The following is a 57,671-nucleotide window of genomic DNA, read 5'->3' on the forward strand; positions in this document are numbered from 1 at the left end:
GCGATCTGATCCAGCAGAATGGGCCGGGCCACCGACGGCAGGCGCACATCCTTCTGATAGATCAGGTTCTGGCCCACCTGCATCATGATGGGGATGTCCAGTTCGCAGCATTTGGCGTAGATGGGGTACCACTGGGCCGCGTCCGGCGGCAGGCGGAACCAGTGGGGGTAGCTGTGCGCGCCGACGAAGCCAAGCTCCCGCACGGCGTATTCCAGATCGCGCAGCTGTTCCATCCCCATGAAGGGGTCCACCCCGGCAAGGCCGGAAAACCGGTCGGGATAGGCATGACACCACTGCGCCACCTGGTCATAGGGGATCTGGAAAGACCCTTTCATCCGGCGGTCGCCGGCGCGAACGGCGATCAGCAGGGACCGTTCAATCCCGGCCGCGTCCATCTTTTTGAGATAATCGGTCATGGTGACACCGCCGCGCATGTCTTCCGGCATGCGCACCTGTGTCATGAAGTCGGCGTCGAAACCGGTCTGGCCGCGCGCGACCTCGACCGGGGAAAATTGATTGACGACAATATCAATGGCCTGAGTCATGAAGGACTGTCCCTATGTTTCCAAAAAATTGTTCTGGGCGGATCCGGCGCGTGAGCCGGCCGTTGTTTCAGAAGCTGTTCCCGCGCCCGCATCGGCGTTTTCCCGCGTCCGGGCCGCGGCACTGCGGCGGAAGGGCGCGCAGCCGAGATGGAGACACAGCACCCCCACGGGCGCGCTGATCGCCGCCGTCACCGCCATGGACCACGGCAGCGCCGCCGGATCGGCGAAGACATAATCGGTCAGCACACCGACCAGTGTCGCCCCGACACCGATGCCGACCAGATTGAGGCAGAACAGATAGACGGCGGACATCTGCGCCCGCAGGGCCGGCGGCGCGGCGATCTGAATGGCCGCGGCCGCCGCCGCATAGGGAAACGCAGCCCAGAAAAAGAACAGCCCCACCAGCGCCGCCTTGGCCGCCGTATGTTCGACGAGGGGCAGCAGAATACCCGCGAAAAGCAGCCACACGCCCGCCAGACGCCCGGTCAGCAGCGGCGCCTCGGCCCTCCCGCGCCGTTCCAGCCAGTCGGAATAGGCGCCGCCGGCAACGATGCCGAGACTGCCGAACACCAAAATACCAAGGCCCAGCAGCGCCCCGGCCTCGGCCGTTGTGAACGCCATCTGGCGGATCAGCAGCGACGGCGACCAGGCGATGAAGGCATTGAACAAAAGTCCGAGCGCCGAGAAGCCGGCAAAATGCATCAGGAAGGTGCCCGGCTCCGCCGCGATAAAGCGGAAGACGGCGGTGAGCGAACGGTGCGTCCGGGCGGGCGCGGCCTGCTTGCGGGGCGGTTCCGCCACCGTCAGCATCAGAAGGGCCACCAGCAGGCCGGGCGCGCCGACAATAAAGAAAATGGCCTGCCATGCCTTCAACTCGCCCACCAGCGGCAGGGACAGGGTACCGGCGGCCAGCGCCCGTCCGACAATCGCCCCACCGACCAGAAAGGCGAGGCCGGCCCCCACATAGACCCCCATGCTGTAAAGGCCGAGCGCACGACCCAGCAGGCGGCGCGGAAACATGTCGGCGATCATGGAATAGGCGGCGGGCGACAGGCCGGCCTCGCCGGCGCCGACGCCGACACGGGCCAGAAACAAATGGGCGAACCGTCCCGCCAGGCCGCACAGGCATGTGGCCACGGACCAGACCGCGACGCTCCAGACGATGATGGTACGCCGGGGCATGCGGTCGGCAAGGCGGGCGATGGGAATGCCGAGCGTGGTGTAAAAAATGGCAAAGGCAAACCCGTGCAGCAGACTGACCTGCGTGTCGCTGAGCGCGAGATCCTGTTTCAGGGGCTCGACCAGCAAGGCCAGAATGGTGCGGTCGATAAAGGAAAATGTATAGGCGACGAACAGTACAAAAAGAGCATACCAGGCCGCCGGGCCGGTGCGCCGCGCAGGGGCGGATGATACGCCTTCCGGTCTGTCACCGGCCGGTCGGGAAGCGGATGTCGGGGTCATGGGGGTGTGGCAAGCCTGTCCTGTTTCAAACACTGTTCCGCAGCCCCCGCAAGGGCTGGCCGGACCGGTATCCTATCACGGAACCGACCCGGCCTGTCCGGCCGGGGAGCCGGCTTAGAAGCGCAGGCTGACGGCAATCTCGTAAAAACGGGGATTGCCGGGGTACACGGTTACAAAGCCCGCGCCGGGGAAGCTGAGAATGCTGTCGAAATATTCCTCGTCCAGACAGTTGCGGCAGTTGGCGGAAATGGTGTAGCGCCCGTCGTCGAAACGATAGCCGACCGAGGCGTTGACCAGCGCAAAGTCACCGGTCTGCGAAAAGGGGCCATTCTGCGGGTTGGTGAAAAATTCGGATGTGTAGAACACATCGCCGTTCACCAGAAAGCTGTCGCCGTTCGCCATGGGATAGTCGACGGAAAATCCGGCTTTCCCCTGAAAGGACGGGGAGCGCTGCAATTCATCGCCCAGCTGGGCGTCCACGGCGGGCTCCAGTTCCTTATAGCTGGTCTCAAGCACGCCGAAATTGGCGAACAGGTCGAGCCATTCATTGGCCCGGAAGGTCAGTTCGCTTTCAAAACCGTAAATTTCAGCGTCCGCCGTGGCCACGAGAAAGGTGTTGTCGGCGCCGGGGACCGAATTGAACAGATCGGTATATTCGGCGAAGAACGCCGCCGCATTCCACAGAACCCGCCCGTCGAACAGGCTGGCCTTGCTGCCGATCTCGTAACTGTCGACGATTTCCGCCGGAAAATTCAGAAACTGTGCCGCGTTGTTGACGCGTGCCTGCCAGCCGCCGCTGCGGAAGCCCCGGGTGTAGGAGGCATAGGTCAGCCAGTCGTCGGTGACCTGAAAATCCAGCCCGAGTTTGGGCGTGAATTCACCGAAATTGGGCTCCAGATCGACACCGAGAGCGCGCAGCGCGTCATCATTGAAGCCCTGATTGCCATTGATGATCTGATTGGTTTCGATGGCTTTTTCGTCACGCGTATAGCGTCCGCCGAGGATCAGGGTCAGCCGGTCGGTGATGTCATAGTCAATCTGGGCAAAGGCGGCGTAGCTGTCCGTCTGCACGTTATAGAAACGGTCGGATACGAGAATGGGCGTGCGCGGTTCCGTCAGGCCGCCGGGGGCGAAGTCATCCTGAAGGAAAACGTCGCTTTCCTCGGTGAAATAGAACAGACCGGCCACCAGATCGAGCCTGTCGCCGATGGTGCCTTGCACTTTCAGTTCCTGGGTGAACTGCTCGGACTCGGCATCGGAGCTGAGCCGGAAAATCGGCACCGGCTGATCGGAGATATCCAGATTGTAAAGCTGTGTCGTCGTCCGGTAGCCCGAGATGCTTTCCAGATTCCAGTTATCGTTTATATCCCATGAGACATGCAGGCTGCCGCCATAGGTTTCGGCAACGTTCTCGATATCCTCGCCACTGTTGGAGACGAACAGATCGCCCGAGGACGGGCGGGTGATATTGCCGATGTCGACACCGTACATGCCGTTCTGTTCATCGCGGCTCCAATCGGCGGCAATCGTGGCTTCAACCCTGTCGGACAGGATGAATTTCAACGCGCCGCGCGCCCCGAAATAGTTCAGGTCGTTGACATCCCGATCGAGGACGACGTTTTCGGTGAAGCCGTCGCCCTGTTCGGTCAGAAACGCGCCCCGGAAAAACACCTTGTCCTCCACCAGCGGGGCGTTGCCCGATACACGGAGACGGTAGCGGTCGTAATTGCCGTAAGCGGCATCGACATTCAGCTCCGGTTCGGCAGACGGTTCCTTCGTCACCACCTTGACCGCGCCACCGGTGGCGTTCCGCCCATAGAGGGTGCCCTGCGGTCCGCGCAGAACCTCGATCCGTTCCACATCGAACAGGTTGAAATTATTGACACCCTGACGCGCCACATAGACATCGTCGATATAGACGGCGACGGTGGTGTCGACGGTGGCAAGCGATTCGGTCGTCCCCACCCCGCGAATGAAAAAGGTCGTCGCGGTCTGCTGGCCCACATTGCTGTTACCCGTCAGATTGGGCACGTTGAAGATCACCGACTTGGTGTCCAGCATCTGCCGCCGCTGCATGGTGTTTTCGTCAAAAGCGGACACCGCCACCGGAACCGTCTGAATGGATTCGGCGCGGCGCTCCGCCGTGATGACGATTTCATCCAGCGACAAAGTGTCCGTCTCGGTGTCGTCCTGCTGCTGCGCACTGAGCGACGGTGACGCCAACAATGCCATCAGAACGGTAGAGCCCACGCTTCCTGCCAAGCGGGCCGGGCGATAATTGAACATTGGTTTCCCCTCCTGTTCCCTGTCTGCTTTGCCGCAATGCTTTAAGCACTGACATTGACCGTCAACGAAAATCGCTATATTTGATTTTATCAGACAGATATATGGATTTGATGACATGAAAGAACCCAATCTGGCAACAAAACGCCTGTTTCAGATGCTGGAACTGTTCCGCGAGAGTCAGCATCCCCTGTCGGCCAGCGACATTGCCGAGCATCTGGACTGCCCGAAATCCAGCCTGAACGTCCTGCTGCGCGATATGACGGCCCTTGGATACATGACCATCGACCGCAAGAAGCGGACCTATTTTCCCAGCCCGAAACTGCAGCATATGTCGGACTGGATTCTGGATGCGATCATCCGGGACCCCAGACTTTTGGCGATGATCCGGGACCTGCGGGAAAAAACCGACGAAACCGTGGTTCTGAGCATGCGCAACGATCTGGAGATGGAAGCGGTCAAGGTGGAAACAAGTTCGCAGGCGATTTCGCTGACCGTACAGGCGGGCTTCCGCTTCCCCATGTGGACCAGCGCCGTCGGCCACGCCATGCTGGCCGTTCTGCCGTCGCAGGAACTGGCACGCCTGCACGACCGCGCCACCCGCCAGTTGGACATACCGGCGCTGGACACCATCCGCGTCCAACTGGAAGAAGTCCGCCGGCGCGGCTGTGCCATCAGTTACGGCACGGTGTTGAGCGATGTGGGCGCCATCGCCGCCCCCCTGACCGACGCGTTCGGCGCACAGGATCTGGTGATCAGCCTGGGCGGCCCCAAGCAACGGGTTCACGCCCGGGAACAGGCGCTCGTCAATATTCTGTGCCGGTCCAACGCGGTGAGGAAATTCACCTGACCGGCACGATCATGCCGCCGCCACGTCTGTTTCCGGGCGGACGGAAGTGTCAGGACGGACACTGGAGTCTGGGCGGACACTGGGCTCTGGGTGGGCACCGGAGTCTGGTTGGGTACCGGCGTCTGGGCGCGCACAGGGGCGCATGCGGGCCTCGGCCACCAGAACGATGGCGCCGATCCGCCGGCACAAGGTTTCGGCACGGTCCGGATCAAGCCCGGTAAAGGACAGGTCAATCCGCAGCATACCGGCATCGCGGCGCGCCTGCACACTGAACGGCGCCAGCCCGAGAACGGCAAAAGGTTCAAGCACACGCGGCAGGGTCGCCGGATCGTCCGCACCGCTGAGCGTAAATGTATAGGCACTGCAATCCGGCAGAACCATGAGCGTCTTCCCCGTTTGAAAGCCATGACAGATCATAGGCAGGTAATATATCCCAGAGAGCCGGCATAAAATTTTCCAATATTGTGGAAAGCCATATTTTTCTGCATAATTTATGCACTAAAATAGTCCAGAGAGATTAAATCATGCCACAGTCTCTTGATGCCTATGACAGGAAAATCCTGCGCTTTCTGCAAGCCAATGGCGGCGCCTCCACGGCGGAAGTCGGCGAAGCCGTCGGCCTGTCCCAGTCGCCCTGCTGGCGGCGCATCCGCAGGCTTGAGGACGACGGCGTCATCAGGGACCGTGTCGCCCTTCTGGACCGGGACAAGCTGGGCCTCAGTGTGCTGGTGTTCGCGCATGTGAAACTGGAAACGCACCAAAGCGATGCGCTGGATGATTTCAAGCGCGCCATCGCCGTCCTGCCGGAGGTGCAGGAGTGTTATGTCCTGATGGGGGAGGTCGATTTCCTGCTGCGCGTCGTCGCGAAGGATATCAAGGACTATGAACGTCTGTTCTTCGACAGGCTGTCACAGCTGCCGGCGGTGCGGGAGATCAATTCGATGATCGCCGTATCGACGACCAAGGAAACATCCGCCTTGCCCATCGCCGACATGCCTGTCTAAGCCGTCAGCGGTGTGCAGAGGCGGTCCGGCGCATCCTTCATAAATACGTGCCCGCAAACCATAGTGACGATGATTGATGGGCGACGACTGCTGAATGATGATTGCCGAAGCGCCCGGACTGTGCGGCCGGCACCAACCGCAAAGGGTTAGAATGTGCCCGATATATGCGTCAGGCTCGCAGCCGTCAGTGTGCCGGTCCCGGTGTCGATCAGCATCCGTTCGGCGGCGCGGCCCCGATCCGTGAACAGGCCGTCGCCGTGACGGGCGGTACCGCCATACAGGCACCAGACATCCGTGCCGTCCCCGCTGACGATTTCGGCCCGCATGCCACGGTAGCCGAGACCGGGCGGGCGCACGGCCGGATCGCCGCCGGGCGGCAATGCACGCAATGCACCGGCGACACGTTCAGCCGTGTCGCCGGTCACATCCCATGACGGGTTCGGCCGTCCGGAATACAGGTCTGCGGTCACGGTCACACACACGTTTCAGACTTCACCCTCAGGCAATGGTGACACCGGAATTGGTGACCATATAGGTGCAGAATGTCGTGTACGGCCCCCGGTCCGCCGTCATGGGGTCGGTAATGCGGTTGCCGGCATGGTCGACATTGATGACATCGGTCATGCCCGGCTTGTGCGACCAGCATCCGTTCGAATCCTGCCGGTACCAATGATAATCCTCATCGGGCCAGATCACCAGTGCCACATACCAGCCGGGCGTCATCTCGGAAAAATCGGGCACGTCGACCAGGCCGTCCCGGACAGACGCCGCCGTAACACCGTCATCGCCGAGACAGGTGAGCGACGTGAACATCTGCCCGCTGCCGCGCCCGGGCTGGGGAAAGGTGTTGGTGGCCTGGTTGTTGGCATAGGCATAGCAATTGTTCGTTGCTTTTCTGTCCGCATTGTCATTCCACCAGTCGGGCTCATAGGCCGGGGCGTCCTCGCCGCGGCAAGGCGGACAGGACAGGGCTTCCATGCCCTGTTCGGCCGGCGGCACGGCGGCTTCGATCGCCTGGCGGGCATGGGTGGACAAACGGTCGCTCAGGGCTTTTTTACCCGTCCACAGCAGATATTCCTCAATCGCCGGGGCGCCGGACACGAATGTCCCGGTAAAGGCATTGGAGCCCGGCGTGTCCACGATCATGGGGCGGCCGGACTGCCCGGCATCCGTCCGCAGGACACTGAATCCCCTGTACCCCATGCGGTGCCCGGCGGGCTTGCCCGCGCCCTGCATGCCTTCGAGGTTGGGCAGGATTTTTTTCGTATGTTGTTCGGGCACGATCCAGACGGGGTCGGGCCTGCCGGAATAGACGTGCATTCTTACAAGCAAAGTCATTGATCGGCATCCTTTTCTGTTGATGGCGGCGGCGGGCCGTCCTTGCGGCAGGCGGAACATCGCGCCGGCTGAAATGGTAATGGCGTCCGGGGGCATCCGGGCCGCCCCTGACGGGCGGCCCGGCAACGGTCAGGCGCCGGTCCGTGGGGCCTTGCGGGGTTTTTCCGGCTCGCCCTTGGAGGCGCCGACGACCACGCTTTCACCAACCTCGGCGCCAAGCAGGATGTCGAACGGCCGCGCCCAGGCAATGCGTCCCAGTTCGTCCAGATAACCGATAATGGCGAGACCGTTGCCGGCGGCGGCAAATCCGGACCAGGGTGTCGAGAAGGTCTGGATCGGACCCGTCGCCAACCAGCCCTGATAGGCCTGTTTGATGGCTGTCAGGACATCTTCGGCCCCCATCCAGTCAGGGAAGAAGATCGACTGTCTGATGGATGTTTCGAAACGGGTATTTTTGTTCTTGTCGGTTTTGTAGTGTTCATGGGCGCTGTAGTCGACAAAGTCATAGGTCGCCCGGTAAACGCCGCTGATATAGTCGCGGTCATCCTCGTACGAGATCAGATTGCGGACGGTGGGCGGGTTCAGTCCGGCAGGCCGCGAAAAGGGACCAAGGTCATTGTCATACCCCGCCTCGCCGTAAAAAATACGGCGGATGTTGATCGGCACGCTGTCCTTGCTCCAGATACCGACGGGCAAGCGTCCGGCATTGTTATGCGGCAAACTGCTGAATGCCATTTTGGGTGATCTGAGACCGTATGCAGTCATCTCTGTCCTCCTGTTTCCCATGCGGCGTACGTCATGGCCGCCGCGATCATGCTCTCAGTCCTTATCCACGCTCATCTGTTCGATCTGGCGCCGCAGTTTGGCGGTCTCCAGTGCGGCCTCGGTGAAGAGGTGCCGCAAACGTCTGTTTTCCTCTTCCAGTTCCTTCAGGGATTTGCCGCGCATCGCGGCGGCCGGACCGTACCGGATGCGCCAGCGGTAATATGTTGCCTCCGCAATGCCGTAGCGCTTCGCCACATCCCCGATCGCCGCCCCGTTTTCCACATCGCGCAAGACCTGCCGTACCATCTCATCGCTGTATCGTTTGCGTGCCATGCTGTTCTCCCGATCAGGCCGGGCATTTCGCTCGGGGTCCTGCCCTGATCCGCTTTTGTGATCGACCCTTTCTTTTTGTCCCTCCAAAAAAACGGGCCGGCCACCGGATGATCCACTGAAACCTCCGGCAACCGGCACCAAGGTTAGGGACTGTCAAATTCCTTTTGGCCGGTCCGCCCGCCTAGCCGGCCCAGTCCTGGCCGGGACCACCTTCGCCGGGGCCGTCCGGGGCCTGATCCTGCTGGTCCTGCTCCGGCCCGCCATGGGTCGGTTTTCCCTTGCCGGGGTCATTACCGGCCGGGGGCGTCTGGGGTGTTATGGTGCCGGTGTTCGCCAGTTCGATGATCTTGGCGATCTGATCGACCGACGACGTGTTCTGCAACAGCGTGCCGATACTGTTCACGGCATCCTGCGGGGCATTCTCGGCCATGTTGGACAGGGCCTTGCTGGCCATGGCGTTCAGAATGGTGAACATGGACTGCTGCAGGGCCGCCGTGTTCTGCATCATCAGGGCGAATGTCTGGGCCGCCGCGCTGCTGATGATGGCTTTTTCCTCATGTCCGGCTCCCCGGATCACCCAGTTTTCATGATCTGCGGTCTTCGTGTTTTCAACGCCTTTGATGGACATTTTGGTTTCCCTATGTTGCTTGTTGTCTGGTTAAAAGCGAGTGCCGTCAGCCGCGCCCCGTGGGCCTGGCGGCCGCCAGCAGGTCAGCCGTGTTACTGGCGACCGGATTCCCTGAAAAAACGGTATCCAGGCCGCGAACGGTCGTGGCTGAATCAATGCTCATGATCAGGTTGACCGCCTGGGTGGTGACGCTGGTCCCCACAGCATAAAACTGGTGCTGATTGGCGACGGCATTCTGGATCGCCATGCCGGCGGAATTCCCGAATGTCTGATACTGGCTGGCCAACGCCTGCGCCGGGGCCTCACCCAGAACCTTGAGGTTTACCTGGGTGACAGCGTCTGTCATCTGGCCATTCACGAGGGTTGGGTCTGCCATTTTGTGTCTCCATCAGAAAAAGGGCGGAGACCACGGCGCACTGGACGCCGTGGTCAGGATTGATCAGCCCGGGAAGCTGGCCAGCGTGGCCTTGAGCTGGGCAATCGTCTCGGCAACCGCATTGCCGGAGAAGATTTCATTCGTACCCCGGGCCCCTGCCGCGATCGGCATGGTGTAGAGCAGGTTGATCGACTGGGCGGTGACGCCGGTATCGATCGTGTTCATGTTCTGCTGGTTGGCTGTCGCCGTCTGAATGCCGAGACCGGTCGAGTGCCCGGCCACCTGATACAGATTGCCGAGAGCCTGGGCCGGCGCGTCGGCCAAAACCTTCACATTGGCCTGGGTCACCGCATCGGTGATCTGACCATTGACGAGTGTTGTATCCGCCACGGGACGTCTCCTATCGTTTGGCCCTCGCGGTTTTTCGCGTCACCGCGAGAGCGGATGAAAATGACTGTCAGGATTTAGGAAAAGGATGAGACAGTCGTTTTGAGAGAGGCGATCAATTCAGCCAGCGAGTTGCCTGAGAAGACTTCGTTGGTGCCGCGCGCATCGGCTGCCACCGGCATGGTGTAAATCAGATTGACGCCCTGGGTGGTCACACCGGTGTCGATGGTGTTCATGTTCTGCTGGTTGGCCGTGGCATTCTGGATGCTGAGACCCGTGGCATGGCTGGCGACCTGATAGAGATTGCCGAGAGCCTGGGCCGGCGCGTCGGCCAGGACTTTCACATTGGCCTGGGTCACCGCATCGGTGATCTGGCCGTTTACGAGTGTTGGATCTGCCATTTTTTCTCTCCTTTGAAGGTATGGATGAGAGCGGTCGGCATGGGGGCTCTCACATGTGGGGGCCGGACGGTGTCAGGTCTTTCACGTCGTTGAGAAAGACATGCTTTCGCTGGAGTCCGAGACTACGGTTTGACCGGGTATCCGCTGTTCGCGGCGTCTGGTTCCCTGTGTCATCAGACGGTTGCTGTTGACCATTTCCCGCAAGCTGACCAGCTGGGCGAGATACTGGACCAACGGATTTCCGGTAAGGGCGTCATTGAAACTGCGGCCGGATATGGCGGCACTCAGACCCAGAATCTGATTCACGGACTGCGCCGTGGTCGACAGACTGAGGGTCGAGAGATGCTGCTGATTGGCGAGCGCATTCTGAACGCCCAGGGACGACGTATGCCCGGTGGACTGCATCTGGCTCGCGAGAGCCGAACTGGGGGCGAGCCCCTGAACACCAAGGGTGGCCTGTGTGACAGAATCGGTAATCTGTCCATTGGTCAGTGTCGGATCAGCCATGTCATACTCCCTGAATCAAAGCTGTTTGGTGTTCACAGTCTGTTTGGAAAGGCATACGTCGTCTCGGCTCAGCCCGCGCCGGGGATGGTCGGCTGCTGCTTGAAGGCCTGCAGGGTTGCCTTGAGCTGGGCGATCATTTCGGCCAGCGCATTACCCGAGAAGATCTCGTTGGTGCCGCGCGCGTCGGCTGCCACCGGCATGGTGTAAATCAGGTTGATGCCCTGAGTGGTCACACCGGTGTCGATGGTGTTCATGTTCTGCTGGTTGGCCGTGGCGTTCTGAATGCCAAGACCGGTCGAATGTCCGGCCACCTGATACAGATTGCCGAGAGCCTGGGCCGGTGCATCGGCCAGGACCTTCACATTGGCCTGGGTCACCGCATCGGTGATCTGGCCGTTCACGAGTGTTGGATCTGCCATTTTCCTGTCTCCTGTTTCACCTGGCCTTTTCGATGAAGGGGTGGGCCAAGCGGTTCACCCTTTTCCGGCGCCTTCGCGCCGAAGACTGTCGCGATGCCTGTCCGGCGATCATTATCCGCAGCGCGGCACGCGCCCCGGGGGCTATGCCTTCTTGGCGGCGGCCAGGGCCGCGATAATCGCCGCCACCTGATTGTCGGTCAGCACCGTGTTGACGGCTTTGGCATCGGCGGCGACCGGCACGGTGTACAGATTGTTCACCCCTTGCGCGGTGACCGCATTGCTGATCGAGTTCATGTTCTGCTGATTGGCGACGGCGTTCTGCATGGACAGGCCGACCGAATGCGCCATGACCTGATACAGATTCGCGGTCGCCTGGGCGGTGGCATTGCCGAGAACCGTTACATTCGTCTGGGTGACAGCATCTGTGATCTGCCCGTTGACAAGAGTGGGATCCACGATTCGTCCTCCGACTGGCAAGCCGACCTGTCAGCGCCCCGGCGGGCTGTGATCCCCCGCATCAGGCATGTCAGCGTGTTGAATTCAAAGTCGTGGGTTAGACGGTCGAGCGCGGCAGTTGTGACAACGCAGATGGGCCGGCACTCTGAACGAGACCAGCCAAGCCATTGAAAAGAATAAATTTATTTTTTATGTGCGCCGGCGGAAAATTCCGCCGGCGCAACCGGCAATAGTTCAGAGAGCGGTCAGCCGGACAGTGTTTTCAGGAACTGAATGACCACTTCGGCAATGGTGACGACGATGCCGACGGCGGCGTCGGCGCCGATGCCGACTTCCTCGACCGCGGCAATGAAGGATGCGATCATGCCAAGCAGGGCCATGGCATCCCCTTCAACGCCGGCAAGCGTGTTCTTGTTGGCGAGAATAGTGCTGTTCAGGCCGGACTGACCGAGGCTGATGGCATCATTCAGGGCGGACTGGCCAAGACCGATGGTGTTTGTCAGCATGGCTTTGTTGGTGCCCATCTCGGCGATCAGATTGTTCATCTGCGAGGCCATGACCTGCATCTGGTTCACAAGAATACCGGCTGACGTGGTGGCAATGGTGTTGGTGATGTTGTTGGATATCACCGCATTTTCCATTGCCTGCCCGGAGGACTGGGCGGTGAATTGCTGTAACAGACTGGTTGTCCAGGCCGGCACATCGCCGATCACCTTGAGATTTGTGTCGGACACCGACTGGACGATATCAGGAGACGGCATGATGCACTCCTTGCGTTATGAGATCCTGTCCGCGTGCACTGCCCCATCCAATGCGGATATTTGTCCGTGACAGGCCTGTTATGGCCATGAAGGGCAACATGAAGGGAATGGAAAGAGAAGCGCTCGCAGCGTTATGGGAGAAAAGGCCCGGACACTGTTCGGTCCGGAGATCCTGTTCTATTCCCCCTCGTCACGGGCAAGACGCTTGACCAGTTTCAGAATCTCATGAATTTCAACGGCTTCGCGACGCTCACGCCGTTCGACCGGAGGCATGTAATCCGCCAGAAGGCGCTCATGGTCCAGCGACAGGATTTTCGCGGCCGCCGCGCCGGTGACCGCCAGCTGTTCGGTCGCGATCAATTGCTGTTCGCGGATGGCGCCCAACTGCATCAAAAAGTTCGTAATCGGGTTGGAATAAGAGGAGGAGCTTGATGCGAGTGTCCGCAGAAAAACATCTTCCGTCGTCGACGTGGCCAGGTCCGCGTCACGGATTTCGACATTTTCGATTTTGTCGATGTAAATGGTGGCACCGTTCTCGATGGACTCATTAATCGTGGTGTTGATGTCCGTGTCTTCCTCGGTTTCCTGGACGGAGTCCACATTTAGTTGTTTCGTTGATTTGCTGGTCATTTGAAGTTCCCTAACCTTGGTTTTGTGTTGTCAGGGAAATTTATTTGAATATATGAATATAAAAAACGATTTTAAATGATAGAATTATTTCTTAGCAATTGATTTTTATTATTTTCAAAAATTTCTTTTTATGAAATTTTCTTTCATATTTTTTATGAATAAATTCATTTCTAAGATCATGTAAAACAACAATATTTTTATTTTTCTCTATATAAATTTTTATTCAAGAATGAAATCCGCTTCATTTGATGCTGAAATAAAATTGCATTATTTTTATTAAATGATTTTGAAAGAAATATATTGATAGAGAGTTTTTATTCATGCCGCTTGTAACGATCTAAAATATATAGATTTTTTAATTTCGCTCACTCATTCCTGTCAAAAAAAATAAATCCCTCTCAATTTTACATCAAAAATTTCACAAATTCCTCGCAGAGCCGTCTTGCAATAGTGACACATCTCAAAAGTTCGACTTTCGGTTGAATGCTATACCTGACTTTGTGAGGTTCATTGGGGGGTAATCATGGATCACAGGGACTACTACGGAGCGGACAGAAACTTTTCCGAAGCCTGGGGAGACACATATACGATTGTATCAAAACGTCTAATGCCATCAAAACCACCCAAAAGGACCAGCACACTCGACAAACATCAATCCCGCCTCAACACGCTCCGGCAAAATCACACCGCGCTCCGGCAAAACCACACCACACTGAAACGGCAATTCTGGCTTTCCTGGCACAAACACAAAGATTATCTGCACAGTCTGAGCATGCGCTGGACAAGTGGCGACCAGCCCACCGCCGAGGACGCGCTGAGTGCGACCGCCTGCAAGGCCAGTATCAGTTTTTCAGCGGCCAATGGAAACATCGGCAATGAAAGGGCGTGGTTTGCCCGCATTCTCTATAACCAGTGCATGGACGGGCACCGGCGCCGCAAGGCCGAAAATGCGCTGAGCGTGGAATTGCTGGCCCCAAGCGCTGAGCCCTCGGCCGAAGACGATATGCTGAACAGCGAATTGCGGCAGGTTCTGGACCGGCTTCTGAAAGACCTGCCGCCGTCCCTGCGCGGTCCGGTCGTCTCAAGGCTGGTCGACGAAAGCCCCTATGCCGCCATCGCCAAAACATACAAGGTCACGGAAGGGAACGCCCGCAAGCGCGTTCAGCATGGCAGGGCTATTCTGCGGCGGCGCCTGCGCAAATATCTGACCGCCGGCGAAATCGTCGAATAAACACTGCCCCTGACAACGGGCAGGAAGGGCAACGGGTAAGAAGAGCAACAGGCAACAAGCCCCTACACACCCCTGTAGCGACGATACCAGGCAACGAAACGCTCCAGCCCGTCGGCCAATGAGGTTGACGGCGCAAATCCCAAATCTTTCCGGGCACAGGCGATATCGGCGTAGGTTTCAAGCACATCACCCGGCTGCATGGGATGGAACTCCTTGACCGCTTCGCGGCCTGCCGCCTTTTCGATCTGGGCAATCATGTCCATCAACCGGACCGGCGCGTTGTTGCCCAGATTATAAATCCTGTGGGCGGACACGGAGGCATCCGGCAGACGGTCCGGTCTGGGCGGTGGATTGTCCAGAGCCGCCAGCACGCCGGCGACAATGTCGTCAATATAGGTAAAATCGCGTGCCATCCGCCCTTCGTTATAAATTTTGATGGGACGGCCCTCGAAAATGGCTTCGACAAAAAGCCAGGCGGCCATATCCGGACGCCCCCAAGGGCCATAGACGGTGAAAAACCGCAGTCCCGTTTGCGGCAGACCGAAGAGATGGACATATGTATGACTCATCAATTCATCGGCGCGTTTTGTCGCGGCATAGAGCGAGACGGGATTGTCCACCCTGTCCGTCTCGGCAAAGGGCTGCTTCTCATTGCCGCCGTAAACACTGCTGGAACTGGCGTAGACAAGATGGTCAAGACCGTCGGCATGGCGGGCAAATTCCAGCACATTGGCGTGACCGACGAGATTGGACCGGACGTAGGTTGCCGGGTTTTCGAGGCTGTAGCGCACACCGGCCTGTGCCGCCAGATGAATAATGGCCCGCACCGATCCCCGGTCAGACCCTTGGCCAAACCCTGACCCGGCGGCCCGGCTCAGTACATCCGGATCGGCGATATCGCCTTCGATAAAGTGAAAGGCCTTGCTGAAGGTCTTACTCAATTCGCCAAGACGCGCCCGCTTCAGCGCCGGATCGTAATAGGCATTCAGATTGTCCACCCCGACGACTTCGTCGCCACGGCCAAGCAGGGCCATCGCCGTGTGAAACCCGATAAAACCGGCAACCCCGGTCACAAGAATGGTCACGCATCGTCCCCCTGTCACAGTCCGGCCGCACTGTCCCTGCATACAGTCCGGGTCCGAACCGGTCAAAACGGCATGATCACCGGATCACGGACACCATTGGGCAAAAGCGGGTAAGCGGTCTTAAATCCGATGCCCTTGAACATGATGTCCGCCTGTGGTCTGGTTCGGGAATTAAAGGGCCATCCGGACCGCCAAATCAAGGAAACACCATCATGATCCGATCCAGCTACGGGGAAAAAGCGCTTCCGGCCGTCATGGACGATCACGGTCTGTCGGACGCCTTCACACACAATCGCCAGCGCGCGGCGGACGGCCTGACCGCGATGGAACACAGCCTGCCTGGTTTTGCACGGCAGTGCGGCCGGATGGATGACCTGCCGGACATGGAAACGGTCCGCGACCGCCTTGCCGGCACATTTGACGACATTCTCGTTTTCGGTACGGGCGGTTCCAGCCTTGGCGGTCAGGCCGCCACCGCGCTGGCGCGCTACGGCGATGCGGGCGGTCCCCGACTGCATTTCCCCGACAGTCTCGACCCGTATGAAATGGACCGGCTGTTTTCATCCCTGACACCGCAAAAAACCCATATTCTGGCCATTTCCAAGTCGGGCGGGACGGCTGAAACCCTGGCGCAATTGCTGACGGCGCGCGCCTGGATCGACACAGGGGTACCCCTTGAGAAGATCGGCCGCCATTTCACATTCATCACCGAACCGGGCGACCGTCCACTCAGACGATACGGCGAGGGCCTGGGCTGCATGATTATCGACCATCCGAGCGATGTGGGGGGCCGTTTCAGCGTCCTGACCGCCGTCGGCATGGTGCCGGCCATGCTGAGCGGTCTGTCCGTCACGGGGTTCCGCGACGGCGCCAGGGCGGTTCTGGACGACGCGCTTGCCAATCCCGGCAGTGCGGCACCGGTTGAAGGCGCGGCGCTTGCCTACACACTGGCGGCGGAACGAAACATCGGCACGGTGGTTCTGATGCCGTATGCGGACGTGTTGCGGGCCTTCACCCGCTGGCACGGACAGCTTTGGGCGGAAAGTCTGGGCAAGGACGGTCTGGGCAGCACGCCGGTCCGCGCCATCGGCCCGGTGGACCAGCACAGTCAGCTGCAATTGTATGTGGACGGACCCGACGACAAATTCTACACGCTGATCGGCGTGCCCGGCCACGGCAGGGGACCGGCGGTACCGCACGCCCCGGCCCTGGACAACGGCCTTGACTATATGGCGGGCAAGACGATCGGCGATATCGTCGCGTGCCAGACGCGCGCGACCGCCGAGACCCTGCGCAAACGCGGACGTATCGTGCGGATGATGACGATGGAGGCGATGGATGAACGCTGGCTCGGCGGTCTTTTCATGCATTTCATGCTGGAAACCGTCTTGACGGCGCATCTGATGGGCATCAATGCCTATGACCAGCCCGGTGTCGAAGACAGCAAGGTGCTGACCCGGCGCTATCTCTGCGAACTGGAGTAACGCATGACCAAACCCGTCCGAAAAATTGTCCTGCCGGTTGCCGGGCTCGGCACCCGGTTTCTGCCGGCGACCAAGGCGATCCCGAAGGAAATGCTGCCGGTTCTGGACCGCCCCCTGATCCAGTATGCGGTCGAGGAAGCGATCGAGGCCGGCATCCGGGACATTATTCTGGTGACCGGGCGCAACAAACAGGTGATGGAAGACCATTTCGACCATGCCTATGAGCTGGAGACGATCCTGCAGGAACGCGATAAAGCGGACGCCCTGGATATTGCCCGGTCGATGCTTCAGGAAGAAGGCCGCATCGCCTATGTCCGGCAAATGCGCCCGCGCGGGCTGGGCCATGCCGTCTGGTGCGCGCGGGAACTGGTCAATGACGAGCCCTTTGCCGTCGCCCTGCCCGACGATCTGATCAAGGGCAAGCCCGGCACCCTGAAACAGATGATCGACGCCTATAACGTCCACGGCGGCAACATTGTCGCCACGATGGATGTGGCCAAGGAAGACACCAGCAAATACGGGGTGATCACCCCCGGCAAGGCAAACGGGTCCTGTATCGAGGTCAGGGGACTTGTGGAAAAACCGCATCCCGAGGACGCCCCGTCCACACAGGCCGTGGTGGGCCGCTATATCCTGCAACCCGAAGTGATGCAGGCCCTGTCCGCCAAGGAAATCGGGGCGGGCGGCGAAATCCAGCTGACGGATGCCATGGCGAAAATGATCGGTACGCAGCCTTTCCACGCGCTGGAGTTCGAAGGCGTGCGCTTTGACTGCGGATCGAAACTGGGATGGCTGATGGCCAATGTGGCCATGGGCATGGAAGACCCGGCCCTGCGCGATCGTCTCAGGACGGCCATGCACGCCATCTGACCCCCATACCTGACCGGCGCGGTCTGAACATGACGATGGTGACCGCGGCCGGTCCCGCGACTGTTGGAGAAGAGGCGGTTATGCCCCCCCGGCAAGGGCGGCGGCAAGGGACCGCAACCCCTGCTCCAGGGGTGTGTCCGCCCTGAAGCCAAGGCGGGCCGCCGCCCTGGCGGGCGCGCCGAGGGACCGGGGGATATCGCCGGTGCGGGCGGGCCCATATTCGATATCCGCCGGGCTTTCGGTCGCGGCGATGACGGCGGCGGCCAGGGTGCTGATGCTGGTCTCCGTGCCGCCGCAGACATTGAACACCTCGAACCGTCCGCCTGTCCCCGCCTGCATCAGAAAGCGCATGGCGAGGACAAGGGCGGCGGTCACATCCGTCACATAGATGAAATCCCGCGTCTGATCGCCGGCACCGTCAATGACCAGCGGCCCGCCTTGCAATGCACGATCGGCAAAAATGGAGATGACGCCGGAATAGGGAGACTTCGGATCCTGACGGGGGCCATAGACATTGAAAAACCGCATGGCACAGGCTTTCAGCCCGTGGCCGGCCATCAGCTGCGCGTGGCGCTCGCCGGCAAGCTTGTCCAGGCCATAGGGGCTGAGCGGGTCGACTTGCGCGTCTTCCTCTTGCGGAACGGCGGTCGGAATGCCATACACGGCGGCGGACGACGCCGCGACGACCGGGATGCCGGCGCGCAGCGCCTGCTCCAGAACCGTGACAGTGCCCAGCGCATTGACCCTGTGGGTCTCGGCCCAGTCCTCGAAAGAGCGGACGACCGAGGCCACGGCCGCCAGATGAAAGCAGCCGTCACAGTCGGCCATGTGGGAGGCCACCAATCCTGTGTCGCAGATATCGCCCTCGATGATGCGAAGGCCGTCATGCCGGGGCAGATTGTCCGGTGTCCCGGTTGAAAAATCGTCCAGAACGCGGACGCTGTCCCCCGCCGCCAGCAGGCGCTCGACCAGCCAGCTGCCAATAAATCCCGCACCCCCCGTCACAAGCCATGTCCGCATGGATATTCCTCACTTCATCCGCAAGGCCTATTGATAGACGTTTCACAGTATGAAACAAGCGCCTGACAAAGCCTTTGTTGACATCCCGGCAAGGGACGGCAAAGTCTTGGCCCGGATCGCCACACGCCCTGTTTCAAAGCCATGCCCCCGGAGTCCCCCATGAACGACTGGAGCGACGGTTACACGACCGATGAGACCTATATCGCGAGCTATTTCACGGATCTCGCGCCCAATCATGCCCGCTTCACCCTGGATTTTCACGGAATCGACCATGCGATCGGGTCCTCGGTGACATATCTGGAACTGGCGTTCGGTCGCGGTATTTCCGCCAACATCCACGCCGCCACCAATCCCGGCACATTCCGGGGCAATGATTTCAATCCCGCCCACGCCCTTGAAGCGGACCTTCTGGCCCGCGAAGCGGATACAGGCCTGCATGTCAGCGATGACAGTTTTCAGGACCTTCTGGCGCGCGGGGACCTGCCGCAATTCGACATGATCAAGCTGTACGGGGTGTGGTCCTGGATTTCCGACGACAACCGGCGGATCATCCGGGATATTGCCAGGCATCACCTGAAACCCGGCGGCGTTCTCTATCTGAATTACAATACCCTGCCCGGATGGCATTCGCTGCAACCCTATCGCCACCTTGCCAAACTGCATTATGACCGCAAGAAACCGGCGGGCCGGCAGTCCGGCGCGCACTGGGGCGATATCAACGGTTTTGTCGATGACATGATGGCGGCCGGCGGGGCTTTCTTTGCCCAGAACCCCCTTTTCAAGAAAAAGGTGGAGATCATCCGCAAGAAAGACCGCAGCTATCTGAGCCACGAATATCTGAACGCGGACCTTGCCCCGTTTTATTTCGCCGATGTGGCGGCATACTTGTCGGCCGCAAAACTGGATTTCGCCATTTCCGCCAATCTGACAACGAACAGCGCCTCGTTCCTGCTGAACGATGCACAGCGCGCGATGATGGAAAAGGAACCGGACCGCATCCTCAGGGAAACAATGATGGATTATTTCCTGAACATGCAGTTCCGGCGCGACTATTTCGTGCGCGGCCTGCGCAGTGTGGGCCCGACCGAGCGCATGCACCGCCTGCGCGGTCACTATCTGGTACCAATCAGACCGCTTGGCGCGAAACAGCCCGGCATCAAGACCATGAAGGGTCGCATCTCCGTCAAGGAGGATCAATATGCGCATATCCGCGCCCTGTTCGATGCATCCGAAACGCCGCAGGTGTCCATCGGCCACATGATCGACACGTTGCAGGCGCGGCGCATACCGCCCAATCTGGTTCTGACGAACATCCTGATGCTTGTGCAGCAGGGCCTGATCACACCGGCCAACACACCCGAACAGCAGAAACAGGTGGAACACTCCGCCCGGGCCTTCAACAGGACGGTTCTGGAACGCTCGCGGCGCGGCGAGGACATAGGCCATCTGGCATCACCGGTGTCAGGCGGCGGGGTACCGTCAGGGTTTATCGAACAGTGTTTCATCCGCCAGATTCTGGGGGACAAACCGGACGCCCAGGGCATGGCCGACCATGCGCACCGCATGCTGCAACGGAAAAACACCACCATCAGAGTGGACGGCAAACCGGTGGAAGGCGCGGACAATATCCGCCGGGAATTGATGCACAGGGCCGAAGCCTTTAAAACCGGACGACTGCCCCTGCTGCAACGCCTGAAAGCGTTCTAGCCCCCCTGAGGCGGGGCCTGAAAGCCGTATCCGAAGCCGCACCTGGGTGGACGGCGGCTTCAGAAGGGCGCTTGAGATAGCCGGTGTCAGGCTTTGTGCGGTGTCAGGTCTTTTGCGGCGTGCGGCCGAAATCATCGTCGAAACGGACGATGTCATCCTCGCCCAGATAGCTGCCGGTCTGCACCTCGATCAGGGTCAGCGGGGTCTTTCCGGGGTTTTCCAGGCGGTGCCGGCACCCAAGCGGCAGATAGATGGATTCATCCTCTTTCATCAGCACGGTTTCGTCATCCCGTGTCACCATGGCCGTCCCGGAGACGATCACCCAATGCTCGGCACGGTGATGGTGCATCTGAAGCGACAGGCGCTTGCCCGGATAGACCGTGATTTCCTTCACCTGATAACGCCCACCGACCGTAATGGAACGGTAGGACCCCCACGGGCGGTAAACGGTGGTGTGCAGATCGGCCTCTTCGCGTTCGGCCGCCTTGATACGCGAGACGATTCTTTTCACGTCCTGATCGCGGTTCTTGTCGGAGACAAGGATGGCGTCATCGGTTGCCACGATAATCAGGTCCTGGATGCCAAGGGCCGTCACCAGCCGGTCGCCGCCATGGACGAGGCAGTCGCGGCAGTCTTCCATCATCACGTCGCCGACCGTGACATTGCCGTGTTCGTCCTTGTCCTCGACCGCCCAAAGGGATGAGAAGCTGCCCAGGTCCGACCAGCCGAACTCGGCCGGGACAATCGCCGCCCGGCCGGTTTTTTCCATAATGGCGTAATCGATGGAATCGGACGGAACGGCCGCGAACAGATCGGGGTCGAGACGCAGAAAATCCAGATCGTTGGTCAGGGCCCCCATCACCGCCCGCAGGGCGTCCAGCATGGGTTTCTGATACTCCTCCATCGCCTGAAGCAGGGTGTCGGCGCGGAACAGGAACATGCCGCTGTTCCAGCTGTATTTGCCGTCTTCCAGATACCGGCGGGCGGTCTGCACGTCGGGCTTTTCGCGAAAGGACTCGATCACATAGGCGCCCGTGGCGCCGTCCAGCGGATCGCCGCCGGCAATATAGCCATAGCCGGTCTCGGGCGCGTCGGGCGTCATTCCGAAACAGCAAAGATACCCTTGCGCGGCCGCCGACGCGGCGGTCTCGACCGCCTTGTGAAAGCCGGCCATGTCCAGAATGACATGATCCGAGGGCATGATCAGCAACAGGGCGCCGGGATTGTTTTCAGCCACCATCAGGGCCGCGAGGGCCGCGGCCGGCGCGGTGTTGCGGCCGAACGGTTCCAAGAGGATCCCTTCGGCGCCGACCCCGGCCTGCGCCAAGGCCTCGTTGACCAGAAAACGGTGATCCGTGTTCGAGATGACCAGCGGCGGCCTGAAACCGTAGCGCGGCGCCACCCGTTCCACCGTGCTCTGGAAAAGGCTTTTGTCACCGAACAGTTTGAGAAACTGCTTCGGCAGTTTGGAACGGGACAGGGGCCACAGACGGGTGCCGGACCCGCCGGACAGGATAACCGGGGTGATATGATCAAACATATGCGTCTCTCAAACGTCTTCGACTGAAATCTGAGGCTATGGCCGCGATGGGGCGACCGCACAAGACGACCGTCCGGTCAAGGCATATCAAAAGATCGCCGCAGCGCCATACAAAAACTGTCGGAAATACGGTCGGGATGCCGGTCCTGCAACCACTGCCGCAGGCCGGCGGACGAAACGGACAGGCGGCCGGCCCGCTCGGCGCCGATGCAGGCAGCCAGCAATGACGGCGCGCTCGCGGGGTCGGCGCTGTGCACATGGTCATGGGCGCCCGTGAGCGCGGCGGCGATCATCGGCGGCACCACGACGGGCCGGCCGAAAGACAGGGCCGTCATGGCAACGCCTGAATTGAGACCCCTGTCATAAGGGCAGACCACCACATCCGACGCGGCGAAACAGTCGGCCAGGCCGTCATCGTCCGTCCGGGATATTCGCAGGGTGACACCGTCCAGAGACGCGGCTTTCGCTTCAAGCGCAGCCATGAAGCCGGGCGGGCCGGCGGATCCCGCGATCAGACAGCGGGCCCCGCCGTCATAATGACGTGACAACGCGGAGAAAATCTCAAGAAATTCCAGCAGTCCCTTGTAAGGGGCCAGACGCCCGAACAGCAGGAACACCGGCGCCGTGCCGGAAACGCCAAGACGATGGCGGGCCGATGGGCGGGCCCTGTCGGTATCGTAAAATCCGGTAAAGGCGGGGTGCGGAATGTGGACGCACTTTTCATACGGCAGGGCGAACATATCGCGCACCGCCGCCCCGGTTTCCGGGTTCATGATGTGCAGAACATCGGCAAGGCCGGCAACACGGCCGCGCAGATAGCGCTCGGCCTCGGGAAAGGTCGCGCTGTGGGACAGGGCATTGTGGATGGACCACACCAGGCCGGCGCCCATGGTCTTGCGCTGCTTCAGGCGCTTGAGAAAACGGCGGGCCCGTTTCATCGCATCCCTGTCATCGACGGCGCCGTCGAGACATCTGTGCAGCCAGTGCAGATGCAGCACCAGCCGGGATGACCGCGGCACGCGGACAAGGCTGGGCAGGTTCAGCGGTGCAACCGCGATCTCATTGGCGGGCGCGCGCGCATACAACAGATCATGAAACGGGTTCAGATGAATACGCGGCCAGTATCCCAGAACCAGACCGGTCCCACCGCGACGCATGGCGGTCCAGTTGCCCCTGCCGGGACGGATGCCGACTGAGCGAACACCGCCCTGACCGGCAGCCGACTGACCGGCAGCGCCCTGCCTGCCACCGTTCAGTCGGCTGCCGGCGGCCTTGAGAGCCTGTCTGTCTTCGACCAGGCGTGCGCGCCAACGGGATGAAAAACGCTTCAACATGGTCTTCGTGTGCCCGTAAATGCCCCCGGCGATCAAGCCTTTTAAAATGTGGCATCAAGACCTTTGCAACCCGCCGGTCAGGCAATATAAACCATGATCAAAGGCACCGCCCTGACGTTTAAGACACACCGGCGCAACAGAGGCCAGACATGCATGTGATCCCCATGACGCTGAAGGATGTCTTCGTGCTGGAACCGAAACGCTTCGGCGACGCGCGGGGATTTTTTTCCGAAACCTTCAATGAACGCCTGTTCCACCAGCATGTCCCGGGGGTGCGGTTCGTGCAGGACAATCACTCCCTGTCGCGGGAGGCGGGCGTGCTGCGCGGGCTGCATTTCCAGCGGCCGCCCCATGCACAGGGCAAGCTGGTGCGGGTGACACGCGGACGGGTGCAGGATGTCATCGTCGACCTGCGCAAGGGGTCGCCCACATACGGCGCCCACGAAGCGGTCGAGCTGAGCGCGGAAAACTGGCGTCAGCTCTGGGTGCCGCCGGGGTTCGCCCATGCCTTCTGCACGCTGGAACCGGATACCGAATTTGTTTACAAGGTGACGGATTTTTACGCACCCGAAGCCGACGACGGTCTGCGGTTTGACGACCCCGATCTGGGCATTGCATGGCCGTTCCCGTCAGAGGCCCTTATTCTGTCGGACAAGGACAGGACCCTCGGGTCTTTCAAGGATTTTGACAGCCCCTTCACCTATGAGGCGCCGGAAAGGCGGGTTTGACCCTTATGAAGATTCTCGTTACCGGCGGTGCCGGTTTCATCGGCTCGGCCGTGTGCCGGCATCTTGTCACCGACCTCAGACACAGCGTGGTCAATGTGGACAAGCTGACCTATGCCGGCACGCTTTCATCGCTTGAGACGATACAGGACAGCCCTTCATACAGTTTCGAACAGGTGGACATCTGCGACAGCGCGGCCCTGGCGCGCGTCTTTGAAACACACCGGCCGGACGCGGTGATGCATCTGGCCGCCGAAAGCCATGTGGACCGGTCCATCACCGGGGCCGACGCCTTCATACAGACGAATATTGTCGGCACCTTCCGGCTGCTGGAAAGCGCGCGGGCCTATTATGACGGGCTGACGGGGGCTGAGCGGGACGCGTTCCGTTTCCTGCATGTCTCGACGGACGAAGTGTACGGGTCGCTTGGACGGACGGGTCTGTTCACCGAGGATACGGCTTACGATCCGCGCTCGCCCTATTCCGCGTCCAAGGCCTCGGCCGACCATCTGGCCAGCGCGTGGGTGGAGACGTACGGCCTGCCCGTGGTGATTTCCAATTGCTCGAACAATTACGGCCCCTACCATTTTCCGGAAAAACTGATCCCGCTGATGATCCTGAACGCGCTGGACGGCAAGAATTTGCCGGTTTACGGCGACGGATCCAATGTCCGCGACTGGCTGTATGTGGAAGACCACGCCAAGGCGCTTTACCTGATCCTGACCCAGGGCCGGATCGGCGAGAAATACAATGTGGGCGGACGCAATGAGCGCACCAATCTACAGGTGGTGGAACGGCTGTGCGATATTCTCGACGCGTTGCGGCCGAAAAAGGATGGCTCCTACCGCGACCAGATCGCCTTCGTCGATGACCGTCCGGGGCATGACGCACGCTATGCCATCGATGCCGGCAAGCTGGAGGGGGAGCTGGGCTGGCGCGCGGAGGAAACATTCGAGACCGGCCTGAAACGGACCATAGAATGGTATCTGGACAACAACTGGTGGTGGGGCCCGCTGCGCGCCCATGCCCATGAACGCAAGGGCCTTCTGAGCGGAACGCAGAAAGAAACCGGGTCAAAGGATACCGGGACATCATGAAAATCCTCGTCGCCGGCAAAAGCGGACAGGTCGCCACCGCCCTGGACCGGGCGGCACCCCCGCCGGGCCTGCCCGATTACCGGCTGGTCTGCATGGGACGCCCGCATCTGGACCTGGGCCGGCCGGACACACTGGCCGCCGCGATCGCGGCGGAAGCACCCGACATCCTGATCAATGCCGCCGCCTACACCAATGTGGACAAGGCGGAAGCGGAAGAGGACCAGGCACGGCGTATCAACGCGGACGGCGCCGCCGCCCTTGCCAGGGTCGCGGCGGACCGGGATATCCCGTTTTTGCATCTGTCGACGGATTATGTCTTCGACGGCACCAAGGCCGACCCGTATGTCGAGGATGACCCGGTGGGCCCGGCGGGTGCCTACGGCCGGTCCAAACTGGACGGCGAACGGGCGGTCCTGGCGGCCTGCCCGAAGGCGATCGTCCTGCGCACCGCCTGGGTGTACAGCCCCTGGGGCCACAATTTCGTCAGGACGATGCTGCGTCTCGGGCGCGAACGCGACGCCCTGCGGGTGGTCGGCGACCAATGGGGCAACCCGTCCTATGCCCCGGACATCGCGGCCGGGCTGCTCGGCATCTGCGCCAGGATTGCGGCGACCGGCTGGCAGGCGGACTATGCCGGGATCTTCCACCTTGCGGGCGAGGGGGAGACAAGCTGGCACGGGCTGGCGTGCGAAATCTTCTCCGTCGCGGCCGGCCACGGCCACCCCCCGCCCGAGGTGGCGGCGATTACCACCGAGGAGTATCCGACGCCGGCGGCCCGGCCGGCGAACTCCCGGCTGGACACGGGCAAGGCGGCCCGTGTCTTCGGTGTGCGGCTGCCGCACTGGCGGGACGGTGTGGCGGACTGTGTGGACCGTGTGTTACAGGCCGCGTGACAACGCCCCCCGAAAAATGTTTTAAGCGAAACGAATACACCGAACAGTCAGAAAGGCGTGGCAGAAATGAAAGGTATCATTCTGGCCGGCGGATTGGGCACGCGGCTGTACCCGATCACCCAATCGATCAGCAAGCAGCTTCTGCCCGTCTATGACAAGCCGATGATCTATTATCCGCTGACCACGCTGATGCTGTCGGATATCCGCGATGTGCTGATCATCAGCACGCCCGAACACCTGCCGCTTTACGAGGCCCTGCTTGGCGACGGGTCGCAGTGGGGTCTGTCGCTGGCCTACCGGGCCCAGCCCGAGCCGGGCGGCCTGGCGCAGGCGTTTCTGATCGGCGAAACCTTCATCAATGGCGACTCCTGCGCCCTGGCGCTGGGCGACAACATCTTTTACGCCGCCGGCCTGACACAGGCGCTGAAAAAAGCCGGATCGGTCGACACCGGCGCCTATGTCTTCGCCTATCCCGTGGTCGATGCCAGCGCGTTCGGCGTCGTTGAGATGGATGCCGATGGGCGCGCGGTCTCCATCGAGGAAAAACCGGCCAGGCCCAAAAGCAACCTGGCGGTCACCGGCCTGTATTACTACGACGCCGATGTGGTCGACATCGCCAAGACCATCACACCGTCGGCACGGGGCGAGCTGGAAATCACCAGCGTCAACGACGCCTATCTGAAGCGGGGCGACCTGAATGTCATCAAATTGCAGCGCGGCACCGCCTGGCTCGATACAGGCACGGTCGACAGCCTGATGCAGGCCAGCCATTTCGTCCAGACGATCGAGGCCCGGCAGGGCTTCAAGATCGCCTGCCCGGAAGAGGTCGCCTGGCGGCAGGGCTTTATTGACGACGCGGCGCTGGAGGCGCTGGCCACACGCTATAAAAACAGCTACGGCGACTATCTGAGCAGCCTGCTGCGTTATGGTCACGACTGAACACCCGGCACCCCTGAAAGGCCCATGGATGACAGGCCCATGGATGACAGGCCCATGGATGACAGGCCCATGGGTGGTTTTGCCCGGCATCACTGTGCCCGGGCGCGGATAGGCATGCATGCGACGGATACTGGACAGAAGCAAACGCGTCACCCTTGACGATATCCGGGGGCTTTATCTTCTCATCCTGGGACGGGCCGCCACGGATGAGGAGGAACGCCAGCGTCTCGGGGCGGACCGGTCCTTTTTCTCCGTCATGCGGACCCTGATCGGCGGCCAGGAGTTCCGTCATCAGGTTCTGAAAATGGCCATCGCCGGCCGGCAGCTGGTTCATGACGGCCTGTCGGCGCGGCAATATGACGAGGCGGCCGCCATTCTGCCCCGGCATTTGCGGGTGACCGCGCCCCCCAAAACCGATCAGGCCCCCAGCCGGAAAAGGAACCGGAAAACGGATCGGTACATGGGTCCAAGCACGCACAGGAACACAGCCGGCGCCTCCTGGGCGGGGCTGCTGCTGGCCGCCATGGACAGCCCGCGTCTTCAGGATGCCTTTGAACAGGCGGTGGGCCGCGACACGCTGGCGGATTTCAGAACGGCCCTGACCCTGCTGGAACGCTGGGACCGGTCCAGCATCATCGGCCATATCGAGGATCTGGTCAGCATGGTCTGCCGGGGCTATGCGCTGGACACGGACAATCCGGACCGGTCGCTGCGGCTGGATTTTTTCGTCAACAATCATTTCATCGGCGGCACGCTGGCGGACCTGACCCGCCGCGACCTGCAGGAACGCCACGGCGGGCACGGTCGCTTCGGGTTCGAATTTCCCCTGAACGTTCCGCCATCGGTGCTGCACGCGCCGCAACTGCGCCTGCAAATTGTCGAGCATGACAGCCGCACACCGGTCTGCCGGCCCCGCAATGTCATGACCGACCGGGCCAACCCGGTCGGCTATATCCAGCGCATGGCCCGCGACCTTGCCCGGCTGGCCGACAAAACGGCGGACGGCGGCGCACTGGACACACGGGACACAAGCGACCTGGCCGACACCCTCGCCCGCATCGAGAAGGCCCTGCCCGCGCTGGAGCATTACGGCGCCGTGCCGCGGCATGACTATGACCTGTATGCATCCCTGTACCCGCCGCGCCGGCCGCAAGCACCGCTGCCGGACAGCTCCGGCATCAGCGTCCTGCTGATCGGGGACACACCCGGCGCGCGCTCAGCCGGGCGGGACAGTGTGGACGCTCAAACGCTGCCGCCGCTGCATGTCGGCGCCGTGGACAGCGTCGCGGCCATCACCGACAGCCTGGTGGCCGGCCTGCCGGGGGATCATGTGCTGCTGCTGCCGGCGGACGACCGCCTGTCGCCTCATGCCCTCGAATGGTTTGCCGTGGCCGCCGTGCGATACCGGGACGCCGGCATCATCACCTGCGACCATGATTATCACGCCGGCCGGTCGGACCGGTATGACAGGCCCCATTTCAAGCCCTGTTTCGACTATGACATGCTGCTGGAACGCAACATCATCGGCCACAGTTTCATCATCCGGCGGGACCGTCTGGCGGCGGCGTGCCGGCATATCCCGGCGGCAAACACGGCCTGGGACCTGGCCCTGCTGCTGGCGGCGGTCGAGGCCGGCGGCGAGGACGGCGTCGTCCATCTGGACCGGATGCTGTGGCACAGGACGGCCGCCGGCGATGACGACACGCCCGAGACCCGGATCGCCGATGAAACCGCCGTGGTGACGGCCCATCTGGCGCGGGTCGCGCCGGAGGTCCGGGTGACGGCGCACACGGACCCGTTCGACGGCGACCTGGCGGACGCGCGCCGCATCGTGCGCCCGGCGGGCGACACGGAGCAAAGGCTGGCGATCATCATCCCGACGCGCAACGCGCTGGACATGATCCGGCCCTGTGTCGAAAGCCTGCTGGCGACCCTGTCACTGCCCGAAGCCACTGACATCATCATCATGGACAATGGCAGCGACGACCCCGAAACGCTCGCATGGCTGCGCACCGTGGGCACGGATACCGGCGTGACGGTGTGCCGGGACGAAGCGCCCTTCAACTGGTCGGCCCTGAACAACCGTGCCGCCGGCCTGAGCGACGCGGAATTGCTGCTGTTTCTCAACAATGACACGCTGGCGCTGCGCCCCGGCTGGGACCGTGTCCTGCGCGGACAGCTGGCACGCCCGAATGTGGGGGCCGTCGGCGCCCGCCTGCTGTATGAGGACGGCACCATACAGCATGGCGGCGTGGTGCTGTATGATGTCGGCGTGGCCGCCCATGAGGCCGCCGGCGAAAGCTGCACGAGCGGTCTGTATCTGGAACGGTCGAAACTGACGCACGGCAATTCCGCCGTCACCGGGGCCTTTCTGGGCTGCCGGCGGGAGGTGTTCGAGGCCGCCGGCGGGTTCGAGGCGGAAACCCTGCGGGTCGCGTTCAACGATGTGGATTTCTGCCTGAAGGTGCGGGAACACGGCCTGAAAGTGCTGTATGTCCCCGAAATCACCTTCAACCATCTGGAATCGAAAAGCCGCGGTTATGACCACCAGGACGACTCAAAGGCCGAGCGTGCCCTGCGCGAACGCCTGTGGATGGAAAAAACCTGGGGCGACAGGCTGCACCGGGACCCGTTTTACCCGCGCGTCTTCTCCCGGCGCGGCAAGGCGTTCGCCATGCTGAAGGCGCCCGGCCCGCCGCACGGACCCCACACGGACCGGCAGGCCCGCCCCGGATCGGAACAATAACAGGCGATGTTCATCAAGACGTCTTATCAGGGATGTCATTAAAATGAGCGTTCGAGTCCATACCGATGAAGAGTCAGAACCCTATGAGCACAGCATCCGGCCCCCGGCAGAGCATCCGTCGGACCATTGAGGACAGCGGATTGTTCCAGAGCCACTGGTATCTGGGCGAAAACACCGATGTGGCGGAAAGCGGCATGGACCCGCTGAGCCATTATCTGGATTTCGGTGAAAAGGAGGGCCGCCGGCCCAACCCCTATTTCGACCCCCGTTACTACCGCCGCACACTGCCGGACAGGGATGCCGTGACGGGGTCCGCGCTTCTGCATTATATCGAGACGGGCTGGAAGGCCGGCCGGGACCCGTCACCGGCCTTCAGCCTGTCGCGGTACCGCGCGGTGTATCCGGATGTGGCCGGTCTGAGCCGGGACCCGCTGGGCTACCACCTTGAGCGCGGCCAGGCCCAGGGACGCACGGCCTTTCCCAACAGCGACGGCGGGCTGAGCCAAAAGCACATGGACCTGGCGGTCGCCGTCCACAAGACCGGACTTTTCGACGGCGACTGGTATCTGGCGCATTATGAGGATCTGTACGCCGCCGGCGTCGATGCGCTGGTGCATTTCGTCAAGCACGGCATCGCGGAAGGGCGCAACCCCAATCCCTTCTTCAATATGCAGTGGTACGCAGAGTGTTACGGCGACGATATCGGCACGGAAAACCCCCTGCTGTTCTATGCCCGCGAGGGGTATCGGCTGGGCCATGACCCGTCGCCGCGCTTCAGCGCGGGGCGCTATCTGGCCGACAATCCCGACCTGGCCGACAAGGGCCTGAACCCGCTGCGGCATTTCCTCAGACACGGCCGGCACGAAGGCCGGCCGCTTCCGGCCACAAACCGGTCGGGCGGTGTTTTTCACGGCCATGTCAAAACCGAGGCCCGGCTGCCGATCGCGCCGACGCTGAGGGGGATGATCGATTTTCCGCTGCACGACCTGGCGCCGGAGAGCGGCGAGTTTGACAGCACGCGCATGCACCTGCACTGGGTGATCCCGGATTTCTCGCCCGGCGCGGGCGGACACATGACCATTTTCCGCATGATCCACCTGCTGGAGGTGCGGGGCCACAAAAACACCGTCTGGATCCACAACGCGCAAAACCACAAGGACGCGGACACGGCCTATGACGATGTGGTCAAGCATTTCCAGCATTTCGCCGGCGATATCGGCTTTACCGACGACGGTTTCGACACGGCGGCGGGGGACGCCGTCATCGCCACCGACTGCTGGACCGTCTGGCCCGTGCTGTCGGCAACGCGGTTCAAGCGGCGGTTCTATTTCGTGCAGGATTATGAGCCCGGCTTTTTCCCGACCGGCGCGCGCAGCCTGGCGGCGGAGGCCACATACGGCCATGATCTGGACTGCCTGTGCGCCAGCCCGTGGCTTGCCGGCCTGATGCGGGAAAAACACGGGCGCTGGGCCACGTATTTCTGGCTGGCCGCCGACGGCAAAACCTATCACCCGCCAAAGACCCGGCAGCCGCACACGCGCCCACACACCCCCCCGCGCATCGCCCTCTATGCCCGCACATTCACGGCGCGGCGGGCGGTGGAACTGGCCTTCATGGCGCTGGAGGTTCTGGCCAGACGGGGCGTGGCCTTCGAGGTGGATTTTTTCGGCGAACCGGTCGCGTTCAGCGCCGCGCCCTTTGCCTTCCGCGATCACGGCGTCGCCCGGCCCGATGCGCTGGCCGAGCTGTTCCGCACATGCGATATCGGCGTCGTCTTTTCCGCCACCAACTACTCGCTGGTGCCGCAGGAAATGATGGCCTGCGACCTGCCGGTCGTCGAGCTGGACGGGGACAACACCCGCGCCATCTATCCGGAGGATGTCGTCACCTTTGCCAAGGCCGACCCCCGCCATATCGCCGACAGGCTGGCGGACCTGATCGCCGATCCGGAAAAGCGCGGCGCCCAGGCGGCAAAGGCGCGGGACTGGGTCAACCGCTTCACCTGGGAGGGCGCGGCGGAGCGCATCGAGAGCGCCATGGTGGAGCGTATCGGCGCCCATGCACAGGATATGGCGGCCCCAGGGCCCGCCCAAAGCGTCCAGATCGTACAGACCGTGCAGACCGCCCGGACAGAACAGGCCGACCGGACAGACCAGACCCCCCGGACAGACCAGACCCCTCAGGCCGTACAGACCGGGCACGCCCCCAAGGCCTCCGTCGTGATTCCGACCTTCAACGCCGGGCCGGTTCTGGAACGCGTCCTGTCGGCGGTCACGGCCCAGCACACCCCATGGCCCTATGAGATCCTTGTCATCGACAGCGGGTCGACGGACGGCACGCTGGAGACCGTTCAGCGGCACCCGGACATCCGCCTGCACCGGATCGACCCCACCGATTTCAACCACGGCGACACGCGCAATCTGGGGGTGGAGATGACATCGGGGGCGTTTATCGCCTTTCTCACCCATGACGCGCAGCCGGTGAACGACCGCTGGCTGTTCAACCTGGTGACGGCGATAGAGCATTTCGGCGACAAGGCCGCCGGGGCGTTCGGCCGGCATGTGGCGTGGCCGGAGGCCTCGCCCTTTACCCGGCGGGATATGAAAGCCCATTTTGAAAAATTCATGCACCAGCCGCTGATGGTCAGCAAGGACATGGCGCCGCACAAATACGACACCGATCCGGCGTGGCGGCAGCTGCTGCATTTCTACAGCGACAACAACAGCTGCATGCGCCGTTCGGTGTGGCGGCGGATCCCCTACCGGCGGACGAAATTCGGCGAAGACCAGCTGTGGGCCAGGGATATTCTGGAGGCGGGTTTCGCCAAGGTCTATGCGCCGCAGGCCACGGTCTACCATTCCCACGATTACGATGCCGATGAAACCTTTGAACGGTCGAAAACGGAAAGCGCCTTTTTCAAGCATTACTTCGGCTACCGGCTGCTGGAAACCGAGACACAGCTTGAAGCGGCGCTGACGGCGCTGAATACGGACGACGCGGCCTGGGCGCGGAAAAACGGTGTGCCGGCGGACCGGGCCGAGGCGCAGAAAGCACTGGTCCGGGCGCGGCTGCGCGGACATCTTGCCGGCGCGGCCATGGACACGGACGGCCTGTTCTGACATCGCCCTGACCAACCGGCCGACAATGCCGCTTTTAAAAATGCGGCCGGTGGTCTAAGGACGAAGCGCGGAGGCGCATGCGCGTATCCGATCAGCGCGGACCGAAACCACGGAGCGACACAGGGAGCGACAGGTGGAACGACAGAGGGAGCAACCGGGCACAATGGCACCACACATCGCCTACAGCTGCTACGTTGACAACAGCGACACATCCCTTACCGAGCTGGCCGTCTGGCTGACCGCCCTGCTGGATTTGCGCGGTGTGCCGGCCAAATCGGTCTTTGTCCATGCGCCCGACATCACAGACGCGGCGCTGCGGTCCATGGCGGACAGTCGCGGCATCACCCTGGTGCAGGCGGCCCCCCTGGCGCGGACCGCGCCCCATATCACCAAGGTGCAGCAGCTGGGCACCTTCAGCCACGGGGATTTCGACGAGATCTGGCTGATGGACGCGGGGCTTGCCGCCTGTACGGCGGAAACCCCTGAAATCACCGGTTTCGTCGCCGCCAAGATCGCCGATGCCGACAGGCCGCCGCTTGGCCAGTTGCGGCGGATTTTCGAGGCGGCGGGCCTGGACCTGGGCGAGACGGTGCCGCCCAGCTTCCCCGGAACCCGTGACCGGCTGACCCAGCACAACAATGTCAATGGGCGGCTGGTGATCGTGAAGCGCAACTTCATGCCGACCCTGGCCCCGTTCTGGGTGAAATGGACGCGCTGGTGCCTTGAGCGAAACGATCTTTTCAAGGACGCCGAGGCGCAGCTGGAACAGGTCAGCCTTGCCCTTGCCCTGACCGAGCTGGGCCAGCAGGCACAGCTGCTGCCGCTTGACTGGAATTATCCCGGCCACCGCCGCAAGGACCGCCTGCGCGATATCCCGGCCAAGTTTTTCTATTGCGCCACAAGGCTCGACCGGGATGGTAACCTGAGCCAAACAGGTCTCGGGACGCTGGATGCCTCGCTTCAGCCGCTGCGCCGTCTTCTGCGCACGGGGGCACACCGGCATCGCGGGCCGGCCGGCCCCGACACGGCAGGGTCCGATAAAACAGGGGCTGATCAAGCAGGTGTTGATAAAAAGGGATCCGGCAAGCTGGCGCTGCCGGCGGCCCGGTCGGCGAAAACGACCAATGCGGCGGTGCGGTATCTGGTTGAGGAATTCGGCTCGAAAAATATTCTTGAAATCGGCCTGACCGGCGCCGTCGCGGCGCGGCGCGTGCGGTTTGCGACCTATCGCGGGCTGGAGGAAGACGCACGGGCCGCCAAGTCGGCCCAAGGCGCGTTGAAGACAGCGGTCACCGCCTTCAACGGGTTGGAGGCGCTGACGCGCGTGCGGCGCGCCGATCTGGTTCTGGCCGTCAACCGGCTGGTGCATCACCCGGACACGCGGGTGTATCTGGCCCTGCTGAAGACCCTGGCCCTGCTGGCGAAAGACAGGCTGGTCGTGGCCGGGTATGAATACGGCCCCGAAAACGCGGACGACATCAAATATCACGGCCCGATTTCACAGCATCTGAAAGGGCTGGGACTTTTCCGGGACGTCACCATTGTGCACCAGAGCGGCGAGGAAGTGGTGGTTGTCGCCAACAGACTGCCCGACGGAGAGAAGATGACGCCGTCGCTGGAGGCCCATGCCCGGATGCTGCAGGACTGCGCGCGGCTGTCGGACCATCCGATTTTCCAGCGCCATATGATGGACATCACCCGGCGGCAGTTCGGCTTTTTCACGCAAAGCTATATCAAGGCCCTTGAAATGCCGTGGCTGGCCGCACGGGTCAGGGACAAGCTGTCCGGGGCGCATGTCCTTGACATGGGCAGCGGCCTGTCGCCGGTTCCGTTTTTCCTGAGCGATCACGGCGCGACGGTTGACACCGTTGACAACAGCGCCCTGATCTGCACGCCGTCCAACCGGGCGGACTGGCGGGAAAACGGCTTTTTCGACTATGGCCGGGTGTCGGCGAAAATCCGTTCCACACAGGGCGATATCCTGTCCTACACCCCGAAGGACCGTTTCGCCATCATCTGCGGGCTGGGGCTGCTGCACCAGCTGGACGCGGGCACGCGGCGGGCCGTCATTCAGCGATGCGCGACCTGGCTGACACCGGGCGGGCATTTATACCTGTCCCTGCACCTGATCCCCGGCACCGACTGGCTGTGGCCGAAAAAGGCCGACGGCAGCGTCGCGGCCAAGGAAACGCACGGCCATGCGACAGGGGTCCTGCGCGCGCTTGCGGCGGCCGGCTTTGCCATGGTCCACCAGCAGCGCTACCAGGCCCTGCCCAACACGGCGCAGGACCTGATGCTGGTGGAATGCCGGCGCAAATCCTGATGTGCACACCCCTGGTCACGGGGCTGCCTGACGGACGGGTAACGGATCAGCCGGTCAGGAGATCAGAGGTCAGGGGTCGAAAGATCAGGGGGTCAGGCCGTAATCGAAGGACCGGTAATCGGCGTCATAATAAGCCTCGATCGCCTTTCTGACGGACGCGGGGATATCATCCGGGTTGAAGGTCCGGTGAAAGTCCGGGTTTTCGCGCCGGCGCGGCACCTCCATGACCTGAAAGCCTAGACCGTGCTGGGCATTCAGCCGTTTGGCCCAATCGGCATTGAAGGCGTCTTCCTGGCGGTGGATATCGACACCGGGCATCCGGAAATCGGCCTGCGGCCGGATATGATTGTCCAGGTAAAAGGGGTCGTCCTGCGCTTTCAGCAGGGTGGCGGGCGCCCAGTCATGGAAAGGGCGTTTTTCCCCCTTTTCCTGGCGCATCCTGTATTCCGAGATCATCCGTTTGAGGGGGTGACGCACGGTCATGAACACATGGTCGAAAGCGCTGAGCCTGAACAGCGTGCGCAGAATATCGGCGTGATAGTGCTGCGGCGAGCAGCACATCTGGTCGATCAGGTCGCCGCGTTCCCAGAAATAGACCCTGTAGCCGTTGGCGCGAAACAGGTCCTCGATATAGGTGCCACCGGTTTTGGGAACATGAACAAACAGCAGCTTTTTGTGGCCGTTCCAGAAAACCGGCATGGCGCATATCCTTATTGTTCGGACCGTATAAGACGGGTGCGGTGAATAAGCCCCGCGCGGACAGTCCCGTCAAGGGCCAAGGTGCGCGGCCGAGCGCCCATGCCGGGGCCGGGCAAGGAGCGGGCAAGGACTGAGAGACTGGGGATTGGGGCCAGACTCGGGATTGGGGCCAGACTGGAGGCAGACGGCCGATCCGGCTTGTCAGCCCGCGGGGCGCATAATATGGTGCCGGCGATATTCCCGTCGCGTCATGCGGGGGGACCCCACAAGGATTTCCCCAAGGTCCGTTTCAATATGAAAAATCTCACCGGCAAAAGGTTCGTCATCGGCATCGGGGCGCAAAAAGCGGGCACCACATGGCTTGGACGGTATTTCAGCACCCATCCCGACATATTCATGTCGCCGATCAAGGAACTGCATTTCTTTGACCTGAGGGCGGTGCCGTCCTTCCGTCCGATCCAGGAGGAGGCCTTTCTGCAAAGCCTGCGGAAAATGGCCAGCAACGTCAAACACCCGCGCCAGATCGCCGAACGCGACCCCTATTATCGCGGGCTGGTGAATTATGTCGAACGGTTCGAGATGAAGACCACGGACGATTATCTGGCCTTTTTCAACAGGCGGGTCGAGGATGAGCGGGTTTTCTGCGAGATATCACCGGACTATTCGGTTTTGCGGGCGCGTGATTTCAGGCAGATGCACAGCCTGCACCCGGACACGAAACTGATTTTCATCATGCGGGACCCGGCGGAAAGATACTGGTCCAACCTGCGTTTCTACCAGAAAATCATCAAGGGGTTCGACGCCGGGGAAAAATTCGAGGACGGCTTTTCCGACATGAATTTCGTCGCCAAGTCCAATTACAAGCACACGCTGGAAGCCCTGGACGAGGCGGTGCCGGAGGAGGACGTTCTGGTCCTGTTTTACGAGGACCTGTTCACCCGCGCCACCATCGAGCGGATCTGCGGTTTTCTGGATGTGCCGGTCCGGTATCCCGATTTCGACAAGCGGGTGAATGAAAGCGCCGACATCACATTGAGCGAGGACCGCAAAGCCATGGCGGTGCGGCGGTTCGCCTATGTCTATGACTATGTGGTGAAACGCTACGGCACGCGCGTGCCCAAACGCTGGCGCGACAATATGGCGACATATCTGGACCAGGGCGTGCCGAATTAGCCCGAATAATGGGGCACTGGCATGACATTATCGATCACGTGGTGTTCATTTAGCCGCATTGCCGCGCTGAAAGCGGACCGACCGCGTCCGACCCATTTACGGACATGGGAAGATTTGCCCTGGCGAACCAGTGTGGTCGCCAATTCGCGGAGCGAGATACGTCGCGCCTTTTCGCAGCCCGGACGGATTGACGCGACTACCTGTCCCGCGCTGTCCAGGGTTCGCTGGGCTGCGTGAAGTAACGTGACCAAACGTATCTCCAAGGTATGATCAAGTAGGCGATAACTATCCCGATAGTCTCATAGAATACCGACTCAATATCAGAGCTCCATCTATCGTTGAGGGCGGCGGGCAAAGCAATCGCGAGGAGCCAGATCGTCTTCCAGAGCAACTCAAACAACAAGACCGGCAGCATTTGGAGCGGGTACCGCAATCCGATCAAGCAGAGAATGGCGAGAGCACCCATCATTGCTTTGGCGATGCCACGCATGACAGGCCAGTCCGCGGACTGGAAGAAAAGTTGTTGCCAAACAAAGCTGCTCAACGCAGCGGCAATGAGTGCATACAAGATCCGTAGGGCGGTTATGCGCCAGAAAGACACTGGTGGCGCGGCTTGACGATCGGTGGACATCAATAAACTCCGCTAACAAAGCAGGTGAACCGTATTATTCCACCAGTATAGTGTCAAACAACCGTAGATCTTGGCGGCCAAATCCCTGTGTCGTGATCCACCGCTCAATCTAGCCGGACGTAAACTCACAAAAGACCTTCTCAGTGCAATGGGACTGTGCTTCACGGTTCTCCTCATTGAAGGCGGATTGTGATGCGCCGGCGTCGCCACGAACTGGCGGATGTTGAATGGTCGATGACCGGAAGGTGCTGAACGGCATCCTCTGGCGCTTTCGGACGGGTTCGCCCTGGGCCGACATTCCGGAGCGCTACGGCCGGTATACCGCCTGCTACAATCGCTTTGTGCGATGGCGCAAGGCTGGGCACTGGGATTGCCTTCCGGTCGAGATATCGCAGGGCTGCGATGGCGGCATGGGACGTTTGCGCGGGCAACAGCCCCCAAAAGCACAACAATCCGCTGATTTTCGCCGCGGTCCACACACCGGCGCCATCACCGAACGGGCCGCGTGGAGCCTTTGCGCACCGCCGTGCCGAATGCGGGGCGGCGCCGCGTTCAGCCCGCCGCAGCGGACCAATTTGCATATGCAATTTGCATATGCAAATTGGTCGCCCGGTGTCGCGCCGTGGGATTTGAGCCTGTGGCCCGGCACGGGCCTCAATCAGGTGGCGGGTTCCCTTGGCAGGAGCCTATTTCGCAACAATCAGGGTGACGCCGGCGTCTTCGACCATTTTGACGCTGTCATCGGAAATGCGGTCGTCCGTGACGATAATGTCGATGGCGCTGAGACCGCATACGACAATGCCCGATGCCCTGTGAAACTTTGAACTGTCGACCAGCAGAATGACCTGATCCGCCCGCTCGATCAGTCGGCGTTCTGCCGCGACCAGCAGGATATCGTCCTGCAACGGACCATCGGGACCAACGGCCGACGCTCCCATGAACAGTTTGGACGCCATGAATTGCGGCATGCCGTCCTCACCGGAGGGGGAAAGAATGATATTCTGTTCGGGAAAGACGGCACCGGACGGCACCAGGACCTTGGTCCCTTTCTGGGGCAGGAGGGCGCTGACCAGATGCAGGGAATTCGTCAGGACCTGAAGGTCTTTCCCCTCGATGTAGGAGCACATTTGCAGCGTTGTCGACCCGCCGTCGATCATGACCCCCTCGCCCTCGTCGCAAAGGGCGGCCGCTGCCTTGCCGATGGCTTTTTTCGCGTCCGGATTTTTGTGGATATTCACATGAAACGGAATACCGCCGAGCATCGGCTGCGAGGACTCTCCCGCCATGGGCCGCAAAAGCCTGGCGCCGCCGTGCACGCGCTCGATATCACCGGCCCCGGCCAGTTTGTCCAGGTCCCGGCGCAGGGTCGCGGGAGAGGCCTGTATCGCTTTTTCCAGCTGCCGAAACGACAAAAATCCGGTTTCCGCCATGAGCTCGAGAATACGGCGATGCCGCTCGGTGGAATGCATTGGTCAATACCCGTTCAGTTTCGCTGCATGAGCGATACCGAGCAGTTTTATCAATTTCAATCAAATGTTCCAGTTTGAATCCGACAAACCGACCGGGAAAGCGTTATACAATACCGCTTCCGCTTTGCCCCGTCGCGGGACGTCTGGCGGCAACAGCGGCGCGGTAGCCCGACCGCCGATACGCCGCGATGGGATCGATGGCGCCGCCGGCCTCATACCGCATCATCGCCACAAGAGGCCGGACATCGGTCTCGAAGGCGGTTTTCAGGCAGTTGTGCGCCATCAGAACGTCATTTTCCTGCTGGTGATGGTGCAGAGCGTCACGGTCGACCAGCAGCGCCCTGGCATAGGCACCGACGATGGCCTCGGCGGAATTCATCAGGCTTTCGATCGGGTCCGTGACATTGTGGGACTGATCCATCATATAGGCGGCGGAAAAGGCGGATCCTTCGCGTCCCTCGGCCTCGACCAGTTCGTTGAAGACAAGAAACAGCCTGAACGGATCGATCGAGCCACTGTCCAGGTCATCGTCCCCGTATTTGCTGTCGTTGAAGTGAAATCCGCCCAGCTTTCCGAAATGATGCAGGCGGGCCACGATCATTTCGATATTGGTATTGGGTGCGTGGTGGCCCAGATCCACCAGACATTTCGCCTTGTCCCCGAGTGTCTGCGCGGCAAGGATATTGGACCCCCAATCCTGAATGACGGTGGAATAAAAGGCCGGTTCAAACATCTTGTGTTCGATGAAAACCCGCCAGTCGTCGGGAAGCCCGTCATAAATCGCCTTCATGCTGTCCAGATAGCGGTCAAAGGATCGCATAAAGTCCGTCTGTCCCGGAAAGTTGGAGCCATCGCCCACCCACACGGTCAAGGCCCTGCTGCCAAGCGCCTTTCCATAGCCGATACAGTCCATATTGTGCGCGATCGCCTGCGCGCGCACCGCCGGAGACGTGTGGCTGAGGCTTCCGAACTTGTAACTTTCGACCTGATCGGGCTGATTTTGAAATGTGTTGGAATTGACGGCATCAAAGCCCAGCCCGAAGGCCGCCGCGTATTCCCTGAGCGCCGCGTAATCCTCGACACAGTCCCAGGGGAAATGCGGCGATACGCGCGGGGTGACCACGCTCAATTTCCGAATGACGCCGCAGTCCTCGATCTTGTCAAAGATGTGGCGTGGTTCTCCGGGCTGGGGGAAACGGGCAAACCGTGTGCCGCCGGTACCGACCCCCCATGTCGGGATCGCCAGTTCAAAGCCCGACAAGCGGCGCCGCACGGCCTCGACCGACACACCGGACCGGTCCAGTTTGCCCTGCAAATGGTCATAATCGGCGTTCAGGTCCGACAAACGGTCGGCGTTGTCGATGTCGACAACCGCCGGGTCAAGCGCTGACTGTTCCATACCCATCACCGTGTAAAGGCCGCCGCATTGCCGGCATCCACATTGATAATGTTGCCGGTGGACTTGGCGGAGGCGTCGCTGGCCCAGAAATAGACAGCCTCGGCGATATCTTCCGGAAACACATTGCGCTGGAGCATGGACCGCCTGCGATAATGTTCTTCAAGTTCATCCTCGCGGAGTGCGTAGGCGGCGGCGCGCTCCCGGCGCCATTTGCCGGTCCAGATCTTGGACCCCGACAGGACGGCATCCGGATTGACCACATTGACCCGGATCCCATGCGCGGCCCCCTCAAGCGCCAGACACCGGGCCAGGTGCAGTTCGGACGCCTTGGCGGCGCAATAGGCAGACGCGTTGGGCGAGGCCGCCAGGGCGTTCTTGGACCCGATCATGACAATCGAGCCGCCCAGCGTCTTCATCTGCGAGAAAACCGCGCGTGCGGCAAGGAAATAGCCCTCGGACAGGATGGCGAAGGTTTTGCGCCACATATCCAGCGTGGTCTCTTCCAGCGGGGCGGACGCGGCAATTCCGGCATTGGCGACCAGAATATCGACGCCCCCATACGCCCGGCAGGCCGCAAGCATGGACCGGGCGACAGCCTCCTCGCTGGTCACATCGGTGGGGACCGTGCGCACCAGATCGGCACTGTACGTACCGGCAAGCTCGGCTTCGGCGGCGTCCAGAGCGTCGGCGTCAATATCGGACAGCACCACGCAGGCGCCTTCCCGCAGAAACCGTCTGGCGCACGCCTTGCCGATCCCGCCGGCACCGCCGGTGATCATGGCGACCTTGCCCGCAAGGGCCTTCGGCTTCGGCATGCGCTGCAATTTCGCCTCTTCCAGAAGCCAATATTCGATATCGAAGGCTTCCTGCTCGGGCAGTCCGACATAGTCGGACAAGGCTGTCGCACCGCGCATCACATTGATGGCGTTGACATAAAACTCGCCGGCGATGCGGGCGGTTGCCTTGTTCCCGGCGAAGGTGACCATGCCGACACCCGGCACCAGATACACCACCGGATTGGCATCCCGCATGGCAGGGCTGGTGTCGCGCCTGCACCGCGCGTAATAGCCCGCGTAAAAGTCGCGGTAGTCCCCCAGCACCGTGTCGAGATACGCACCGCCGTCTTCAGCCAGCGCCTTGTCCGCGTCGATCACCAGCGGGCGGATTTTGGTGCGCAGGAAGTGGTCGGGACAGGATGTGCCGATCGCGGCGAGGTCTTGCATATCCGCGCTGTTGACGAATTCCAGAATTTCCGGCGCATCGTTGAAGTGGCCGAGTTTCGGCTGCACCGTGCTGATGCGGGCCCTGATCAGCGGCATCAGTTTTGCCGCGCGCGCGGCACGGTCGGCCGGGGCGATATCGGACCGCGCGGTCCCGCCGAAGGCGGGCTTTGCCGCGATGCGCGCGTTCAGACATTCGGTTGCCCGGCGGATGACGGCCAGGGTGTTTTCGTAGCAGCCGCGCGCGGTATCGCCCCAGGTGAAAAGGCCGTGGCTTTCCAGGACAATTCCGTTCAGGCCCGGATTGTCCCGGACATAGTCCCGCAGGCGCAGGCCGAGATCGAAGCCCGGACGCTGCCAGGGCAGCCAGCCAATCGCGGCGCCAAAAATCTCTTTCGTCAGGTCCTCGGACCCTTTCGCGGCCGCAATCGCGATCACGGCGTCAGGGTGCATGTGATCCACATGCCTGAACGGCAGATAGGCGTGGAGGGGGGTGTCAATGCTGGCAGCCCGTGGATTGAGATTGAAGGTGGCGTGCGGCAGATAGCCCACCATCTCGTCCTCATGCTCGAGACCGCGATACTTGCCTTCCAGCATCAAAAGGCGGTCCTGATACAGGGTTGCAAACCCGTCCCTTTTCATGGAGCCCAGATCACCGCCGGATCCTTTCACCCACAGAATCTCGACCTCGGCGCCGGTGAAGGGGTCCACCTCCATGACCTTGGCGGAGGTGTTTCCCCCGCCAAAATTGGTGACCGTGAGATCGGCGCCCAACAGGTTTGACCGATACAACAGCAAATCCGACTGGCTGGCGCCTTCAACGGCGGACGCGTCCCAGCGATTTTCCGGCAATGCCATCAGAGAGCCATGGGCCCCGGTCGTTCCGTCTATGATTCCCATGAGGCATTTCCCCGTTATTCTTTAAAAAATCGTCAGGCGGTCATCCCCCGGTCCGCGGGATCATGATGAAACCTTATGTTCTTACTTGACCTTTTTCAATCTTTTTCAAACAATAACGATCAAATCGAGGGAAAGGCGGGAAAAATCCAAATGGAGGACGGGGAGCATGATCCGTCACGGCTTTGCGCCGTGCTGGATGTGGGAAAAACGCATACCAAACTGGGCCTCATCGACAGGGCGGGAACGATAGTGGACACCGGCACCAGACGCACGCCGGCCCTGGACGGCATGCCCTATCGGGCGTTCGATATCGACGATATCGAACGCTGGATGCTGAGGCGTCTCGCCGACCATCCGCTGAAAGAGCGGATCGGTCATTTTGTTCCGGTCACCCACGGGGCCTGCGCGGTCCTGGTCGGTGAGGACGGCACGCCCGCGGCCCCCGTCATGGACTATGAATGGCCCATCCCGGACAAACTGTCCGAGGCGTACACGGCCCTGCGGCCCGCCTACGGGACCACATTCTCACCCGATTTACCGGCCGGTCTCAATCTGGGGCGGCAGCTCTTTGCCCAGTTCAGGATGGACCCCACGCTGAAAAAGCGTGTGCGCTGGATCCTGCCCTATCCGCAATATTGGGCATATCGGCTGTGCGGCGTCGCGGCGGCCGATGTGACATCGCTTGGATGTCATACGGACCTTTGGGCGCCGGAACACGCGCAACCCTCGCCCCTGCCGCGTGCCATGGGATGCGCGGCGATGCTTCCCCCCGTCCGCGCCCCCTGGGATGTTCTTGGCACCATCAGCGGTGCCGCCGTCGACCGCCATGGCCTGAACAGGGATATCAGGGTTCATGCCGGCTTCCACGACAGCAACGCGGCCCTCTTCCCCCTGATTGCCGGGAGCGGGACGCGGGACGATCCGCCCGCCGTGATTTCCACCGGCACCTGGTTCATCGTGATGAAACCGGGGGGAGACCCCTCGGCCTTGCGGGAGGCGAGGGATTGCCTTGCCAATGTCGATGCGCTTGGCCGGCCCCTGCCCACCGCACGTTTCATGGGGGGCCGTATTTTCGAACGCCTGACCGCCGAGGGTCCGTTGGAGAGCGATCTGCTGTCCGGTGAGGACGGCACCGGACCGGACACCACGCTTATGGACACCACGCCGGACACCACTCTGGACACCACGCTGGCTGGGGCGCCCTGTATCATGCCGAATGTGATCCCGTCGGGTGGCCCCTTCATGGGACTGCCGGTGCTGGATGCGGGTCTGGACAGCCTGGCCCCGCAGCAGGTGCGGCAGGCCGCCTCGCTGTATCTTTTGATGCTGACGCGGGTCTGTCTGCATATGCTGGACGTGACGGGCCCGCTTCTCCTGGAAGGGCCGGCGGCGCGAAACACGGTTCTGGTACGCGGTCTGGCGGCGCTGCATCCGGCGCCCGTATATGTCGCAGAGGAAAGCCGGGGCCCCATGTTGGGGGCCGCCGCCGCAGCCTTTTATCCGGCCGTCAAACCTGACGCGACGAAAAAACGACGGATAGACCCCGCATACGCCGACGCCTTCGCCGCTTTTGAACAATCATGGCAGAGCCGCTTTGAAGACCGCTTCGGGGTTCATCCGCTGACATGGCCGCGTCCTGCCGGCTAGGGGATGAGGGCAAAGCCCCGCACCCCGGATCGCCCGCCGACCGATCATCCGGTTTCCGGGCGGCGGCGCACCAGGCCGGGCTCCAGCTCGGACACCGAGCGCGCGCCGATCAGGGTCATGTCACGCCTGAATTCGTCGGTGAGGATATCCAGCATACGCGCCACGCCCTTATGGCCTGCCGCGGCAAGCCCGTACAGGTAAGGCCGGGCAAACCCGACAGCCTGCGCACCGAGCGCCAGCGCGGTCAGGATATCGACACCCCGCCTGGCCCCACCATCCAGGATCAGCTCGGCGCGGCCATCCAGGGCCGCCGCCATTTCCGGCAGCAGGGAAACCGGTGCCGGAGACCGGTCCAGCTGGCGCCCTCCGTGATTGGACACCATGACGGCGTCAAAGCCGGTCTCGACCGCCTTCACCGCGTCATCCGTGCGGACCACGCCCTTGATGATGGCAGGGCCGTTCCATTCGCCCAGCAGCCATTCCGCGTCTTTCCAGGCAAAGCCGGCATGCAGCTGCTGTGCGACGAAATCCGCCAGCGACATGGCGGGTGTGTCGGCGGAGAGATTGGCATAGCGAATGGCGGGACCGGTTAAGTAGTCGAGGGACCAGGCCGGGCTTTTCAGGGCCTCAAACACCTGTTTCAGGCCAAGTTTGGGCGGAATGGCAAAGCCGTTACGGACATCACGCTCGCGTTTTCCGGTGACGGGAAAATCAACCGTCAGGATCAGGGCCGCGAACCCTGCGGCTTTGGCCCTGTCCAGCATTTCCTTGACCAGGACCCGGTCTTTCCAGACGTATAGCTGGAAAAACTGCGGGGCCGTTTTTCGCAGGGCCGCGATATCCTCGATCGATACCGACGACAGGGTCGACAGGCAATAGACCAGCCCACGCTCGGCCGCCGCGCGGGCAACCGCCCTTTCGCCCTGTGTGTGAAACAGGCGGTTTCCGGCGGCGGGAGAACAGAAAAAGGGCTGGGCGACCCGGTGCCCCAGAATATGGCTGCCGGTCTCGACCGTATCGACACCCGCCAGGGCCCGGAACAAAAGATCATAGTGCGCGAAGGCGCCGGTGTTTTCATGCAGCGTCTGCTCATCGCCGGCGCCGCCGTCGATATAGTCAAACACCATTTTATGAGCGCGCCGGGCGGCAAGCGCCCTGATGTCATTCACATTCTGGCAATCTGCGAGTTTCATCCCGGTCAACCCTGCGGCCAAAAACGGAAACGCAAGCCCTTGCCGGCAAAACCGCACAGCCGGAAAGGACCCCATATGGCTGAAAATCACCCCGGAGGACGTGGCGACACCCGGCTGTTTTTACGGCGATGTGGGGCGGGGCGCCCGGTGCAGCAGACGCACCGGACCATACAATCCGGCAGGCGTCAGGCTGGTTTCAAACTGTTTCATCTGGACCGTGTAAGGATCGCCGGACACAGCCCTGCCAACCATGGCATTGCGCAGAGGCGGCATCACGGAAACCTCCAGCCGGTTCTCGCCCGCGACAATCTGCTCCGTCATATCAATCAGAAACGGATCGAGAGAGACCGTGCCCACGGGGGCCCCGTTCAGCGTCACCGTCGCCACACCCTCGACACGCCCGAGGTCAAGAATGGTTCCTCCCGCGTCCGGGGGGGCGATGAAGGTCGCCGAATATCGCAGAGGACCCGGCTGATACATCAGCGCGGCGTCCTCGCGCGGGTCAGGGAAGGCGGGCAGCGATGTCCTGACCACGTCCCCCGTGCTCACCGTCCATTGCTGAGGTCCGATGTCCATGGCCGGCAGGTCCGCGCCCAGGACCGCCAGCGTGGGCGCCGTGGCCGGGAGAGAGCGGTCGGTCGCGATCAGAAAGCGGGATTCGAGACTGCCCAGGCGCATATCCGCCCTGTTCTCTTCCAGGCTGTCTTCTTCCACGCTGTCTTCTTCCACGGGACCCGCATCCCATAGCGCACCGGTCAAGGCGTCATACCAATAGAGGTTGCGCCCGCCGCGCGGCACGGTCAGACGCGCCGATGCGTCCCCGGTCGACAGGTTGGCGAAGAAATACACCTGCCCATCCGCGCCGAGATCGCGCTTGACCACATGCACCGCCCCCGACTGCCGGGACACAATTCTCTCAGCGCCGAGAGACCGGATCAGCATGTCGGGCGAACCGTAATGCGCCTGATCCGCCAGACCGGCCACGGCCCGCCGTATCGCCGCGTCGCGCGCATCCTGGTCGAAGAAGCCGGTCTGGCGCGTGGCCAGGTCCCCGATGAAGGATAACCGGGTGCCTGCCGCCTTGAGTTTGGCAAGCGCGGCCGGGGTCTCAAACTGCATGCGGTCCGCGTGGGCGAACAGGATATGGCCGATCGCGGCGTCGGCGCCGCCGGCCGGCAGTGCGGCACGGTTGCGGATTGCATGGTCATTGATCCACGCCCAGCTGATACCGGCCTTTTCCAGCGCGTCAATCAGGGGGGCGACCCTGCCAAGCCAGGCCAGGCGCGGGTCGAGGGGACGGCCGTTGGTTTTTAAAAACGGAACCTGACTGAAAATATCGGCGAACGTGCCGCCGACCGAGCTGTCATCCTCGCCGGGCATGTACCCGCGATACAGAAAATCATCCGTGACCCCGGCGACGTCGTCGAAATAGGACGGAAACCCGATCCAGGGATAGTACAGAAAGACATCGACCTTCGGACGGCCCGCCTGCAACAGATGCTGCGCCCGGGTGAAATAGCCGTTCAGCTCGGGCATTGCCGCCCAGACCGGGCTGGTGGCGGCATAATTGTCCGAGAAATTGCCAAGATTGCCGGGCCCGGAAAAGGCCGCCCAGGGAATATCCCCGAACCGGTCCTCATAACCGGGGCCGGAGGTTTTGTAGGCCACGCCGTGATAGATGATCTGATTGACCCCGGATACGAACAGGACATCGGCGCCGGCCTTGATCTGACGCGGTGCGACGGCATAGTCGCGGTGAGCCCAGACAAAGGATTCCGCGCTGATCAGGGGCCGGTCGTACAGGGCCCCCGCCGAGGACGCCATTTTCATGAAGGGGATCAGGCCCCCGGCAAAAAGCTGTTCGGTTTCCGGGATATGATTGGCCCCGAGGGCGCGCAGCACATCCAGGTCCATGCCGTAACTCTGCCCGCGTGAATAAAGGCCGCGTTCCTCGGCCCAGATACGGGAGGTATCCAGAAACCGTTCGATGATCAGGTCGGACAGGGTTTTCTGGTAATCCGCGCGAATACGGTCATCCGCGAGACCGATATCGTAGCGCGGGGCCGCATAAATCCCGCCAATGTCGCGGAAGAAGAAATTGTCGATGGAATCGACAAAAACGGCCGGCAGATAGGGCCGCAGATCATAGCCCCGGCGCGCCTTGAATTCCTCGAGAAATCCCTCGCCGGTCAGGCGGTCCACCTTGAATTCCAGGCTGTCATTGAAAAAGCCCCTGAAGGCTTTGCCGTAATGCGGCGCGAAACCGGTATGCCGACCATAGGCATAGTCATAGTGCGCCCGCGTCCGCTCCGCATCGAAATGGTCGATAACGTAACCGGGCCGCTCGCGCGCGACCAGGGTCGGCGCTTCGCCGGTCAGCAGCCGCCACGTCGTGACGATCATCCAGTCGCCCTCGGGCGCCTGCCAGGTCAGGCGGCCGTCCCGGACCCACCCGTCCAGGACAATGGCACTGTTACCGTCAAGCGTCACCGTATCCGTGGCATCCAGGGGGTTGGCGGCGCGTTTGCCGCCTGTCTTGCGCATGGCCACGGCGGACACGAATTCGGCATCCTCCGGGGCGAAATCCGACTTGAAGAAAGACGTCTGCGTACCCAGGAAAGCCATCATAGTCGCGTTCAGGCCGGGCGTGGGGCGCGGCAGGACAAGGTCGACCGCCGTGCCGCCGGTGACCGTCACCTCCGAGGTGACAAAACTCTTCAGGCCATCCTCGCGCGCCACCTGGGGTCCGCCTGCCGGCCAGCCGCTCAGATGATTGAGATATATCTCAATGCCCGAGCTTTCGGCGCACGCCATAACCGCCGAAAGCGTTTCATTGTAGGACGGAATGCCGACGGTGCGGATCCGCGCCTGAACGTCGGCATTGTCAATCGTCTCAAGGCCGATGATGAAGGGCTGCAGCTCCACGGCGCCGAAGCCCTGGCCAGCGAAGCTTTCAAGTTCTTCACACGCCTGGTCGACCGTGATGTCGCCGCCCGGCCACCACCAGCGCAGCCAGGGGCGCGCGGCCGGACTGTCCAGGCTTTCAAGCGGCGATACGGTGGGGTGCAGCGGCGTAAACGGGGCCGCCCGCTGTTGACCGGTGCCGTCTTTATCGGGGCCGTCCCGGAAGGACAGAATGCTTTCGGCATCCGCCGGGGCAACCTCGGGCGTCATGGCGTCCGAAATCCGGGTGTACAGATAGGCCGCCCCGATGCCCGCCGTCAGGGCGGCAAGACCGACGACGGCGCCGGCCGCCTGCAAAGCGCGCTTGCGTATCGTGTTCACGGACCGTCCTCCTGTTCCTAGAAGTTCACGGATGCGGTGAAGAAAAAGGACCGGGGCGGTGCCGTAATGATATTCAGCAGTCCGTTCGGGTCGGCATCCACCTGCGCCCGCGTCAACGCCTGGCGGTTCAGCGAGGCCAGAAGGCCGCCGGTCGGCCCCCAGCTCATCACGCCGTTGGTCTTATTGAAGACGTTGCGGACTTCCGCGCCAAGCAGAACATTTTCAAACAGCTGATAGTTCGCGCCGAGATCGAATATGCTGAAAGCGGGCAGATCAAACGCGTTGTTGCGGTTGGCGGGACGGTCCCCCAGATAGGTCCAGGTGGCGTAGGAGGTGAATTCCTCGACCGGGGCATAGGTCAGGGTCGCACGCCCCATGAAGTTTGGAATATTGTCCGCGTCGCCGTCCGGAATGAGAACCAGTTCGTCGTCGCCCCGTTCCGGCCCGTTGGCCACCCACGCGCCGAAATCCTCAGAATCCGCCTGTTGGATGGTGGCATTCGCCCGCAGGGACAACGCCGGGGACAGTGTCCACAGCATTTCGGCCTCGACCCCGTAGGTGGTCGTCATGCCCAGTGCGGGCGGCGGCGTATAGGTTTCCCCGTTTTCGTCGGAAAACAGCTGGTTGTCCCCGACATTCGACAGCTCGCTCCAGAAGGGGAACAGGGACAGGCTCAGATCGTCACCGGTGTAGCGGATACCGATTTCGAACTGGCGGATCTCCTGCGCGTCCTGGAACAGGTTCCGGGCTTCATCTTCTGTATCGATCCCGACCACGAAATTGGCGTCCGGCGCCTTTTCGCCGCTGGAAAACCGCAGATAGGTGGTGACCTCATCGCTCATTTCATAGACGAGCGCGACCGAGTAGGAGAGGTAATCATAATCCCGGTCCGCATTGAGCGGGGTGCCGAGGGTCGGGAGATAATTGTCGAACAGTGTCAGCGGGTCCCCGTCTTCGCCCACGGCGTCGGGGGCCGAGAAAACCTCGGGCACGGGGACGGCACTGGCGATGCTGTTGGTGAAGTTATAGTCCAGGGTCTCGTAGCGGACCCCCCAGTCCAGCGTCAGTTTGTCCGTCAGGTCGATATTGTGGGCCAGGAAGATGGAAATCTGTTCCTGGGTGCCGTCATTGACATTGCCGGCGCTCAGCGCATCCCCGACCGCGGCGAACCCCTCGGGCGAGGTGACCTGGAACACGGTTCCATCCGGGGCGATCAGGTCGACATCGTACAGGGACGGGTTGTCCTCGATCCCGGAGAAGCCTATTCCCCCGCCGGAGAAGGACCGGAAGATTTCCGCGCGGCTGAAGAACGCCCCTATGGTGATGAGCTGATTGTCAAACTCCTTGGTGACCTTGAACTGGTTCATGATCTCGTCGACCTCATGGTCGGGATCAAAAGCCACCTGGGTCAGCAAACCGCCATCGATGATCCCCGGGTTGGGCAGATTGTTCAGTGTCAGCGTGTGGTCAAACCCGGTCGCGGATGTGACCTCGGCAGCGACCGCGCCGGTGGCACGGTCGGTAAAGCGGTAGACACCGGGGCGCCCAAGCGTGTTGGCAAAGACATATGCGACGGTATCGGTGGCCGGCACCGGAAAAATCACGGCCCCCGTGTTCCAGTCCGTATTGTTCATCGAATAACGGAAATCATTCTGGACCGACCAGCCGTTATCAAAATCATGGTTCCAGTTCAGCGTGACGGCAAACTGTTCATTCTTGACCAGATTGCTGCCGTCCCAGCTGGCCTCCTCGCCGAAGGCATCGGTCCAGGTGTGCGGTGCGGCAGGCGGCAGGGTCGAATCATACGGCGTGATACCGGGCGCAAAGTCCGGGTCGTCGTACCCGCGCGCCGGCAGGAACTCGAAGAAGACATTGCTGTCGTTCAGATACTTGGCGCCGAGTTTGACGGACCCCGTGTCATACTCCCACAGCAGATTCGCCTTGAGCTGCCCGCCCTCATTCGCGGTGTAACCGGGGTCGCGGGCGCCATCGCTGGAGCGGTAAAAGCCGCCAACCGAATAGTAGAGCCCGTCGGCGCCCGAGACTTCGCCCCCGATGAAGGCATCCATGCGGTAGTATGGATTGCGCCCGTCACCTTCAAGGCCGAAGCGCGCCGTGACAAGCGCGCCCGGGTCGCTTTTGCCGGTCTTTGAGATATAATTGAAAATACCGCCCGGCGCGTTCGGCCCGGCGATCACGGCGGTACCGCCGCGCAGTGCCTCAAGACGCCCGAGCGTTGCATCCGAGCGCAGGAAATAGTCGGGGCCATAATTGGAAAAAGTCACATTGGTGACCGGCAGGCCGTCTTCCTGCATCGACACATAGAAATACCCGGAAGCCGCCTCGTTAGAGCCCGCCGCCACACCCCGGGAATAGACCGTGTTGCGGATTTCACCGAGCGAGGAGTTGACAAAAACACCCGGTACATTCTTCAACAGGTCGGCCGCACTGATGACACCGGATTGCTGGATGACCTCATCCTCGATCGCGGTTACCGCAACGGGCGCGGTCGACAGGCTGCTGTCGCGGAAGACACCGGTAATGATGATTTCTTCCATGCTCAGGTCAGTGGTCTCGGTGTCATCGCCCTGCTGTCCCCGTGCCGCCTCGGGCATCAGAACCGCCCAAAGCGCAATCGCGCTGGTTGCCATGTTTTTCGGTATCATCACGGATTCGCCCTCCCCCCGGTACAAAAGTCGATTGCCCTCCCAAGCGAACCGACAGTCACACGCGCCCCGGCAAGCCCTCTCTCACAAAGACGCGATTAAATCTGAGCAAATTGTGATATATAAAAATCTTTTTCGCAAGTATTTAGTTATTTTCTATCATTTTCAATCATTCGGATATTTTTGCACGCCGAACGGCATCGCATCCGAGAGCCTGATCGCGGGCTTGGGCCTATGCGCCGCTGACGGCGCCGACAACTATGTCCGGGGGACTTGGGGCGGACTGTCAAACGGGCGCTCAATCCACCGGAAACCGTATCGGGCCGGCAGGTCCAATAGCCCTATGACAGTTTATTGCCCAGTCCGATAATCGCGGTCGCGATCACCAGGGATCCGATCCCCAGCCAGACCAGCGCGGTCGTCCCGCGACTGACCCCGCGCCACTCCTTGAAGAAAACACCCCACAGGGTGGAAAAGATAATGATGCTGGCCATATGGAGCGTCCAGCTGGAAAAGGCATACTCTTCACCCATCTGGCTTTCACCCATGGTGTAGAAGAAAAACTGGAGATACCAGCTCAACCCCGCCAGTGCGCACAGACCGTAATTCATCAACAGCCTGTGCCCTGTCAGCCGCCCGGCCGTGTCCGGCCCGTCGGCGGCGGCGAAACCGGCAAACTGGCGCATGGACCGGTTTTTGAGGATCAGATAGAGGCACCACAGGGCATTGGTGGTAAATCCCCCCGCCAGGATCACCACCAACACAGGCAGCCCCTGCTGTAATGGCGCGGTGCCGGCTGCCAGGGTCAGCGCCCGGATGGGCGCGCCCGCCGCCAGGCCATAGGCGAAGGCGGCGCTCATCACACCTGAAAAAATCGCGACGCCAAGGCCCTTTTTGAAATCATATTCAGCAACAGCCTTGCGGCGTTCCCCGACGGGAAGCTCTGCCTCCTTTTTCCTGCCGGCAATCCCGACAATCACAATGCCTAAGACGGTGATCAGGACGCCGAGCAGAACGACCCGCCCCCCGGTCTGGGCCAGCAGAGGGGCCAGTGTCCCCTCCCACAGCGGCGGCATCAGGGTCCCGAACACCGTGGTTAAACCCAGCGCGACCGCCATACCGAGTGACAGTCCCAGATAGCGCAGGGCCAGGCCGAATGTCAGGCCGCCAAAACCCCATGCAACCCCGAAGGCATAACACCAGAACAGGGTTTCACCGGGGGTCGCCATCAGGACACCGACCAGATCAACCGTCTGGACGGCCGCGAACGCCCAGGGGGCGACCACCCAGCTGATCACGCCGCCCGTCAGCCACAAAACCTCCCACGACCAGGCTTTTACGCCGCGATACGGGACATAGAAGCTGGCAGAGGCAAAACCGCCAATCCAGTGAAAAACCAATCCCAGAATTGGACCCATCAGCCGATTGTCCCTTCATACAGAGTGCCAGTCCCTGTTCAGATCCGAGCCCCTGTTCAGACCCAGGCCCCTGTTTGGACCCAGGCCCCTGTTTGGACCCAGGCCCCTGTTTGGACCCGGCAAACGCCCAGTGGGCCAGACACCATAAGGCGCGCCTTTTGACGGCCCCTCCCTTGGCAATCATTTTTCACCAAAATAATCCAAAATCAATCAATTTTCTTCAAACAGCCCCATGAGAGCGCCTTATCCCGCACGGGATATGGTGACCGGCGGGGAAACGGCCGGATCGGCCAAGGGACTTTGGCAGCCGTGAAACGCACGGATGCCTCAAAAGACGGCTGTAATCCGTGCCGTCAGGCCGGCCCCTGCGGGGCCTGAGGCGACGGGCAGGCACGTCGCGCCAATCCGCACGGGCCGCCACGCGGAACCAATTTGCATATGCAATTTGCATATGCAAATTGGTCGCCCACCCCGGTCGCGGCAGTGCCCGGTGCCGGGTGCGGTCGCTGTTTGGGGCGGCGTGCAAAAAGTTCTCAGGCCCGGTAATTCGAGGTACTTCGGCAAGTCCGCTGTCCGCGAAAACGCTCTAGCCGTGGGCCCCGCCAAGGAAATCCCGTTCGTGTTCCAAAAGGTCTTTTTTACGGGCCTTGAGGCGGCGGGCGGGCACGCCGGCATACACCCCCCATGGATCAAGCGGACGGGTGACCAGCGACAGGGCGCCGACGCTGGAGCCGTCGCCGATATCGGCGCCCGGCAGGATGACGGCCCCCGCGCCGACAATGGTATGACGGCCCAGCGTGACAGGGGCGCTGTCAATCCGGCGGTAGGCATCGGGAATGGTGGGATTGGTCAGGCATGCGCCTGAATAATCCTCGCTCTCGGAATAGATCGACACCCGCGAGGACAGACCGGCAAAATCGCCAAGCGTTATGCCCCCGCCACCGAAAAGACCGCAATAGGCCGCGATGTGGATGTGCGAGCCCAGGGCGATGCGGCCCGAGAGGACGCAGAAATCGTCAATGCGCACATTGTCGCCGATCGACATGCCGCCGGTGCCGTAAAGGCTGGTGTGACGGCTGATCCGCACATTGCGGCCCACATGGGCGAAGCCGAGGGCGGACAGCTCTGCGTCACTGTAATAGCTGGTGTGTGTCATCTCATCATATCCGGGCCATCCATCGGCGGGCGACCGCCGTCACCGTGCCGGCAGCGTAGCAGGCAAAGGCCGGACATCGATAGCGGAAAGCATATCGGCAACCGGGGCGGCGTCGAGGTCCCTGCCCGCGATCAGCAGCCCCTGCGGGGACCCCGCCGTATCGCCGTCGCCGTGGGGATGCCACCGGGGGGCGCCGTCAAAGGCATGGGCAAAAACCGCCGCATGGGTTTGAACGTCCGTCGCGGTGACCGGCAGTATCCACAAGGCATCGTCCAGGGCCAGGGGCGCGGCCCGGTCTATCAGGGCTTTCAGCCGGGCCGGGGGCATGCGTTCATCCAGCAGGATGAAAGACGCCTTGGCGGACGGTTTGCAACGGGCCAGATACAGTTCCGGGGACAGATCGAAACGGCGCAGGGCCCCGTCCGTCTCCGGCAGGCTGGCGGGTCTCCGGTCATCCGCCACGGCTGTTTTCAGGTCCTTGAGAGCCTCGAGGAATTCACGATTGACGGCGCCGAGCGCGATGGCATGTCCACCGGTGCGGCGTCCGGCGATGGCCGCCAGCCTGACGGCAAGGGACCGCAGCGGTCTGTTGGGCCTGAACACCGGGCGCCGGACCCCGAGAGCCGACAGGACGGGGTCCAGCGACACCCATGACCAGTTGGCCTCATAGGAGGGCACGCCAGGCGTGGTGGAGACCATGCGGGCGTAATGCACATGCTGGTCCAGCCCCAGACGGTCCGCGATGGTGATGAAATTACGGCTGATCAGCGGCCCACGGGCAAAAATATCGACCCTGGCCCCGATCTCCCTGAACAGCAGCAGGGTATGCAGGGCCGAGCCGGCAATACCGGCGATGCGTTCGGCGTCGACGAACCAGTCCAGTTGTTCGTCCAGGGAATGGTTTTCCGGGTGGACGACCTGCCACCCCGCCCGCTGCAATAGGAATTCCAGCATTTTTTCATTGTCGACACGGCCCGTTTTCATCCTGGACCGGGACAGCCAGATTTTCTTGCCCGGCGTGACGGGCCGGGCCGCGACCACCCCCAGCGCATCGGCCTGGGCGCGGGAGAAATGCGTCTGAATGACAAAGCCGGGCTGGGGCACGATCAGGCGGTCGACCTGTGTCGGTTCGGTGATGATGCGGACCGGGTTGCGCAGACCGAGAAGGTGCAGCATGCGCGTTTGCCAGGGCCGCAGGGCGGTCAGGGAACAGGCCGGCACCCACACCAGCGGCAGGTCGGGATACTGTTTCAGGAACCAGAGGGTGGACAGGCTTTCCAACAGGAAGTGTCCGTAATGATCGAAAAGATATCTGGCGAAAACATGGGTCCCCGGCAGGGACCGGATGGCCGGTGTCGGCTTTTCCCGCCTGATCAGTTTGAAGGGGGGCTTGGCCTCATCAGCCTTTTCGTCCACGTCGCCGGACGGCTTGAAACGGATCGGGGCATAGCTGCGGTCCAGAAGGGTCTGCGTCACGGTTTTGCCGTTGGCAAGCTGGACACCGCTTTTCGCGCCGGGCAGCAGAACACCGTCCTGAAGGCCGCGCACCGGCTGAACCACGGCGTCCGAGACGACAAGCGGGACTTTGGCCTGCCACGGCATCCCGGGGATTTGCCGCGCCTGCGTCATGCCGCGCCGGTGACCAGGCGCGTGGATGCGGCAATCGGCAGTTCATCGGGATACAGGGCGCACAAATGCCGCATGCTGTCAAAATAAGCATCCGGCAGTGTCTTGCCCGTCAGGGAATTGTGATAGGCCGGCGCCTCCAGCACGACAGCGGCGCGGCCGTCACGCGCGGCCTTGAACCCGGCATCGCTGCCGTAGAAATGCCAGCCGAGGGCCGGGTCCAGCTGAAGCGGCCGGTTTTTGTTAAAGGCCAGAACGATCTCGTCCAGGGTATCGACCCGTGCCGGCAGGGGGCCGCCATGCGTTCCCGCCAGAAAGCGGTCGACCACACTGCCGACAAGGTCGCGGTCCCCGTTCTTGCGGCGGGCGCCGAAAATGCCGGCAACGCCGATCGGTCCGAACTGACGCTCCGCGTCCTGCCACTGGTCGAGAAACCGGTCGGCCCAGAAATGCGGCAGATACACATCCTGATGCACCCAGACAACGATGTCATGGCGGGCGCGCGCCACAGCATCGGCGATCACCTGCGGGGCATTCTGGGCCCGTTCATAGACCAGGGTCTCGAACCGGTCCGTATGGGCACGGAAAAGCGGGGACTGGCGGAAATTCGCCTTCAACTGCATGGGGTCGTTGGTGGCGACGGCAAAGGTCAGGCCCCGGCGATGGGTGCCGACATCCTTCAGCCACGCAATGGGGCCGGCCGAGACGATAAAATCGCGGGCGAGAATATGGCGCTGCATGTACGGGGCCTCGCCCCGCGCGGCGCCGACACCGGCGGCCAGGCCCTGCCACAGATCGTCGTCGCACATATCGGGAATGTGCCTGTCAAACCGGTCCACCCACAGCCCGGCGTCCAGAAACGTCTTGTAGACGTTGGAATAGGCGAAAGGATGCTTCTCGCCGACGGGGCCGCTGCCCCAGTCTCCCAGCTGGTAATCGCCGCGCAACAGGGCTTTCAGGCGCTGAAAATGCTGCATGTTGGCGATGACGGCCAGAATGCGGGCGCGGTCGTTCGGCGCCAGGGCTTCGGTGGCCGCGCGCAGCAGGGCGACCGGGTCGGACACGGCCTCCAGCGCGTGATCGAACAGCACGCAGTCGGCGGCCATGGCCGGCATGTGCAGCCCCGGATTTTCCAGATCCAGTTCAATGATACGGTCGGGCACGGCATCGCCGTGCGGCATGCCCCCCGTACCGGCCGGACAGGCACAGATCACCGTCCGGGCGCGGCCGGACAGTTTCACCGCCCGCGCCAGCCCCTGCGGGGCACCGAAAACCAGCACCGTGCCGCTGTCGTCGGGAATCTGGCGCAGCAGATGCGGTGCAACGGATTTGACGGCGACGGTCTCAGTACGCATGGGCCGGTCTTTCCTGACAATATTCAAGATCCTGGGTGCGCCAGACATGGCGGCCGCTGGACTGGATATACTCATGATGCCGGTACAAGGCAGTTACAATATCGGCAAACTCATCCGCGCTGGTGTCGCCATCGGCGAAAAAGGCCTTGCCGGGACTACCGTCGAGGATGTTGCGGCTGATCTGAACCCTGAGCGCATGATCGTCCACAAGGCGCACGGCCGCCACTATGAAATCCTCTTCCGTGCGGGCGGTCAGCCATTTCGGCTGCCGCAGGCGCGAGACCAGATGTCCGTCATTGGCGGAATGGGTTTCCGGCCCCCAGAGATTGACGATGGGCAATCCAAGAAGACTGGCGTCCACCAGGCTGTTGGTGGCCCCGAAGGGAAAGGAGCTGAGGAAAATATCGCATTCGTTCAGACGCTCGGAATAGACATTGTAGTCGGTGCGGGGATAGACAACAGCATCCAGCACCCGGACCAGCCGCTTTTGGATCGCCTGATGCAGGGCGCCGGCGGCATTGGGGAAAAAGTAAAACTCCACCGGCCGGGCGGCGCGGCGGCGGATTTCACTGCACAG

At 61.8% G+C, this 57,671-nt stretch carries 49 protein-coding genes and 1 pseudogene (2 of these 50 only partly in view); 16 read left to right on the forward strand and 34 right to left on the reverse strand.

Annotated elements, in window-relative coordinates:
* From BXY39_RS04310 to BXY39_RS04320, 3 genes are all read right to left on the reverse strand, one after another.
* A protein-coding gene (locus BXY39_RS04310; protein WP_121937566.1) for an amidohydrolase family protein crosses the window boundary here: on the reverse strand, window positions 1-545 show its 5' portion. Its footprint begins 376 nt before the window's first position; 545 of the gene's 921 nt are visible here — the first part of the coding sequence; the start codon lies at window positions 543-545; the stop codon falls past the left edge of the window.
* A gap of 12 nt (window positions 546-557) precedes the next feature.
* Window positions 558-2,006 (reverse strand): MFS transporter, encoded by a 1,449-nt coding sequence (locus BXY39_RS04315; RefSeq protein WP_121937567.1) that lies wholly within the window; start codon window positions 2,004-2,006, stop codon window positions 558-560.
* A 114-nt stretch (window positions 2,007-2,120) separates the two neighbouring features.
* Entirely contained in the window at window positions 2,121-4,292 is a 2,172-nt protein-coding gene (locus tag BXY39_RS04320) for a TonB-dependent receptor (protein WP_170163616.1), read from the reverse strand.
* A 115-nt stretch (window positions 4,293-4,407) separates the two neighbouring features.
* Between BXY39_RS04320 and BXY39_RS04325 the strand changes: the two genes are divergently transcribed.
* Complete coding sequence (locus BXY39_RS04325; RefSeq protein ID WP_121937569.1) at window positions 4,408-5,139, forward strand: IclR family transcriptional regulator; 732 nt, start codon at window positions 4,408-4,410, stop codon at window positions 5,137-5,139.
* Between the two features lie 9 nt (window positions 5,140-5,148).
* Here the strand turns inward: BXY39_RS04325 and BXY39_RS04330 are convergent, their stop codons facing one another.
* Window positions 5,149-5,520 carry a hypothetical protein gene (locus BXY39_RS04330; protein ID WP_121937570.1) on the reverse strand — a complete coding sequence of 124 codons (372 nt, stop codon included), beginning with the start codon at window positions 5,518-5,520 and terminating at the stop codon, window positions 5,149-5,151.
* Between the two features lie 143 nt (window positions 5,521-5,663).
* On the opposite strand from BXY39_RS04330, the gene BXY39_RS04335 reads away from it, so the two are divergent.
* Window positions 5,664-6,143: an Lrp/AsnC family transcriptional regulator gene (locus BXY39_RS04335; protein WP_121937571.1), complete on the forward strand. Its 480-nt coding sequence runs from the start codon at window positions 5,664-5,666 to the stop codon at window positions 6,141-6,143.
* Window positions 6,144-6,289: 146 nt separating this feature from the next.
* On the opposite strand, the gene BXY39_RS04340 is transcribed toward BXY39_RS04335, so the two are convergent.
* The 13 genes from BXY39_RS04340 to BXY39_RS04400 form a co-directional block, all read right to left on the reverse strand.
* Window positions 6,290-6,619 (reverse strand): hypothetical protein, encoded by a 330-nt coding sequence (locus BXY39_RS04340; RefSeq protein WP_121937572.1) that lies wholly within the window; start codon window positions 6,617-6,619, stop codon window positions 6,290-6,292.
* Between the two features lie 22 nt (window positions 6,620-6,641).
* Entirely contained in the window at window positions 6,642-7,481 is an 840-nt protein-coding gene (locus tag BXY39_RS04345; protein WP_147453466.1) for a hypothetical protein, read from the reverse strand.
* A 129-nt stretch (window positions 7,482-7,610) separates the two neighbouring features.
* A complete protein-coding gene (locus tag BXY39_RS04350; RefSeq protein WP_170163617.1) occupies window positions 7,611-8,246 on the reverse strand; it encodes an EndoU domain-containing protein in 636 nt (211 codons plus the stop codon).
* 54 nt (window positions 8,247-8,300) lie between these two features.
* Complete coding sequence (locus tag BXY39_RS04355) at window positions 8,301-8,579, reverse strand: transposase (RefSeq protein ID WP_147453467.1); 279 nt, start codon at window positions 8,577-8,579, stop codon at window positions 8,301-8,303.
* Between the two features lie 181 nt (window positions 8,580-8,760).
* The gene (locus tag BXY39_RS04360; protein ID WP_121937576.1) at window positions 8,761-9,207 is read right to left on the reverse strand and encodes a hypothetical protein; all 447 of its coding nucleotides are present in this window, start codon (window positions 9,205-9,207) and stop codon (window positions 8,761-8,763) included.
* A 46-nt stretch (window positions 9,208-9,253) separates the two neighbouring features.
* On the reverse strand, window positions 9,254-9,583 hold the full coding sequence (locus BXY39_RS04365) for a RebB family R body protein (protein ID WP_121937577.1): 330 nt from the start codon (window positions 9,581-9,583) through the stop codon (window positions 9,254-9,256).
* Window positions 9,584-9,646: 63 nt separating this feature from the next.
* A complete protein-coding gene (locus BXY39_RS04370; RefSeq protein ID WP_121937578.1) occupies window positions 9,647-9,973 on the reverse strand; it encodes a RebB family R body protein in 327 nt (108 codons plus the stop codon).
* Between the two features lie 74 nt (window positions 9,974-10,047).
* Window positions 10,048-10,371 (reverse strand): RebB family R body protein, encoded by a 324-nt coding sequence (locus BXY39_RS04375; RefSeq protein WP_121937579.1) that lies wholly within the window; start codon window positions 10,369-10,371, stop codon window positions 10,048-10,050.
* Between the two features lie 81 nt (window positions 10,372-10,452).
* Window positions 10,453-10,878, reverse strand: coding sequence for a RebB family R body protein (locus tag BXY39_RS04380; RefSeq protein ID WP_121937580.1), 426 nt, complete (start codon window positions 10,876-10,878; stop codon window positions 10,453-10,455).
* Window positions 10,879-10,946: 68 nt separating this feature from the next.
* On the reverse strand, window positions 10,947-11,297 hold the full coding sequence (locus BXY39_RS04385; protein ID WP_121937581.1) for a RebB family R body protein: 351 nt from the start codon (window positions 11,295-11,297) through the stop codon (window positions 10,947-10,949).
* Window positions 11,298-11,438: 141 nt separating this feature from the next.
* Window positions 11,439-11,753 (reverse strand): RebB family R body protein, encoded by a 315-nt coding sequence (locus tag BXY39_RS04390; RefSeq protein WP_211332078.1) that lies wholly within the window; start codon window positions 11,751-11,753, stop codon window positions 11,439-11,441.
* 245 nt (window positions 11,754-11,998) lie between these two features.
* Window positions 11,999-12,514 (reverse strand): RebB family R body protein, encoded by a 516-nt coding sequence (locus BXY39_RS04395; RefSeq protein ID WP_121937582.1) that lies wholly within the window; start codon window positions 12,512-12,514, stop codon window positions 11,999-12,001.
* Between the two features lie 177 nt (window positions 12,515-12,691).
* A complete protein-coding gene (locus BXY39_RS04400; RefSeq protein WP_121937583.1) occupies window positions 12,692-13,144 on the reverse strand; it encodes a hypothetical protein in 453 nt (150 codons plus the stop codon).
* Window positions 13,145-13,751: 607 nt separating this feature from the next.
* Here BXY39_RS04400 and BXY39_RS19295 point away from each other — a divergent pair.
* On the forward strand, window positions 13,752-14,375 hold the full coding sequence (locus BXY39_RS19295; RefSeq protein WP_281269992.1) for an RNA polymerase sigma factor: 624 nt from the start codon (window positions 13,752-13,754) through the stop codon (window positions 14,373-14,375).
* A gap of 62 nt (window positions 14,376-14,437) precedes the next feature.
* Here BXY39_RS19295 and BXY39_RS04410 read toward each other — a convergent pair whose 3' ends face one another.
* The gene (locus BXY39_RS04410) at window positions 14,438-15,460 is read right to left on the reverse strand and encodes an NAD-dependent epimerase/dehydratase family protein (protein ID WP_121937585.1); all 1,023 of its coding nucleotides are present in this window, start codon (window positions 15,458-15,460) and stop codon (window positions 14,438-14,440) included.
* A gap of 212 nt (window positions 15,461-15,672) precedes the next feature.
* Here BXY39_RS04410 and BXY39_RS04415 point away from each other — a divergent pair, with 212 nt between their 5' ends.
* Window positions 15,673-16,944: a glucose-6-phosphate isomerase gene (locus BXY39_RS04415; protein WP_121937586.1), complete on the forward strand. Its 1,272-nt coding sequence runs from the start codon at window positions 15,673-15,675 to the stop codon at window positions 16,942-16,944.
* A gap of 3 nt (window positions 16,945-16,947) precedes the next feature.
* The gene (gene galU, locus BXY39_RS04420; RefSeq protein ID WP_121937587.1) at window positions 16,948-17,814 is read left to right on the forward strand and encodes a UTP--glucose-1-phosphate uridylyltransferase GalU; all 867 of its coding nucleotides are present in this window, start codon (window positions 16,948-16,950) and stop codon (window positions 17,812-17,814) included.
* A 78-nt stretch (window positions 17,815-17,892) separates the two neighbouring features.
* Here galU and BXY39_RS04425 read toward each other — a convergent pair whose 3' ends face one another.
* Window positions 17,893-18,834: an NAD-dependent epimerase/dehydratase family protein gene (locus BXY39_RS04425; protein ID WP_121937588.1), complete on the reverse strand. Its 942-nt coding sequence runs from the start codon at window positions 18,832-18,834 to the stop codon at window positions 17,893-17,895.
* Window positions 18,835-18,993: 159 nt separating this feature from the next.
* Here BXY39_RS04425 and BXY39_RS04430 point away from each other — a divergent pair, with 159 nt between their 5' ends.
* Entirely contained in the window at window positions 18,994-20,541 is a 1,548-nt protein-coding gene (locus tag BXY39_RS04430; RefSeq protein WP_170163619.1) for a methyltransferase regulatory domain-containing protein, read from the forward strand.
* A gap of 103 nt (window positions 20,542-20,644) precedes the next feature.
* Here the strand turns inward: BXY39_RS04430 and BXY39_RS04435 are convergent, their stop codons facing one another.
* A complete protein-coding gene (locus BXY39_RS04435; RefSeq protein WP_121937590.1) occupies window positions 20,645-22,081 on the reverse strand; it encodes a mannose-1-phosphate guanylyltransferase/mannose-6-phosphate isomerase in 1,437 nt (478 codons plus the stop codon).
* Between the two features lie 77 nt (window positions 22,082-22,158).
* Complete coding sequence (locus tag BXY39_RS04440) at window positions 22,159-23,415, reverse strand: glycosyltransferase family 4 protein (protein WP_147453468.1); 1,257 nt, start codon at window positions 23,413-23,415, stop codon at window positions 22,159-22,161.
* A 149-nt stretch (window positions 23,416-23,564) separates the two neighbouring features.
* Here BXY39_RS04440 and rfbC point away from each other — a divergent pair, with 149 nt between their 5' ends.
* The 7 genes from rfbC to BXY39_RS04480 all read left to right on the forward strand — a co-directional run bounded on the left by rfbC (window position 23,565) and on the right by BXY39_RS04480 (window position 35,257).
* Complete coding sequence (gene rfbC / locus BXY39_RS04445; protein ID WP_121937592.1) at window positions 23,565-24,143, forward strand: dTDP-4-dehydrorhamnose 3,5-epimerase; 579 nt, start codon at window positions 23,565-23,567, stop codon at window positions 24,141-24,143.
* A 5-nt stretch (window positions 24,144-24,148) separates the two neighbouring features.
* Window positions 24,149-25,237 carry a dTDP-glucose 4,6-dehydratase gene (gene rfbB / locus BXY39_RS04450; RefSeq protein WP_121937593.1) on the forward strand — a complete coding sequence of 363 codons (1,089 nt, stop codon included), beginning with the start codon at window positions 24,149-24,151 and terminating at the stop codon, window positions 25,235-25,237.
* Window positions 25,234-26,130, forward strand: a complete 897-nt coding sequence (gene rfbD / locus BXY39_RS04455; RefSeq protein ID WP_121937594.1) for a dTDP-4-dehydrorhamnose reductase — start codon at window positions 25,234-25,236, stop codon at window positions 26,128-26,130. The genes rfbB and rfbD overlap by 4 nt, the downstream gene beginning before the upstream one ends.
* Window positions 26,131-26,196: 66 nt before the next feature.
* Entirely contained in the window at window positions 26,197-27,069 is an 873-nt protein-coding gene (rfbA, locus tag BXY39_RS04460) for a glucose-1-phosphate thymidylyltransferase RfbA (protein ID WP_121937595.1), read from the forward strand.
* A 118-nt stretch (window positions 27,070-27,187) separates the two neighbouring features.
* A complete protein-coding gene (locus BXY39_RS04470) occupies window positions 27,188-29,815 on the forward strand; it encodes a glycosyltransferase family 2 protein (RefSeq protein WP_121937597.1) in 2,628 nt (875 codons plus the stop codon).
* A gap of 83 nt (window positions 29,816-29,898) precedes the next feature.
* Entirely contained in the window at window positions 29,899-32,934 is a 3,036-nt protein-coding gene (locus BXY39_RS04475; protein ID WP_170163620.1) for a rhamnosyltransferase WsaF family glycosyltransferase, read from the forward strand.
* Window positions 32,935-33,097: 163 nt separating this feature from the next.
* Complete coding sequence (locus tag BXY39_RS04480; protein ID WP_121937599.1) at window positions 33,098-35,257, forward strand: SAM-dependent methyltransferase; 2,160 nt, start codon at window positions 33,098-33,100, stop codon at window positions 35,255-35,257.
* An 84-nt stretch (window positions 35,258-35,341) separates the two neighbouring features.
* Here BXY39_RS04480 and BXY39_RS04485 read toward each other — a convergent pair whose 3' ends face one another.
* Window positions 35,342-35,956: a sulfotransferase family 2 domain-containing protein gene (locus BXY39_RS04485; protein WP_121937600.1), complete on the reverse strand. Its 615-nt coding sequence runs from the start codon at window positions 35,954-35,956 to the stop codon at window positions 35,342-35,344.
* Window positions 35,957-36,250: 294 nt separating this feature from the next.
* Between BXY39_RS04485 and BXY39_RS04490 the strand changes: the two genes are divergently transcribed.
* Window positions 36,251-37,129, forward strand: a complete 879-nt coding sequence (locus BXY39_RS04490; protein ID WP_170163621.1) for a sulfotransferase family protein — start codon at window positions 36,251-36,253, stop codon at window positions 37,127-37,129.
* A gap of 196 nt (window positions 37,130-37,325) precedes the next feature.
* Here BXY39_RS04490 and BXY39_RS04495 read toward each other — a convergent pair whose 3' ends face one another.
* Window positions 37,326-37,760 (reverse strand): hypothetical protein, encoded by a 435-nt coding sequence (locus tag BXY39_RS04495; protein ID WP_147453469.1) that lies wholly within the window; start codon window positions 37,758-37,760, stop codon window positions 37,326-37,328.
* Between the two features lie 230 nt (window positions 37,761-37,990).
* Between BXY39_RS04495 and BXY39_RS04500 the strand changes: the two are divergent.
* A pseudogene (locus BXY39_RS04500) lies at window positions 37,991-38,167 on the forward strand (transposase); the annotation flags it as partial.
* Between the two features lie 279 nt (window positions 38,168-38,446).
* Here the strand turns inward: BXY39_RS04500 and BXY39_RS04505 are convergent.
* The 3 genes from BXY39_RS04505 to BXY39_RS04515 all read right to left on the reverse strand — a co-directional run bounded on the left by BXY39_RS04505 (window position 38,447) and on the right by BXY39_RS04515 (window position 42,748).
* Window positions 38,447-39,229 carry a DeoR/GlpR family DNA-binding transcription regulator gene (locus BXY39_RS04505; protein WP_121937603.1) on the reverse strand — a complete coding sequence of 261 codons (783 nt, stop codon included), beginning with the start codon at window positions 39,227-39,229 and terminating at the stop codon, window positions 38,447-38,449.
* 103 nt (window positions 39,230-39,332) lie between these two features.
* Window positions 39,333-40,628 carry an L-rhamnose catabolism isomerase gene (rhaI, locus tag BXY39_RS04510; RefSeq protein WP_121937740.1) on the reverse strand — a complete coding sequence of 432 codons (1,296 nt, stop codon included), beginning with the start codon at window positions 40,626-40,628 and terminating at the stop codon, window positions 39,333-39,335.
* 5 nt (window positions 40,629-40,633) lie between these two features.
* The gene (locus BXY39_RS04515) at window positions 40,634-42,748 is read right to left on the reverse strand and encodes a bifunctional rhamnulose-1-phosphate aldolase/short-chain dehydrogenase (RefSeq protein ID WP_211332080.1); all 2,115 of its coding nucleotides are present in this window, start codon (window positions 42,746-42,748) and stop codon (window positions 40,634-40,636) included.
* 150 nt (window positions 42,749-42,898) lie between these two features.
* Between BXY39_RS04515 and BXY39_RS04520 the strand changes: the two genes are divergently transcribed.
* Window positions 42,899-44,395 carry an FGGY-family carbohydrate kinase gene (locus BXY39_RS04520; RefSeq protein ID WP_147453470.1) on the forward strand — a complete coding sequence of 499 codons (1,497 nt, stop codon included), beginning with the start codon at window positions 42,899-42,901 and terminating at the stop codon, window positions 44,393-44,395.
* Window positions 44,396-44,439: 44 nt separating this feature from the next.
* On the opposite strand, the gene BXY39_RS04525 is transcribed toward BXY39_RS04520, so the two are convergent.
* The 8 genes from BXY39_RS04525 to BXY39_RS04560 all read right to left on the reverse strand — a co-directional run.
* A complete protein-coding gene (locus BXY39_RS04525) occupies window positions 44,440-45,588 on the reverse strand; it encodes an alpha-hydroxy acid oxidase (protein WP_211332081.1) in 1,149 nt (382 codons plus the stop codon).
* A gap of 120 nt (window positions 45,589-45,708) precedes the next feature.
* A complete protein-coding gene (locus tag BXY39_RS04530; protein WP_121937605.1) occupies window positions 45,709-48,873 on the reverse strand; it encodes a glycosyl hydrolase in 3,165 nt (1,054 codons plus the stop codon).
* Between the two features lie 17 nt (window positions 48,874-48,890).
* Entirely contained in the window at window positions 48,891-51,539 is a 2,649-nt protein-coding gene (locus BXY39_RS04535) for a TonB-dependent receptor (protein ID WP_121937606.1), read from the reverse strand.
* A 341-nt stretch (window positions 51,540-51,880) separates the two neighbouring features.
* Window positions 51,881-52,957, reverse strand: coding sequence for an L-rhamnose/proton symporter RhaT (rhaT, locus tag BXY39_RS04540; RefSeq protein ID WP_121937607.1), 1,077 nt, complete (start codon window positions 52,955-52,957; stop codon window positions 51,881-51,883).
* Between the two features lie 586 nt (window positions 52,958-53,543).
* A complete protein-coding gene (locus BXY39_RS04545) occupies window positions 53,544-54,113 on the reverse strand; it encodes an acyltransferase (protein ID WP_121937608.1) in 570 nt (189 codons plus the stop codon).
* Between the two features lie 39 nt (window positions 54,114-54,152).
* Entirely contained in the window at window positions 54,153-55,715 is a 1,563-nt protein-coding gene (locus BXY39_RS04550; protein ID WP_170163622.1) for a glycosyltransferase family 61 protein, read from the reverse strand.
* 23 nt (window positions 55,716-55,738) lie between these two features.
* A complete protein-coding gene (locus BXY39_RS04555) occupies window positions 55,739-57,094 on the reverse strand; it encodes a hypothetical protein (RefSeq protein ID WP_121937610.1) in 1,356 nt (451 codons plus the stop codon).
* Window positions 57,084-57,671 carry the 3' end of a tetratricopeptide repeat protein gene (locus BXY39_RS04560; protein ID WP_121937611.1) on the reverse strand. It continues 1,350 nt past the right edge of the window, so the window shows 588 of its 1,938 coding nt (coding positions 1,351-1,938); the start codon falls outside the window, past its right edge; it ends in the stop codon at window positions 57,084-57,086. The genes BXY39_RS04555 and BXY39_RS04560 overlap by 11 nt, the downstream gene beginning before the upstream one ends.

Source organism: Eilatimonas milleporae, from assembly GCF_003688555.1.
Lineage (GTDB): Bacteria > Pseudomonadota > Alphaproteobacteria > Sphingomonadales > Kordiimonadaceae > Eilatimonas > Eilatimonas milleporae.

Excerpts from the sequence above, each read along its gene's own strand:
- BXY39_RS04385 (WP_121937581.1), bottom strand. The coding sequence starts at position 11,297 with ATGGCAGATCCAACACTCGTGAACGGCCAGATCACCGATGCGGTGACC.
- BXY39_RS04470 (WP_121937597.1), top strand. The coding sequence starts at position 27,188 with ATGCGACGGATACTGGACAGAAGCAAACGCGTCACCCTTGACGATATC.
- BXY39_RS04425 (WP_121937588.1), bottom strand. The coding sequence starts at position 18,834 with ATGCGGACATGGCTTGTGACGGGGGGTGCGGGATTTATTGGCAGCTGG.
- BXY39_RS04440 (WP_147453468.1), bottom strand. The coding sequence starts at position 23,415 with ATGTTGAAGCGTTTTTCATCCCGTTGGCGCGCACGCCTGGTCGAAGAC.
- BXY39_RS04490 (WP_170163621.1), top strand. The coding sequence starts at position 36,251 with ATGAAAAATCTCACCGGCAAAAGGTTCGTCATCGGCATCGGGGCGCAA.
- BXY39_RS04380 (WP_121937580.1), bottom strand. The coding sequence starts at position 10,878 with ATGGCTGATCCGACACTGACCAATGGACAGATTACCGATTCTGTCACA.
- rfbA (WP_121937595.1), top strand. The coding sequence starts at position 26,197 with ATGAAAGGTATCATTCTGGCCGGCGGATTGGGCACGCGGCTGTACCCG.
- BXY39_RS04345 (WP_147453466.1), bottom strand. The coding sequence starts at position 7,481 with ATGACTTTGCTTGTAAGAATGCACGTCTATTCCGGCAGGCCCGACCCC.
- BXY39_RS04525 (WP_211332081.1), bottom strand. The coding sequence starts at position 45,588 with ATGAAACTCGCAGATTGCCAGAATGTGAATGACATCAGGGCGCTTGCC.
- BXY39_RS04415 (WP_121937586.1), top strand. The coding sequence starts at position 15,673 with ATGATCCGATCCAGCTACGGGGAAAAAGCGCTTCCGGCCGTCATGGAC.
- BXY39_RS19295 (WP_281269992.1), top strand. The coding sequence starts at position 13,752 with ATGCCATCAAAACCACCCAAAAGGACCAGCACACTCGACAAACATCAA.
- rfbB (WP_121937593.1), top strand. The coding sequence starts at position 24,149 with ATGAAGATTCTCGTTACCGGCGGTGCCGGTTTCATCGGCTCGGCCGTG.
- rhaT (WP_121937607.1), bottom strand. The coding sequence starts at position 52,957 with ATGGGTCCAATTCTGGGATTGGTTTTTCACTGGATTGGCGGTTTTGCC.
- BXY39_RS04475 (WP_170163620.1), top strand. The coding sequence starts at position 29,899 with ATGAGCACAGCATCCGGCCCCCGGCAGAGCATCCGTCGGACCATTGAG.
- BXY39_RS04505 (WP_121937603.1), bottom strand. The coding sequence starts at position 39,229 with ATGCATTCCACCGAGCGGCATCGCCGTATTCTCGAGCTCATGGCGGAA.
- BXY39_RS04515 (WP_211332080.1), bottom strand. The coding sequence starts at position 42,748 with ATGGGAATCATAGACGGAACGACCGGGGCCCATGGCTCTCTGATGGCA.
- BXY39_RS04375 (WP_121937579.1), bottom strand. The coding sequence starts at position 10,371 with ATGGCAGATCCAACACTCGTAAACGGCCAGATCACCGATGCGGTGACC.
- rhaI (WP_121937740.1), bottom strand. The coding sequence starts at position 40,628 with ATGGAACAGTCAGCGCTTGACCCGGCGGTTGTCGACATCGACAACGCC.
- BXY39_RS04335 (WP_121937571.1), top strand. The coding sequence starts at position 5,664 with ATGCCACAGTCTCTTGATGCCTATGACAGGAAAATCCTGCGCTTTCTG.
- BXY39_RS04350 (WP_170163617.1), bottom strand. The coding sequence starts at position 8,246 with ATGACTGCATACGGTCTCAGATCACCCAAAATGGCATTCAGCAGTTTG.
- BXY39_RS04325 (WP_121937569.1), top strand. The coding sequence starts at position 4,408 with ATGAAAGAACCCAATCTGGCAACAAAACGCCTGTTTCAGATGCTGGAA.
- BXY39_RS04520 (WP_147453470.1), top strand. The coding sequence starts at position 42,899 with ATGGAGGACGGGGAGCATGATCCGTCACGGCTTTGCGCCGTGCTGGAT.
- galU (WP_121937587.1), top strand. The coding sequence starts at position 16,948 with ATGACCAAACCCGTCCGAAAAATTGTCCTGCCGGTTGCCGGGCTCGGC.
- BXY39_RS04435 (WP_121937590.1), bottom strand. The coding sequence starts at position 22,081 with ATGTTTGATCATATCACCCCGGTTATCCTGTCCGGCGGGTCCGGCACC.
- BXY39_RS04545 (WP_121937608.1), bottom strand. The coding sequence starts at position 54,113 with ATGACACACACCAGCTATTACAGTGACGCAGAGCTGTCCGCCCTCGGC.
- BXY39_RS04395 (WP_121937582.1), bottom strand. The coding sequence starts at position 12,514 with ATGCCGTCTCCTGATATCGTCCAGTCGGTGTCCGACACAAATCTCAAG.
- BXY39_RS04495 (WP_147453469.1), bottom strand. The coding sequence starts at position 37,760 with ATGTCCACCGATCGTCAAGCCGCGCCACCAGTGTCTTTCTGGCGCATA.
- rfbD (WP_121937594.1), top strand. The coding sequence starts at position 25,234 with ATGAAAATCCTCGTCGCCGGCAAAAGCGGACAGGTCGCCACCGCCCTG.
- BXY39_RS04330 (WP_121937570.1), bottom strand. The coding sequence starts at position 5,520 with ATGGTTCTGCCGGATTGCAGTGCCTATACATTTACGCTCAGCGGTGCG.
- BXY39_RS04535 (WP_121937606.1), bottom strand. The coding sequence starts at position 51,539 with ATGATACCGAAAAACATGGCAACCAGCGCGATTGCGCTTTGGGCGGTT.
- BXY39_RS04485 (WP_121937600.1), bottom strand. The coding sequence starts at position 35,956 with ATGCCGGTTTTCTGGAACGGCCACAAAAAGCTGCTGTTTGTTCATGTT.
- BXY39_RS04430 (WP_170163619.1), top strand. The coding sequence starts at position 18,994 with ATGAACGACTGGAGCGACGGTTACACGACCGATGAGACCTATATCGCG.
- BXY39_RS04480 (WP_121937599.1), top strand. The coding sequence starts at position 33,098 with ATGGCACCACACATCGCCTACAGCTGCTACGTTGACAACAGCGACACA.
- BXY39_RS04550 (WP_170163622.1), bottom strand. The coding sequence starts at position 55,715 with ATGCCGTGGCAGGCCAAAGTCCCGCTTGTCGTCTCGGACGCCGTGGTT.
- rfbC (WP_121937592.1), top strand. The coding sequence starts at position 23,565 with ATGCATGTGATCCCCATGACGCTGAAGGATGTCTTCGTGCTGGAACCG.
- BXY39_RS04315 (WP_121937567.1), bottom strand. The coding sequence starts at position 2,006 with ATGACCCCGACATCCGCTTCCCGACCGGCCGGTGACAGACCGGAAGGC.
- BXY39_RS04320 (WP_170163616.1), bottom strand. The coding sequence starts at position 4,292 with ATGTTCAATTATCGCCCGGCCCGCTTGGCAGGAAGCGTGGGCTCTACC.
- BXY39_RS04360 (WP_121937576.1), bottom strand. The coding sequence starts at position 9,207 with ATGTCCATCAAAGGCGTTGAAAACACGAAGACCGCAGATCATGAAAAC.
- BXY39_RS04555 (WP_121937610.1), bottom strand. The coding sequence starts at position 57,094 with ATGCGTACTGAGACCGTCGCCGTCAAATCCGTTGCACCGCATCTGCTG.
- BXY39_RS04400 (WP_121937583.1), bottom strand. The coding sequence starts at position 13,144 with ATGACCAGCAAATCAACGAAACAACTAAATGTGGACTCCGTCCAGGAA.
- BXY39_RS04365 (WP_121937577.1), bottom strand. The coding sequence starts at position 9,583 with ATGGCAGACCCAACCCTCGTGAATGGCCAGATGACAGACGCTGTCACC.
- BXY39_RS04355 (WP_147453467.1), bottom strand. The coding sequence starts at position 8,579 with ATGGCACGCAAACGATACAGCGATGAGATGGTACGGCAGGTCTTGCGC.